This window comes from Kineococcus auxinigenes (assembly GCF_050871525.1).
Classification (GTDB): Bacteria; Actinomycetota; Actinomycetes; order Actinomycetales; family Kineococcaceae; genus Kineococcus.
Genome location: NZ_JBKBCT010000017.1, coordinates 1 through 55,160 on the forward strand (window position 1 = coordinate 1; position 55,160 = coordinate 55,160).

General features: G+C 76.6%; 45 protein-coding genes. 16 read left to right on the plus strand and 29 right to left on the minus strand.

The window, feature by feature from the left end:
- Window positions 1–72: 72 nt before the first annotated feature.
- The 3 genes from ACRYR9_RS07285 to ACRYR9_RS07295 are packed head-to-tail and all read right to left on the minus strand — an operon-like array spanning window position 73 to window position 4,057.
- The gene (locus ACRYR9_RS07285; protein ID WP_432494180.1) at window positions 73–1,044 is read right to left on the minus strand and encodes a lysylphosphatidylglycerol synthase domain-containing protein; all 972 of its coding nucleotides are present in this window, start codon (window positions 1,042–1,044) and stop codon (window positions 73–75) included.
- Between the two features lie 5 nt (window positions 1,045–1,049).
- Window positions 1,050–3,071, minus strand: coding sequence for a glycosyltransferase (locus tag ACRYR9_RS07290; RefSeq protein WP_432494178.1), 2,022 nt, complete (start codon window positions 3,069–3,071; stop codon window positions 1,050–1,052).
- A complete protein-coding gene (locus ACRYR9_RS07295) occupies window positions 3,068–4,057 on the minus strand; it encodes a glycosyltransferase family 2 protein (protein WP_432494176.1) in 990 nt (329 codons plus the stop codon). The genes ACRYR9_RS07290 and ACRYR9_RS07295 overlap by 4 nt, the downstream gene beginning before the upstream one ends.
- 77 nt (window positions 4,058–4,134) lie before the next feature.
- Between ACRYR9_RS07295 and ACRYR9_RS07300 the strand changes: the two genes are divergently transcribed.
- On the plus strand, window positions 4,135–4,881 hold the full coding sequence (locus ACRYR9_RS07300) for a class I SAM-dependent methyltransferase (protein ID WP_432494174.1): 747 nt from the start codon (window positions 4,135–4,137) through the stop codon (window positions 4,879–4,881).
- Between the two features lie 33 nt (window positions 4,882–4,914).
- Here ACRYR9_RS07300 and ACRYR9_RS07305 read toward each other — a convergent pair whose 3' ends face one another.
- Complete coding sequence (locus ACRYR9_RS07305) at window positions 4,915–7,056, minus strand: hypothetical protein (RefSeq protein ID WP_432494172.1); 2,142 nt, start codon at window positions 7,054–7,056, stop codon at window positions 4,915–4,917.
- Between the two features lie 132 nt (window positions 7,057–7,188).
- On the opposite strand from ACRYR9_RS07305, the gene ACRYR9_RS07310 reads away from it, so the two are divergent.
- Both ACRYR9_RS07310 and ACRYR9_RS07315 read left to right on the plus strand, forming a co-directional pair.
- A complete protein-coding gene (locus ACRYR9_RS07310; protein ID WP_432494170.1) occupies window positions 7,189–7,914 on the plus strand; it encodes a TIGR03089 family protein in 726 nt (241 codons plus the stop codon).
- A 44-nt stretch (window positions 7,915–7,958) separates the two neighbouring features.
- Window positions 7,959–9,029 (plus strand): AbrB family transcriptional regulator, encoded by a 1,071-nt coding sequence (locus tag ACRYR9_RS07315; RefSeq protein ID WP_432494168.1) that lies wholly within the window; start codon window positions 7,959–7,961, stop codon window positions 9,027–9,029.
- Here ACRYR9_RS07315 and manA read toward each other — a convergent pair.
- Window positions 8,983–10,188 carry a mannose-6-phosphate isomerase, class I gene (gene manA, locus ACRYR9_RS07320; RefSeq protein ID WP_432494166.1) on the minus strand — a complete coding sequence of 402 codons (1,206 nt, stop codon included), beginning with the start codon at window positions 10,186–10,188 and terminating at the stop codon, window positions 8,983–8,985. The two genes, ACRYR9_RS07315 and manA, sit on opposite strands and share 47 nt — an antisense overlap.
- A 92-nt stretch (window positions 10,189–10,280) precedes the next feature.
- Between manA and galE the strand changes: the two genes are divergently transcribed.
- On the plus strand, window positions 10,281–11,255 hold the full coding sequence (gene galE, locus ACRYR9_RS07325) for a UDP-glucose 4-epimerase GalE (protein WP_432494164.1): 975 nt from the start codon (window positions 10,281–10,283) through the stop codon (window positions 11,253–11,255).
- Between the two features lie 33 nt (window positions 11,256–11,288).
- Here galE and ACRYR9_RS07330 read toward each other — a convergent pair whose 3' ends face one another.
- The 4 genes from ACRYR9_RS07330 to ACRYR9_RS07345 all read right to left on the minus strand — a co-directional run bounded on the left by ACRYR9_RS07330 (window position 11,289) and on the right by ACRYR9_RS07345 (window position 13,455).
- Window positions 11,289–12,224, minus strand: a complete 936-nt coding sequence (locus ACRYR9_RS07330) for an AEC family transporter (RefSeq protein WP_432494162.1) — start codon at window positions 12,222–12,224, stop codon at window positions 11,289–11,291.
- Between the two features lie 102 nt (window positions 12,225–12,326).
- On the minus strand, window positions 12,327–12,491 hold the full coding sequence (locus tag ACRYR9_RS07335) for a hypothetical protein (protein ID WP_432494160.1): 165 nt from the start codon (window positions 12,489–12,491) through the stop codon (window positions 12,327–12,329).
- Entirely contained in the window at window positions 12,464–12,976 is a 513-nt protein-coding gene (locus ACRYR9_RS07340) for a hypothetical protein (RefSeq protein ID WP_432494158.1), read from the minus strand. Before ACRYR9_RS07340 ends, ACRYR9_RS07335 begins: the two co-directional genes overlap by 28 nt.
- A gap of 50 nt (window positions 12,977–13,026) precedes the next feature.
- Window positions 13,027–13,455 carry a DUF6157 family protein gene (locus ACRYR9_RS07345; RefSeq protein WP_432494156.1) on the minus strand — a complete coding sequence of 143 codons (429 nt, stop codon included), beginning with the start codon at window positions 13,453–13,455 and terminating at the stop codon, window positions 13,027–13,029.
- Window positions 13,456–13,943: 488 nt separating this feature from the next.
- On the opposite strand from ACRYR9_RS07345, the gene ACRYR9_RS07350 reads away from it, so the two are divergent.
- Together ACRYR9_RS07350 and ACRYR9_RS07355 are read left to right on the plus strand one after the other, a co-directional pair.
- Window positions 13,944–14,441, plus strand: coding sequence for a hypothetical protein (locus tag ACRYR9_RS07350; protein ID WP_432494154.1), 498 nt, complete (start codon window positions 13,944–13,946; stop codon window positions 14,439–14,441).
- Entirely contained in the window at window positions 14,438–14,746 is a 309-nt protein-coding gene (locus ACRYR9_RS07355) for a transcriptional regulator (protein ID WP_432494152.1), read from the plus strand. Before ACRYR9_RS07350 ends, ACRYR9_RS07355 begins: the two co-directional genes overlap by 4 nt.
- A gap of 107 nt (window positions 14,747–14,853) precedes the next feature.
- On the opposite strand, the gene ACRYR9_RS07360 is transcribed toward ACRYR9_RS07355, so the two are convergent.
- The 4 genes from ACRYR9_RS07360 to ACRYR9_RS07375 all read right to left on the minus strand — a co-directional run bounded on the left by ACRYR9_RS07360 (window position 14,854) and on the right by ACRYR9_RS07375 (window position 17,182).
- On the minus strand, window positions 14,854–15,609 hold the full coding sequence (locus tag ACRYR9_RS07360) for a hypothetical protein (protein WP_432494150.1): 756 nt from the start codon (window positions 15,607–15,609) through the stop codon (window positions 14,854–14,856).
- A 157-nt stretch (window positions 15,610–15,766) separates the two neighbouring features.
- The gene (locus ACRYR9_RS07365; protein ID WP_432494148.1) at window positions 15,767–16,186 is read right to left on the minus strand and encodes a hypothetical protein; all 420 of its coding nucleotides are present in this window, start codon (window positions 16,184–16,186) and stop codon (window positions 15,767–15,769) included.
- A gap of 386 nt (window positions 16,187–16,572) precedes the next feature.
- Window positions 16,573–16,965, minus strand: coding sequence for a type II toxin-antitoxin system VapC family toxin (locus ACRYR9_RS07370; protein ID WP_432494146.1), 393 nt, complete (start codon window positions 16,963–16,965; stop codon window positions 16,573–16,575).
- Complete coding sequence (locus ACRYR9_RS07375) at window positions 16,952–17,182, minus strand: FitA-like ribbon-helix-helix domain-containing protein (protein WP_432494144.1); 231 nt, start codon at window positions 17,180–17,182, stop codon at window positions 16,952–16,954. The genes ACRYR9_RS07370 and ACRYR9_RS07375 overlap by 14 nt, the downstream gene beginning before the upstream one ends.
- 302 nt (window positions 17,183–17,484) lie before the next feature.
- Here ACRYR9_RS07375 and ACRYR9_RS07380 point away from each other — a divergent pair, with 302 nt between their 5' ends.
- The 6 genes from ACRYR9_RS07380 to ACRYR9_RS07405 all read left to right on the plus strand — a co-directional run bounded on the left by ACRYR9_RS07380 (window position 17,485) and on the right by ACRYR9_RS07405 (window position 27,730).
- On the plus strand, window positions 17,485–18,240 hold the full coding sequence (locus ACRYR9_RS07380) for a decaprenylphospho-beta-D-erythro-pentofuranosid-2-ulose 2-reductase (RefSeq protein WP_432494142.1): 756 nt from the start codon (window positions 17,485–17,487) through the stop codon (window positions 18,238–18,240).
- 31 nt (window positions 18,241–18,271) lie between these two features.
- On the plus strand, window positions 18,272–19,912 hold the full coding sequence (locus tag ACRYR9_RS07385; protein WP_432494140.1) for a hypothetical protein: 1,641 nt from the start codon (window positions 18,272–18,274) through the stop codon (window positions 19,910–19,912).
- 203 nt (window positions 19,913–20,115) lie between these two features.
- Complete coding sequence (locus tag ACRYR9_RS07390; RefSeq protein ID WP_432494138.1) at window positions 20,116–21,888, plus strand: N-acetylmuramoyl-L-alanine amidase; 1,773 nt, start codon at window positions 20,116–20,118, stop codon at window positions 21,886–21,888.
- A 235-nt stretch (window positions 21,889–22,123) separates the two neighbouring features.
- A complete protein-coding gene (locus ACRYR9_RS07395; protein WP_432494136.1) occupies window positions 22,124–24,076 on the plus strand; it encodes an N-acetylmuramoyl-L-alanine amidase in 1,953 nt (650 codons plus the stop codon).
- Between the two features lie 110 nt (window positions 24,077–24,186).
- Window positions 24,187–26,028, plus strand: a complete 1,842-nt coding sequence (locus ACRYR9_RS07400) for a family 43 glycosylhydrolase (RefSeq protein WP_432494133.1) — start codon at window positions 24,187–24,189, stop codon at window positions 26,026–26,028.
- 88 nt (window positions 26,029–26,116) lie between these two features.
- Window positions 26,117–27,730: a family 43 glycosylhydrolase gene (locus ACRYR9_RS07405; RefSeq protein WP_432494131.1), complete on the plus strand. Its 1,614-nt coding sequence runs from the start codon at window positions 26,117–26,119 to the stop codon at window positions 27,728–27,730.
- A 6-nt stretch (window positions 27,731–27,736) separates the two neighbouring features.
- On the opposite strand, the gene ACRYR9_RS07410 is transcribed toward ACRYR9_RS07405, so the two are convergent.
- The 14 genes from ACRYR9_RS07410 to ACRYR9_RS07475 all read right to left on the minus strand — a co-directional run bounded on the left by ACRYR9_RS07410 (window position 27,737) and on the right by ACRYR9_RS07475 (window position 48,254).
- Window positions 27,737–30,838 (minus strand): arabinosyltransferase domain-containing protein, encoded by a 3,102-nt coding sequence (locus ACRYR9_RS07410; RefSeq protein ID WP_432494129.1) that lies wholly within the window; start codon window positions 30,836–30,838, stop codon window positions 27,737–27,739.
- Between the two features lie 6 nt (window positions 30,839–30,844).
- A complete protein-coding gene (locus tag ACRYR9_RS07415) occupies window positions 30,845–32,938 on the minus strand; it encodes an arabinofuranosyltransferase (RefSeq protein ID WP_432494127.1) in 2,094 nt (697 codons plus the stop codon).
- A gap of 104 nt (window positions 32,939–33,042) precedes the next feature.
- A complete protein-coding gene (locus ACRYR9_RS07420; protein WP_432494125.1) occupies window positions 33,043–34,893 on the minus strand; it encodes a SpoIID/LytB domain-containing protein in 1,851 nt (616 codons plus the stop codon).
- A 10-nt stretch (window positions 34,894–34,903) separates the two neighbouring features.
- Window positions 34,904–36,109 carry a glycosyltransferase 87 family protein gene (locus ACRYR9_RS07425; protein ID WP_432494123.1) on the minus strand — a complete coding sequence of 402 codons (1,206 nt, stop codon included), beginning with the start codon at window positions 36,107–36,109 and terminating at the stop codon, window positions 34,904–34,906.
- Window positions 36,106–36,570, minus strand: a complete 465-nt coding sequence (locus ACRYR9_RS07430) for a GtrA family protein (RefSeq protein WP_432494121.1) — start codon at window positions 36,568–36,570, stop codon at window positions 36,106–36,108. Before ACRYR9_RS07430 ends, ACRYR9_RS07425 begins: the two co-directional genes overlap by 4 nt.
- A complete protein-coding gene (locus ACRYR9_RS07435) occupies window positions 36,567–37,436 on the minus strand; it encodes a decaprenyl-phosphate phosphoribosyltransferase (protein WP_432494119.1) in 870 nt (289 codons plus the stop codon). Before ACRYR9_RS07435 ends, ACRYR9_RS07430 begins: the two co-directional genes overlap by 4 nt.
- On the minus strand, window positions 37,433–38,026 hold the full coding sequence (locus tag ACRYR9_RS07440) for a phosphatase PAP2 family protein (RefSeq protein ID WP_432494117.1): 594 nt from the start codon (window positions 38,024–38,026) through the stop codon (window positions 37,433–37,435). Before ACRYR9_RS07440 ends, ACRYR9_RS07435 begins: the two co-directional genes overlap by 4 nt.
- Window positions 38,023–38,772, minus strand: a complete 750-nt coding sequence (locus ACRYR9_RS07445) for an ABC transporter ATP-binding protein (RefSeq protein WP_432494115.1) — start codon at window positions 38,770–38,772, stop codon at window positions 38,023–38,025. The genes ACRYR9_RS07440 and ACRYR9_RS07445 overlap by 4 nt, the downstream gene beginning before the upstream one ends.
- Entirely contained in the window at window positions 38,772–39,677 is a 906-nt protein-coding gene (locus ACRYR9_RS07450) for an ABC transporter permease (RefSeq protein WP_432509663.1), read from the minus strand. Before ACRYR9_RS07450 ends, ACRYR9_RS07445 begins: the two co-directional genes overlap by 1 nt.
- Before the next feature lie 5 nt (window positions 39,678–39,682).
- Window positions 39,683–41,767, minus strand: a complete 2,085-nt coding sequence (locus ACRYR9_RS07455; RefSeq protein WP_432494111.1) for a glycosyltransferase — start codon at window positions 41,765–41,767, stop codon at window positions 39,683–39,685.
- A complete protein-coding gene (gene glf / locus ACRYR9_RS07460) occupies window positions 41,764–42,948 on the minus strand; it encodes a UDP-galactopyranose mutase (protein ID WP_432494109.1) in 1,185 nt (394 codons plus the stop codon). Before glf ends, ACRYR9_RS07455 begins: the two co-directional genes overlap by 4 nt.
- A 202-nt stretch (window positions 42,949–43,150) precedes the next feature.
- Window positions 43,151–45,160, minus strand: coding sequence for a DUF6541 family protein (locus tag ACRYR9_RS07465; protein WP_432494107.1), 2,010 nt, complete (start codon window positions 45,158–45,160; stop codon window positions 43,151–43,153).
- On the minus strand, window positions 45,157–47,043 hold the full coding sequence (locus ACRYR9_RS07470; protein ID WP_432494105.1) for a glycosyltransferase: 1,887 nt from the start codon (window positions 47,041–47,043) through the stop codon (window positions 45,157–45,159). The genes ACRYR9_RS07465 and ACRYR9_RS07470 overlap by 4 nt, the downstream gene beginning before the upstream one ends.
- A gap of 35 nt (window positions 47,044–47,078) precedes the next feature.
- Window positions 47,079–48,254 (minus strand): glycosyltransferase, encoded by a 1,176-nt coding sequence (locus ACRYR9_RS07475; protein ID WP_432494103.1) that lies wholly within the window; start codon window positions 48,252–48,254, stop codon window positions 47,079–47,081.
- 61 nt (window positions 48,255–48,315) lie between these two features.
- Between ACRYR9_RS07475 and ACRYR9_RS07480 the strand changes: the two genes are divergently transcribed.
- Entirely contained in the window at window positions 48,316–49,386 is a 1,071-nt protein-coding gene (locus tag ACRYR9_RS07480; protein ID WP_432494101.1) for a glycosyltransferase family 4 protein, read from the plus strand.
- Between the two features lie 38 nt (window positions 49,387–49,424).
- Here ACRYR9_RS07480 and ACRYR9_RS07485 read toward each other — a convergent pair whose 3' ends face one another.
- The gene (locus ACRYR9_RS07485) at window positions 49,425–51,236 is read right to left on the minus strand and encodes an ABC transporter ATP-binding protein (RefSeq protein ID WP_432509664.1); all 1,812 of its coding nucleotides are present in this window, start codon (window positions 51,234–51,236) and stop codon (window positions 49,425–49,427) included.
- 148 nt (window positions 51,237–51,384) lie between these two features.
- Between ACRYR9_RS07485 and ACRYR9_RS07490 the strand changes: the two genes are divergently transcribed.
- Together ACRYR9_RS07490 and ACRYR9_RS07495 are read left to right on the plus strand one after the other, a co-directional pair.
- Window positions 51,385–52,032, plus strand: a complete 648-nt coding sequence (locus tag ACRYR9_RS07490; RefSeq protein ID WP_432494182.1) for a glycosyltransferase family 2 protein — start codon at window positions 51,385–51,387, stop codon at window positions 52,030–52,032.
- Between the two features lie 26 nt (window positions 52,033–52,058).
- On the plus strand, window positions 52,059–52,457 hold the full coding sequence (locus tag ACRYR9_RS07495) for a DUF2304 domain-containing protein (RefSeq protein WP_432494097.1): 399 nt from the start codon (window positions 52,059–52,061) through the stop codon (window positions 52,455–52,457).
- A 39-nt stretch (window positions 52,458–52,496) separates the two neighbouring features.
- Here ACRYR9_RS07495 and ACRYR9_RS07500 read toward each other — a convergent pair whose 3' ends face one another.
- The gene (locus ACRYR9_RS07500; protein WP_432494095.1) at window positions 52,497–53,576 is read right to left on the minus strand and encodes a cell wall-binding repeat-containing protein; all 1,080 of its coding nucleotides are present in this window, start codon (window positions 53,574–53,576) and stop codon (window positions 52,497–52,499) included.
- Window positions 53,577–53,786: 210 nt separating this feature from the next.
- Here ACRYR9_RS07500 and ACRYR9_RS07505 point away from each other — a divergent pair, with 210 nt between their 5' ends.
- Window positions 53,787–55,115, plus strand: coding sequence for a UDP-glucose dehydrogenase family protein (locus ACRYR9_RS07505; RefSeq protein ID WP_432494093.1), 1,329 nt, complete (start codon window positions 53,787–53,789; stop codon window positions 55,113–55,115).
- Window positions 55,116–55,160 lie beyond the last annotated feature (45 nt).

Here is a 55,160-nt window from a genome sequence, read left to right on the forward strand (position 1 = left end):
CCCCCCCCCCCCCCCCCGCGGGCCCCCCCCCCCCCCCCCCCCCCCCGCGGGGTGGGACGGGGGTGGTGGGGGTCAGGGGGCGGGGCGGGAGGGGGCGCGGCGCAGGCGGGCGAGGGCGCCGGGGGTGGCGGCCAGCGCCGCCAGCGCCAGCAGCAGGTCCGCGACGGTCAGCAGCACCCGCGAGCCCAGCACCACCACGGCCGGCACCCCGCCGCCCGCGACCAGCGCCACCACCGCCGCCAGCACCACCTCCCGCGCCCCCGCGCCCGCCGGCGCCAGCACGACGAGGAACCCGACGATCCACGCCAGCGCGTACCCGCCGACCGCCAGCGCCAGCAGCCGCCCCGGCGGCCACCCCACCCCCAGCGAGCGCACCAGCACGAACACCTGCAGCCCCACCGCCAGCCACGACGCCAGCGCCCAGCCCGCGGCGGCCAGCAGGCCCCGCGCCGTCACCGGGTGCTCCAGGGGGTCCTGGCGCGCCAGCCGCAGCAGCACCCCCAGCAGCCGGTTCAGGACCGCCGGCACCAGCAGGACGAGCAGCAGCGGCGCCAGCCAGCGCACCCACCCGACCCACGCGCCCCCCGGCAGGTCCGCGCCGCGCAGCGCGAACGGCAGCACGCCCGTCACCAGCAGCCCGGCCGTCGTCATCGACACCAGCAGCGCCACCGCCAGCGCCGAGCCGGTGCGCCGGCGCGGCACCCCCAGGTCGCGGGCCAGCTCCGCCTGCGCCACGAACTGGAACACCGTGCCCGGCACGTACCGCCCGAGCTGGCCGACGAAGAACACCCGCGCCGCACCCCGCCACGGCAGCGGCGAGCCCAGGTCGGCCAGCACCGCGCGCCACGACGCCCCCGACAGGGCCACGTTCGCCACCGACAGCACCAGGGCCAGCGCCACCGCCGGCGCGTCCACCCGCGCCCACGCGTCGGCGATCGCCGCCCGCTCGCGCACCACGTACGCCACCGCGAGCGCCAGCGCCAGCAGCAGGAACGCGCCGCGCACCCACGGCGAGCGCAGCAGCGCGAGGACCCGGCGCAGCACGCGCGTCAGCGCCGGCGGAACGTCAGCAGCACGAACGTGTAGTCCAGCCCCGTGCGGGCCCAGTGCACCGGCCGCTCGGGGTGCGCCAGGACCTCGTCGGTCAGCTCCCCCACCAGCTCCAGCCCCAGCCGCTCCGCCTGCGCGACCAGCTCGCGCACGCCGGCCGGGGAGAAGATGCGCACCGGGGCGCCGTAGGCGGTGATCCCCGTCGTGTCCGGCGGGTCGGCGTCGTAGTCGGTGGACACGCACAGCACCCCGCCGGGGCGCAGCACGCGCGCGGTCTCGGCCAGGAACGCCGGCACCGGAACGCCGTGCTCGATGACGGACATGCACGTCACCGCGTCCAGCGAGCCGTCCGGCAGGCCGGTGTCGGTGACGTCGCCGTGGCGGAACTCCACCCCGTCGCGGTGCACGGGGACGCCGAACTCCAGGTTGATGCCGGACAGGGCGCCGCGATCGGCGCCGAAGCCGTACAGCCGCAGCCACGGCAGCACCGGGGAGTAGCGGGCGCTGCCGGCGTCCAGGACCCGCGCGGTGCGCGAGCCGTCGTCGGCGAGGGTGAGCACCGCCGCGACCGCGCCCAGGGCGTCCCAGTTCTTCGGGGAGTCCGGGTGCGGGGGCAGGCGCAGGCGCCTGGCCTGCGCGACGGCGTCGGCGACCTCCGCGGCGTCCTGCAGCACGCCGGTGCGCGGAACCCCGCTGGGCACCGGCCGGCGCGCCGGCGGGGCGGCGAGCTCACGGGCGGCGAGCTGCTCGCCGACGCGGCGCTGCACCCCCACCCGCGCCCACAGGGCGTGCTCGGCGCCGCGCTTGGCGAGCGCCAGCACCCGCCCGCCGGGCGGGGCCGCGGCCGCCGGGCCCTGCGCGGCGCGGCGCAGCGCGGCCAGGTAGCCGTACCAGGGCTCCTCCAGGTCCGGCGGGCGCACGCCCTCGCGCAGGCGCTGCAGCCCGCCGCCGGTCAGGCGCAGCAGGCCCTCGGCCAGCGCCGGCACGCTGCCGGGCTCGACGAGGACGCCGTCGACGCCGTCACGCACCTGGGCGGGGAACGAGCCGGTGCGGGTGGCCACCACGGGCAGGCCGTGGGCGAAGGCCAGCAGGGCGTTCTGCGAGGCGGTGGCCGTGCGGTACGGCAGCACCAGCGCGTCGTGCTCGGCCAGCAGCGCCGGCAGGTCCGCGGCGGGCACGTACCCCTCGCGCAGCTCCACGCGCCCGCGCAGCCCGGGTGCGCCGGCCAGCTCGCGCACCGCGCGCCCGGCCTCGCCCCACAGCTCCCCGGCGACCGTCAGCCGGGCCGAGGGCACCAGGCGCAGCGCCTCCAGCAGCACGTCCACGCCCTTGTACCCGCGCACCACGCCCAGGCTCAGCAGCCGCACCCCGCCGTCGCGCGGCACCCGCGAGCCGGCCGGGCCGGGCAGCGGCGCACCGCCGGGCAGGTGCGGGGGCAGGTCCGCGACCTCCACGTGCGCCGCGCCGTGCGCGCGGGCCAGCTCGGCCTGCGCGTCGGTGTGCACCAGGACCCCGTCCACGGCGGAGAGCAGCCGGCGCACCAGCAGCGCGTCCCCGGGCCGCGACTCGTGCGGCAGGACGTTGTGGGCCACCACGACGGTGCGCGCGCTGGAGCGGGCCGCGCGCAGCCCCGCCAGCACGCCCAGCAGCGCCGGCACCTGCAGCGGGACCACGTGGGTCAGCACCACCAGGTCGGCCGGGGCGATCCGGCGGCCGGTGCGCGCCCAGGAGGCCGGTGAGCTCCACGCCAGCGAGCGCACCGTGGGCTCGAACTCCGGCACCTCCGGCACGCCGCCGGGCACCTCGGGGCGCCCGGGGTACAGCACCGCGGGGTACTGCCGCGCCCACGAGACCAGCTTCACGTCGGCGCCGGGCTCGGCGGCCAGGTGGCGGGCCAGTTCGGTGGTGTGCAGCGCCGTGCCGCCCTTGGCGGGGTGCGCCGGGCCGACCACGACCACCCGGCGCACCGCGTCGGGCGGGGCGGTCGTGGCGGGCGGGACGGCGGACGGGTCGGCGCTCACGCGGAGTCCCGCGAGCGCACCACGAGGTCGGCCAGCAGCGCCACCGAGCCGATGAGCAGGCCGGAGACCAGCAGCAGCACGGTGTTCGCGGGGAAGTAGAACGCGTGCCGGAACATGTCGGTGACGGCCTTGACGAACCCCAGGCCGAACAGGAACAGCGCCAGCGGCATCAGCACCCGCAGCGGCTCGAAGTACATGACCATCCGCAGCACCTGCAGGATGTAGCGGTAGGCGTCCTTGACGAAGTGGAACTTCGAGGTGCCCGCGCGCTTGGCGTACGCGGTGGGCACGTACTTCACGTCGTGCTGGTTGCACAGGAACGCCAGCGTGATCGTGGTGACGCAGGAGAACCCGGGCGGCAGCAGCCGCAGGTACGGCAGCGAGACCGACTTGCGGAAGGCGCGCAGGCCGGAGTTCAGGTCGGGGATGCGCTGGCGGGCCAGCACCTCGGCGACCTTGCGGATGACGAACTTCGCCGGCACCCGCAGCACCTTGTGGCTGCCCTCCTCGGTGGTGCGCGCGCCCACGACCTGGTCGTAGGAGTCGTCCTCCAGCAGCACCCGCACCAGCTCGGGGATGCGCTCGTTCTCGTACGTCATGTCCGCGTCGGTCCACACGACGATCTCGCCGCGGGCCATCTGCGTGCCGATGCGCCGCACCGTGCCCGAGCCGCCGTTGCGGCGGAACGCCACCACCCGCAGGTGCGGGTAGCGCTGCTCGGCCCCGCGCAGCACGGCGAGGGTGCCGTCGCTGGAGGCGTCGTCGACCGCGAGGAGCTCGTACGCCATGCCGTCGGCGTCCATCGCCGCGGTGATCCGCTCGATCTCCTGCAGGACGTGCGCCTCCTCGTTGTAGCAGGGCAGCACGATCGTGGCGACGGGCGCGACGTCCTCCCCCACGGGGGGCGGCAGCGGTCCGGGGCCGCCGGCGGGCGCCGGCGGGGCGGGCGGGGACGCGACGGCGTCTGCGGGGAGTTCGGGTGCCATGGCGCTGGGGAGCTTACCCAGGCCCCGGCGGGGGTCCCGGCTCCGAACGGCCCGCCGCCCCGTTGCAGCATGGGCCCGTGGACCCCGACCAGCGCAGGGCGCAGCGCGCCGCCCAGGCCCGATCCTTCGGCGAGGCCGCCGCCGTGTACGAGCGCGCCCGGCCCGGTTACCCCGACGAGGCGCTGGACTGGGTGCTGCCGCCGGGCGCCCGCCGCGTGCTCGACCTGGGCGCCGGCACCGGCAAGCTGACCCGCCTGCTGCTCGCGCGCGGCCTGGAGGTCGTGGCGGTCGAGCCCACCGCGGGCATGCGCGAGCAGTTCACCGCGGTGCTGCCGGACGTGGAGGTGCTCGACGGCACCGGCGAGGACCTGCCGCTGCCCGACGGCAGCGTCGACGCCGTCGTCGCGGGGCAGTCCTGGCACTGGGTGGACCCGGAGCGGGCGGCGCCGGAGGTGGCGCGGGTGCTGCGCCCGGGCGGGACGCTGGGGCTGCTGTGGAACGTGCGCGACCCGTCCGTGGACTGGGTGGCGCGCCTGGACCGCACCCTGCCGGGCGCCGGCGAGGAGCACCTGGGCAGCCTCGCGCCGCGCGTGGGCCCGCCCTTCGGGCCGGTCGAGCGCTACGACGTGCGCTGGTCGCGGCCCACGAGCGTGGAGGGGCTGCTGGAGCTGACGATGTCGCGCAGCTGGGTCATCACGCTGGACGAGGCGGGCCGCCGCGCCGTGCTGGACGACGTGCGCCGGCAGGCGCAGGAGCGCCTGGACGCGGTGGGTTCCCTCGAGCTGCCGTACGTGACGCGCTGCTCGCGGACGAAGCTGCCCTGAGGAGCGGGGACGGGTCGGCCCGGGGCGCGGCGCTCACGGCGCCACCCCCGTCACCAGCTCCACGGTGATGGCCTGACCGCCGTCGGGGCGCTCGACCAGGACGCGCTCGTCCTCGCTGGTGCGCACCCGCGCCACCGTGGTGGGCTCCTGCACGCCCAGGGCGCGCAGCGTGTCGGCGGCCGCCAGGTCGCCGCCGGCGGCGACGAGCACCGGGCGCCCGCCGGCGTCGCGCACCCGCTGCGCCTGGCGCTGCACCGCCGCCCGCAGCACGTCCAGGTACTCCTCGGTGCCGGGGCGGCCCTGCGCGGTGGGCACCACGATCGAGGCGGTGGGCACCGAGCAGGTGCCGCGCAGCACCTGCGGCCACTCGTTGCGCGAGCGGGGGTCCACGGCGAGCGCCACGTCGCCCTCCCGGAAGGACGCGCAGGCCTCGGCCACGGCGGCCAGCTGACCGCGCTCGGTGCGCTGCCCGGCCAGCGGGGCCGTGGCCAGCGCCGCCGGCACCAGCAGCAGCACCGCCCCCACGGCTGCCAGGACCGTGCCCGCCCCGCGTCCCGGCAGCACGCGCGACACGGCGGCGGGCAGGGTCCGCACCGCCCACGCCACCGCCGCGGTGGCCAGCAGCACCACCGCCGGCAGCACCAGCGGCACGAACCGCCGGTCCGCCCACGGGTGGTCGGGGGTGATGCCGGGGCGGTACAGCGTCAGCAGCGTCGAGCCGACGGCCACCACGAACGGCGCCGCCCACGCCGGCAGCGGGGCGCGGCCCTGCAGCGCCGGCACCAGGCGCGCCAGCAGCACCACGGCCGCCGCGCCCGCGGCGGCCACCGCGGGCCAGCCCAGGTACCAGGAGAGCCAGTCCACGGAGTGCTCCGCGTAGGTGCGCCCGCCGTCCACCGGCAGCCCCTGCGCCTGCTGCAGCCCGGCGACGAGCCGGCTGCCGGGGTCTGCGGGGTCCTGGCGCACCACCAGCCACAGCGGCCGGCTCGCCAGCCCCAGCAGCACCAGCCCCAGCACCGCGGCCAGCGCGGGGCCCAGCCGCGGGCTGGTCAACCACCGCGTGCGCGCGAGCCGCCCGGTGCGGGCCAGCCGCAGCCCCGCCCAGGACGCGAGCGCCAGCGCCAGCAGGGCGGCGACCAGCGGCAGCAGGGAACCGGCGATCGTGCCCAGGTAGGGCCGTGAGTACGCCACCGCCGCGGCCGCCGCCAGGAGCGTGCTGACCGCGGTGCCGGCCAGCAGGGCGCGGGCCGCGGGGTGGCGCAGCGCCGCCAGCCCCGCCACCACCGGCAGCAGCAGCGCGACCTCGCGCAGGAAGTCGATGCGCACGAAGCCGCAGGCGCCCAGCAGCAGCCCCGCCCCGCCGCCCAGGCGCGCGGCGAGCGTCGGGGTGCCCGCGGCGGCGGTGGCCGCCACCAGCACCGAGGCGGCGGCGGCCAGCACCAGCAGCGCCGGGACCTCCGAGTACGTGGAGCGGTTCACGTGCAGCACCGGCTGCGCCAGGGCGAACGCGGCCACCGCCAGGGGCGCCCAGCGCGGGCCCACGACGCGCGCGGCCAGACCCGCCACCGCCAGCAGGGCGGCCACGGCCACCAGCGCCGGCGCCAGCAGCAGCCCCTCCCAGCCGCCGGCCCACTCCCCCAGCGAGTACAGCGCCGGCGCGCCCAGCAGGAACTGCGGCACGACGTCGGTGCCGACCTCGTAGAAGGCGGGGCTGGCGATCGTCACGTTCGGGTCGGCCAGCGCCTGCGCGCCGCCGAGCGCCGCGAGCGAGGGGTCCACGGGCAGTCCGTGGTGGGTGGCCAGGTGGTGCGCGTACAGGGCCTGCGAGCCGGCGTCGCGGCGCAGCACGACGTGCTCGGCGCGGGTCAGGCCGGCCCAGAGCCCGCCGGCGACGGCCACGGCGAGGCTGCTCAGCGCCGCCCACGCCGGAGCTGGGACGGCGGGCACCGCCCAGGCCGGGCGCGCGGCCAGGACGGCGGCGACCAGGCACACCGGCAGCGCCGTCCAGGGGGCCCACAGGTCCAGCAGGACCAGCGGCACGGCGACCGCGGTGACCGCGGCGACGGCCGCGGCCAGCACCACGGGGACCCGGGTCAGCAGCACCCCGGCCCAGGCGGGCTCGGGACGCACTGCGCGGTCGGCGGTCGCGGCGTCGACGCGGGGGGCTGCGGGCACGCGGGGACGCTAGCGGCTCCCGCCGACGCCACCGCCCACCCCACCCACCCCGCCACACCCCGCGGTGATCGAGGAAGTCGCCACTTCCTTGATCACCGCGATCTCGGGCGGGGTGGGCCGTAGCGTGGGGGCGTGCCGCCCTCGACGCCCCGCTCGGTGCCCGCGCTGCTGCAGACCCTCGTCGCCGGCGACCCCACCGCGCCCCGCCTGACCTTCTACGGCGAGCGGTACGCCGACACGGGCGAGCGGGTGGAGCTGTCCGCGCGCGTGCTGGCCAACTGGGTCGCCAAGACGGCGAACCTGCTGGAGGAGGAGTTCGACACCGGTCCCGGCACCCGCGTCGCGCTGGACCTGCCGGCGCACTGGCGCACCCTGGTGTGGCAGCTGGCGGTGCTGTCCACCGGTGCGCACGCGCTGACGGGCGCGCACGAGGACGCCGACGTCCTCGTCTCGGCGAGCGCCGCGGCGCTGGGCGGCGGCCCCGCCGACCGGGTCGCCGTGTCCCTGGCACCGCTGGCCACGTCGTTCGGCGCGGAGCTGCCGGCCGGGGTCCTGGACTACGCGCGGGTCGTCACCGGCTACGGCGACGTGCACGCCCCCCTGGCCGAGCCGGCGCCCGGTGACGGGGCCCTGGACGGCCTGACCCACGGCTCGCTGCTGGCCGAGGCCGCCTCCGCCGGCGCCGCCTGGCCGGTGGGGGTGCGCCTGCTCACCGACGTCGGCCCCGCCGACGCGGTCCGCGGCCCGCTGGCCGCCTGGTGCCGCGGCGGTTCCGCGGTGCTCACCCCGGACCTGGCCGCGCTGCCGGAGGCGGTCGCCGCGCAGGAACGGGTGGACGCGCGGCTGCCGCGCACCTGACCGTGCCGCCCGCCGCACCCCGCTCCGGCGGGGCGGGGACCGCCGTGCACGCCGTGGTCCTGGCCGCGGCGACCGTCGCCGCCTCCGCGGGCCTGGCCGCCCTCGGCCTGCCCTCGCCCACGCTGTTCGCGGGGCTGGTCACCGGGCTGCTCGACGCGCTGCTGCTGCCGCGCCCGCTGCCGCTGCCGCGCGGCACGGGGACGGCGGCGCAGGCCGTCGTCGGCGTGACCATCGGCACCCTCGTGCAGCTGTCGACGCTGGCCGCGCTCGGGGAGCACTGGCTGCCCGTGGTGCTGGTGACCCTGGGCACGCTGGCGCTGAGCCTGGGCACCGGTGCGCTGCTGGGCCGGCACCGCGACGTGGACCCCGTCACGGGCGCGTTCGCCCTGGTGGCCGGCGGCGCGAGCGGCCTGGTCGTCATCGCCCGCCAGCTCGGTGCGGACGAGCGCGTCGTGGCGGTCGTGCAGTACGTGCGGGTGCTGGTGGTGGTGCTGTCCCTGCCGGTGGTGCTGCACGTGGCGTTCGGGGTGCGCGCGCAGGGGGCGGTGGCGCCCGCGGCGGGCGGCCCGCTGTGGGCGGGCCTGCTGCTGGTCGTGGTGTGCGGCGTCGCGGGGCGGTGGCTGGGCCGGGTGGCGCACCTGCCGGCGGCGTCGCTGCTGGGGCCGATGCTGCTGGCGGCGGCGGTGTCGCTGGGGGGCCTGGCCGGCGCGGCGCGGGTGCCGGGCACGCTGGAGGCGCTGGCGTACGCGCTCATCGGCCTGCAGGTGGGCCTGCGGTTCACCCCGGCGAGCCTGGCGAGCGTGGCGCGGGTGCTGCCGGCGGCGCTGGCGCTGATCGTCGTGGGCGTGGCGGGCAGCGCCGGCCTGGCGGCGCTGCTGTCGGCGGCGACGGGGCTGCCGCTGCTGGACACGTACCTGGCGACCACGCCGGGCGGGCTGTACGCGGTGCTGGCCGCGGCGGTCGGTTCCGGCGCGGACGCCACGTTCGTGCTCAGCGTGCAGGTGCTGCGGCTGCTGGTGATGCTGCTGGCGGCGCCGGTGCTGGCGCGCGCCCTGGCCGGCGGAGCGCTCAGGCGCCGCCGGGACCCGCCGCCACCAGCCGACCCGACCCCGTGATCATCAGCGGGTGCTCGGCGGCCGTGGCGAACGCCGAGCGCCCGCGCGCCAGCACCACCCCGGAGGTCGCCGACTCCACCCGCACCTCGCCGTCCAGGCACAGCAGCGCGCGCGGCACCGCGCGCTCCCAGCGGGTGCGGGCGCCGGGGCGCACCTGCAGGACGCTCAGCGCGAAGTCGTCGACGTCGCCGGGGGCGAAGAGCACCTCGTCGTCGGACACGCGCCGCGGCGGCAGCAGCGGCGGCGGCAGCACGCGGAAGTCCAGGACCCGCAGCAGCTCGGGCACGTCGACGTGCTTGGGCGTCAGGCCCCCGCGCAGCACGTTGTCGGAGCTGGCCATGAGCTCGACGCCGGTGCCCGACAGGTAGGCGTGCACGTTGCCCGCCGGCAGGTACAGCGCCTCGCCCGCCGCCAGGCGCACCTGGTTCAGCAGCGTGGACACCAGCACGCCCGGGTCGCCGGGGTGGTGCTCGGCCAGCAGGACGACGCAGCGCGCGGAGTCGTCGTCGACGTCGCGGCAGGCGGTGGCGACGGCGCCCGCCAGGGGCGCGGCGGCGTCCTCGGCGGCGTCCAGCAGCCGGGTGGTGGCGGCGCGCAGGGCGACGCTCTCGTCGGCGCCGGCGAGGTCCTGCAGCAACCCCGTGAGCAGGTGGTCCGCGGCGGGCGGCAGCGGCGGCAGGTCCAGCCCGGTCAGCAGCTCGCGGGCCGCGGCCGGGGAGCGGAACCCCGCCACGGCCGCGAACGGCTCCAGCGCGTACAGCAGTTCCGGTTTGTGCTCGTCGTCGCGGTACAGCCGGTGCGGGGCGTCGTGCGCGACGCCCGCGGCCTCCTCCTCGGCGTACCGGCGCTGCGCGGTGGCGCGGTCGGGGTGGGCCTGCAGGGACAGCGGCGCGGCCGCGGAGAGGACCTTCAGCAGGAACCCGAGCCGGTCGCGGCGGCGCTGCGGGCCCAGCACGCCGGCCGGATCGGCGGCGACGACCTCGTCCAGCGGCCGGGGCGCGCCCCCGCCGGCGGGCGCGGCCAGCGAGGGGGCCGAGGGGTGCGCGCCGATCCACAGCTCCGCCTGCGGGCCGCCGTCGGGCTCGGTGCCCAGCAGGCCGGGGATCGCGTGCGTGCTGCCCCAGGCGTAGGGCTGGACGCGGTTGTCGAGGACGAACACCCTGCGCACCCTAGGGAACGAGGTGCGCCTGCGGGGGTGAACGGCCGCCCGGAACGCGTGGGCGGCCGCCTCCCGTGGCTACGATCACGGGCATGAGCGTTCTGGTGACGGGCGGTGCGGGGTTCATCGGCTCCCACGTGGTGCGGCTGCTGCAGCAGCGCGGCGAGGACGTCGTGGTGGTCGACGACCTGTCCAACGGCCGCGCCCAGCGGGTGGGCGACTCCCCCGTGGTGCAGGTGGACCTGGCCGCCGAGGGCGCGCAGGAGGTGCTGCGCGGCGCCTTCGCCGAGCACTCCGTGGACGCGGTGATCCACTTCGCCGCCCGCAAGCAGGTCGGCGAGTCCGTCCAGCGGCCCGCCTGGTACTGGCAGCAGAACGTCGGCGGGCAGGCGAACCTGCTGCAGGCGATGCAGGACGCGGGGGTGGGCCGGCTGGTGTTCTCCTCCTCCGCCGCCACCTACGGCGCCCCGCAGGTCGACGTGGTGCGCGAGGACGGCCCCGCCGAGCCCATCAACCCCTACGGGCAGACCAAGCTCGTGGGCGAGTGGATGAACCGCGCCGCGGGGGTGGCGTGGGGGTTGCGCTCGGCGAACCTGCGCTACTTCAACGTCGCCGGTGCCGGCTGGCCGGACCTGGGCGACGCGGTCGTCATGAACCTGATCCCCATCGTGTTCACCGCGCTGGACGCCGGCCGCGCCCCGGTCGTGCTCGGCGACGACTACCCCACCCCCGACGGCAGCTGCGTGCGCGACTACGTGCACGTCCTGGACCTGGCCGAGGCGCACCTGGCCGCGCTGGACCACCTGGCGGGCGAGGCCGCCGAGGAGGGGCACGACGTCTTCAACGTCGGCACCGGTGCGGGCGCCTCCGTCTTCGAGGTGCTGCGCGTGGTGCGGGAGGTCACCGGGATCGACGTGGAGCCGGAGGTGCGCGAGCGGCGCGCGGGCGACCCCCCGCGGCTGGTCGCCGACGTCACGCGCATCCGCGAGGAGCTGGGCTGGACGGGCTCGAAGGGCCTGCACGACATCGTCTCCTCCGCCTGGGAGGCGTGGCGCGCCGCGCGCTGAGCACCGCGCTGGACCTCGTGCCGCAGGGCCGGTTCAGCCGTGCGGCAGGAGCACGCTGATGAGCAGCACCACGGGCACGCACAGCACCGTGGTCAGCAGCACCGTGTCGCGGGCCAGCTCCACCCCGGCGCCGTAGCGCACCGCGAAGGTGAAGACGTTCTGCGCCGTGGGCAGGGCGGCGACCACGGTCGCGGCGTACGTGCCCGCGGGGCCGACCCCCAGCCCCCACCGGGCCGCCGCGTACGTCACCGCGGGCTGCACGAACGCCTTCAGCGCGGTGGCCAGCAGGACGTCGGTGCGCCGCCAGCTCGCCGAGACCCGCCCGTGCAGGGACATGCCGAACGCCAGCAGCGCCCCGGGCACCGCGAGCCCGCCCAGCAGCTCCAGGGGGCGGTCCAGCGCGGTGGGCAGCAACGCCCCGGAGGCGCTGAGCGCGAGCCCGGCGGCCCCGGCCAGCAGGATCGGGTTGAGCAGGGGCGCCACGAGGCGGCGCGCGCGGGCGGCGCGCCCCGGCGGCCGCGCGCGCTGCCCGGTGAGGTCCAGCACCGCCAGCGCCACCGGGGAGAGCACCACCATCTGCAGCAGCAGCGCCGGCAGCACGGCCGTCAGGTCGCCCAGCACGTACGCGGCCACCGGCAGCCCGATGTTGACGGCGTTGACGTAGCAGGACGACAGGGCGCCGATCACGGCCTCGCGCACGCCCAGGTGCAGTCGCCGGCGGGCCAGGACCCACCAGAGCACCGCGCAGGCGACGACCCCCGCGCCGGTGAGCGCCACCTGCCCGGACAGCAGCTCGCGCGGGTCGGTGCCCGCGAGGGTGCGCACCAGCAGTGCGGGGGTGCCCACGAAGAACACCAGCCGCGAGACGACCGCCTGCGCCCCCGGCCCGAGGGCGCCGGTGCGCCCCAGCAGGTAGCCGACGGCCACGACGCTCGCCACGACGACGAAGCCGGTCAGGACACCGCTCACGTTCGCCGGCCGGCGGGGACGGGCGGGGGCGGCGGCACGCCCCGAGGTTGAGGCGCGCCGGGCACGCTCCCGTGCCGGGCCGCCACGGGGACGAGGGAGCGGCTAACCGGCCTCCTCCCCCTCCCCCTCGCGGGAGCGCCTGACGTACCAGGCGGCGAGGAAGTACAGCGCCACGACGGTGAAGGTGATCTTCGCGAGCCACACGAGGGGGCTGCCGTCGTCGAACCACAGGGTCCACGTCAGCACGGCGAGGGCCGCGTAGAGCATCCCCGACCGCTTGGACTGCTCCAGCGTCCTCGTCGCCCGCCACCAGGGTTGCCTCGCCATGGCGGACAGTGTGACGTGCCGGGGAGCCACGGCGCCCTCCGGCAGCGGGACTCCCCCGCGGCGAGGTCACGGTGACGGCAGCAGCGGACCGCCTGGCGCAGGAGCAGGACGTTGCGCTGCGCGGCGAGCTCCTCGTCGCCGGGGTCGTGGCCGGGGGCGATGCGCAGGGCGAGCTGGGCCGCGGTGGTGCCCGCGGCGAAGGTGGCGCGGAACAGCGCGCCCACCTCGGCCGGGTCCTCCACGAGGTCCACGTGCACCGTGCCGATCCGCCCGCCGCTGAGCAGCTCGGCGGGCGCGCCGCCGCGGAAGTTCACCCGCCACGGTGCACCGGTGAAGACCAGTCGCCGCCCGGCGACGTCGTGCACCCCCACGGGCACCTCGAAGCGGCGCCCGCTGCGCCGGCCGGTGAACCCGAGCACCGCCACCGGCAAGCGGGCGCCGAACCGGGTCGGGGTCGGGCGGCGCCGGTGCCGCTTCAGCCGGCGCGGCGTGAGCGCATCGCCTCCAGCTGGGTCAGCGAGGTGTCGGTGCTCAGCCGGGCGTACTCGGCGGAGTCCACCGCGTGCAGGGTGATGCGGCCGTGCTCGTCGTGGTGCAGGCCCCAGCCGTACGTCTTGGGCAGCGGCGAGGCGCGCAGGCAGGCGCGGGGCTGGGCGAAGTGCTCCACCAGCAGCCGCTGCAGCTCCTCGGCGGGCAGCTGCTCCAGGTCGCCGACGTCCTCGCGGGCGCGCAGCCCGGGTGAGCTGGCCAGCAGCACCTCCTCCTGCGTGTAGTGCCCGGGGCGCGCGGTGAGCATCGCGTGCTGCACCCCTGCCACGGTGGGCCGGGCCCGCGCGGGCGGCGCTTGCCCGGTGGCGGCCCGGCAGTCCCCGGCCACGGAGATGAAGGTGTCGCGGTAGCCCACGCCTCTTCCTACCGCGCGGCGCCGGGGTGGGGGGGCCGCATCGGGTGGTTCGGGGTGGCTCGGTGCGTCGCGCCCACCGCGAGGGCGCGACCGCTCGTGCGCGCGCGGTCCAGCACGGAGGCGGCAGCAGGACCGCGGCCCGGACGGTGCGCACCGGCGGGCGGAGCAGCGTCTTCGCCGGCGGTGGCCGGCGCCGTCGGGGCAGGTGCGTGGGGCACGGGTGCAGCGCGTGCGCTGGCACGTGGGACGGCGTGGCCTGTACCGGGAGCTGGATGCGGTGCCGCCGCGCCCACGCGGTGGTGGACCGGCTGGAGTCGGGGTGCGCCGGCCCGTGAGGTAGCGCTGGGCCTGCCCGGTTCGACGCGCGATCGTGTCGCGACGTGCCCCTGGAGGTGCGCGGACGGCGGGATGACCGCGCACTCCCGCAACCCCCGCGGGGGCTCGCCCGCTCACTTGCCGTGATGGAAAGCGAGAGCTAGCTTTCCATCATGGAAAGCGACTCCAGGGCCACTCCGGACGACGCCCGCGCCGCCCTGCAGGAGATCACCGACACGCGCCGGCGCTTGGCCGAGCGCATCACCTCCCCGTGGTGGTACCGCCTAGGGGCCGCTGCGTGCACCGCCTCCCTCTTCCTCGGCGTCGGCCTGCTCGTGGGCAGGCCCGATGCCGGCAGCAGCGCGGAGTCGGCATCCACACTGCTGATCGTGCTCGGGGCGATCTTGGCGCCGATGGCCCTGCTGGCGGCGCTGAGGCGCTCGACGGGGATCTCCATCGAGCGCTACGGCGAAGGCCTGGGCACCTGGTACGCCGTCGTGTTCGGATTGTTCGCGCTCGGGTTCTCGCTGCAGGCCTTCGCCGGCGTCCCCCTGGCCCTGCCCGTCGCCGGGATCGGTGCCTTCGTGGCCACGGTGCTCACCGAACGGCGCATCGACGACCTGCTGCGCCGGCGCGTGCGCGACGGCCGTAGTGCGCAGGCGGACGCGTGAGCGCGCAGGCGCGCCCGGTCTTCGACGAGATCGTCCACGCCCCCAACCGCCTGCAGATCTGCGCGATGCTCGCCGCAGTGGAGGCGCTGGACTTCGCCACAGTGCGCCAGGCGCTGGCCATCAGCGACTCGGTGCTCAGCAAGCACGTCAAGGTCCTGGCGGACGCCGGGTACGTGCACACCTCCAAGACCCCGCACGGTTCGCGAACGCGCACCTGGCTCTCCTTGACCGACGCCGGCCGCGTCGCTCTGGAGGGTCACCTGGCGGAGTTGCGCCGCATCGCAGCCCTGGCCACGACCCCCTGACCACGACCCCCTGAGCACATGGCGCCAAGCGCGCAGACAAGAACGTCTGATGACAGCGCGGACAGCGCGCGGATTGCGGGATGACCGTGAAGTCGTCCGGCGGGTAGCTACGCCGGCGGCTGCGGTCGGGTCTCGAGCCGGGCATCGGCCGAGAGAGCGTCGATGAGGGTGCGGGGACCGGCCACGACGGTGCTGTCGGCGTCGAGGTCGGTCAGCACCAGCCAGGAGCGGTCAGCCGGCCACAGGGCGGTGGGGCCGTGACGCTCGAACCAGTGACGGTCTCGGTAGCGCCAGGTGCGTCCCAGCGTGCGCACCGCGGCCAGTGAGCCGGCCAGCAGCAGGCAGGTGCGCAGCAGCTGGACGCGGGGCGCGGCGGTGAGCACCTGCGCGTCGAAGGCCGGCTCCTGCGGCGGTTCGGCGTGGTACGGGTCGCCGTAGAAGCCGACGTGCGCGCCGCCGCGCACCCACGGCAGGTCCTCATCGACGGCGAGGACACAGGCGGCGGCGGGTCCGGACCAGCGCACCAGGTGGCTCAGCAGCGCATCCCAGCCGCTCTCGCCGAGCTCGCCGAGGTCGGGTGCGCCGCCGGGCCAGTCGTTGCGGGTGCTGCGGCGGGTGTGCACGGTGCCGCAGACGTCGTCCCAGGTGCTGGTCGGGTGTAGGAGGTGGCCGGTGTGCGCGGCCACCTGCGCCCAGGTGACGGGGACGCCGTCGGCGTCGCTGGCCGGGTGCAGCAGCGAGGTGGTGGCCGCGAAGGCGTCGATCGTGGCGCCGCGGGGGGTGAAGAGGTCCAGCGGCAGGGCATCGGTCAGCCAGGTGGCGGTGGTGTCGGGTGGGGCCGGCTGCAGGTGCTGGAGGCTCACCGGGCCAGTGTGGAGCGGTCGCTGTTCCGCATCCCCGCAGCTGGACATCGGCGCGACCGTGAAGTCGCCAGCGGCTCATGATCGCGCGTGGCCAGCGGGATGACCGGGAGATCGGTGCGCGGCCCGGTGCCAGGTGCCTGCAGCGGTTCGGCCTTGCTCAGGCTGCTTCCATCGCCCAGTCGGGGACGGCGGAGGTGAACGCCACCGTGGTCCAGTACTGCTCCTGAGCAGGGGTGAGTTCGCCTGTGGTCCCAGGTTGGGCGGGAGGCTTGAGCAGGACGTGGAAGGGGTGGGAGTCCACGTCGCCGCTGCGGACCACGACGACCGGTGCATCACCGAGTGCCTTCTGGCAGGCGGGGAGCTCGTCGCGGCAGACGATGACGCCAGAAGCATCGGTCATGACGTCCAGGACGGGGTGGTCCCACCACGTGCTCGTGAAGGCCATGGAGATGTCGGCGGGCAGCTCAACAGGGACAGCGAACGTGTCCGGATAGCGCTGCATCGATTCCCGGACCTGACGCCGCCAGTCGATGAGGTCGTCCCCGGGGCGGTCGGGTCCGTCGATGGGCAGTTGCACAAACTCCGGCTGGACGTAGGGGCCTGGTTGCGGTGTGGCCGTCGCGTTGGACGCGGTCGCGGCCTGCTCGCTCGTGGATGGTGGCGAGGCGGCGGGGCTCGTGTCAGCGCACGCAGCGAGGGTGACTGCTGCGGTCAAGGTCAGCGCGGCTGCTGCTGGGTGTCGCCCACCGTGGTGGCTGCTTCGGTTCTTCTCATCGAGGACCGCGGTCAGCCGTTGACGCAGTGCGCAGGGTGTCCGCATGGTCCGATCATGACCTAGGACCGGCGCGAGGTGGGTCGTTCCCGTTCGAGTCGGGGCCGGCCGCAACCGCCCGGATCTCGACAAGATCGTGAAGTCGCCGGCCGCCAGCGACAGCGCGCACAACGCGGGATGACCGCGAACACTCACCGCAGGACTTCCACCTCGCAGGTGATGCCCGGCGCACGGGACAGGCGGGCGTCGGCGGTGACCAGGACGATGCCCAGCACCTCGGCCAGTGCGACGTAGGCGGCGTCGTAGCTGGTGACGGTGTGGCGCAGTTCCCAGCAGCGGTGCAGCAGGGGCCGGTGAGCGGCCCGGCGCAGGGGCAGGTCGACGAGGTCGTTCAGCGCCAGGTCGGCGCGACGCTCGGGCAGGCGACCTCCGTTCGCGGCACGGCGCAGGACGGAGGCCACCTCGAGGTCGATCACTTCGGGGGCGGTGAGCACCTCGCCTCGTAGACGATCCCGGGCGCGGTCCCCGTCGGGCCCGTCGTCGGTCAGGGCGGGGGCGAGGACGCTGGCGTCAACGACGATCACGGTCGTCGCGCACCGCCTTCAGCGCGTCGCGGAAGGACAGGCTGCCACCTGCTCGTCCGCCGGCGCGTTCGAGCACCTCGTCGAGGGAGGGGGTGCTGGCTTCCTCGACGAGCTTGGCCAGGAGGTACTCCTGCAGGGACTGGTGGGCCAGGGCCGCGCGGCGGCGCAGGACGGCGTGCGTCTCGTCGGGGACGTCCTTGATCTGAACGCTGGGCATGGCGCCATTTTGGCGCTGCTGGCGCCGGTGTGCAATCGCGTGGTCACCGGCAGGAGCGCGGAGTCGCCCTCCCGCGGTCCGCGGACGTCGCCGAGCACCCCACCGCCGTCGTCGCGGTGCCGCCGCGCGAGCGCGGTCACGACGACGAGGCGGCGAGCGCCGGGCGCACGTCCACGGCGTCGGGAGCCAGCGGCGGCGTTGCTAGGGTCGGACGACTCGTCCGGGTGTCCCGGACCCGGGCGGGCCGGCGAGGTCGGCCGGTCCGCCGCGCCAGCCCTCCCCGACCGTCCTGGAGACGCTCCGTGATCGACGCCCTCGGCAACCCCCGCTCCGTGCTGCTGCTCGGAGGGACCTCGGACATCGGCCTGGCCGTCGTGGAGCGGCTCAGCCCGCAGCGTCCGCTGGAGGTCACCCTGGCCGCCCGCCCGGGCGAGCGCCGCGACGCGGCCGTGGACCGCCTGCACGGGCGCGGCCACGTGGTGCGCACCGTGGACTTCGAGGCCACCGACACCGCCTCGCACGAGCGGGTCGTCGCCGAGGCGTTCGCCGCGGGGGACGTGGACGTGACGGTGCTGGCCTTCGGGGTCCTGGGCGACAACGAGGAGTCCTGGCAGGACGCGGACGCCGCCGAGCTGGTGGCGACGGTGAACTACACCGCCCCGGTGCGCCTGGGCGTGCTGCTGTCGCAGCGGCTGCGGGCGCAGGGCCACGGGGTGCTGGTGGCGCTGTCGTCGGTGGCGGGTGAGCGCGCGCGCCGCTCCAACTTCGTCTACGGGTCCTCCAAGGCGGGCTTCGACGCGTTCTTCACGGGGCTGCGCGAGGCGCTGCGCCCGGCGGGGGTGCGGGTCGTCGTGGTGCGCCCGGGCTTCGTCACCACGAAGATGACGGAGGGGCTGAAGGCGGCCCCGCTGTCCGTGTCCGCGGAGCAGGTGGCGGAGGTCGCCGTCGACGCCGTGCGCACCGGCAAGGAGACCGTGTGGGCTCCGGAGCCGATGCGCTGGGTGATGTCGGCCCTGCGCCACGTGCCCGCACCGGTGTTCCGCAGGCTGCCGCTGTGACGGCTGCGCGCGGGGGGCAGCAGCGCGGACGGTGACGAGCGAGGTCGATCTGAGCACTGAGGCGCGCACGCAGCAGGCGGCACGCGTCCCCCGGGCGCGCACGCGGGCCGGCGCCACCGCGCACCGCCCGCCCGTGGTGGTGCGGTCCCGGCGCGTCCGGCCCGGGCCGGACGCGGTGCTCGGGCTGGTGTGGGCGCTGGTGGGCCTGGGGGTGTTCTCCTGGCGGGTGGGCGTGCCGAGCCCGTGGCGCGACGAGGCCGTGACGGTGGCGGTGGCGAACCGCAGCGCCGAGCAGATCTGGCGGCTGGTGCAGCACGTGGACCTGGTGCACGCGCCGTTCTACTTCCTCGTGCACGCCCTGTTCGGGCCGTCGGCGACGGTGGTGCAGGCGCGCTGGCCGTCGGTGCTGGCGGCGGCGGCCACGGCTCCGCTGCTGCACGGGTTGGCGCGGCGCCTGGCGCTGCCGGCGGTGGGCCCGCGCACGGCGCGGCTGGCCGGGGCGACGGCGGCGGCGCTGTGGGTGGCCACCCCCCTGGTGAGCCGCTACGCGCAGGAGGCGCGGCCGTACGCGCTGGCGACGCTGGTGGCGACGGCCTCGGCGTACCTGCTGGTGCGGGCGTGCGGTTCGGCGCGGCGCGGCTGGTGGGTGGGGTACGCCCTGACGCTGCCGCTGCTGACGGCGCTGAACACGCTGGCGCTGATGGTGCTGCCCGCGCACGCCGGGTTGCTCCTGCTGCGCGGGGCCGGTGCCGTCGCGGGTGCGCGGCGCCGCGGGGCCGTGGCCGGCGGGGCGGGCCTGCTGCTGGCGCTGCCGCTGCTGGTGGCGCAGAGCACCCAGCAGGGGCAGGTGGCGTTCCTGCGCCCGCCGCTGCTGCGGCAGCTGGGCGAGCACGTCGTCTTCGCGCTGGGCTCGCCGCTCACCGTGGCGCTGGCCGCGGGGGCGGTGGCGCTGGCGGTGTGGCGGGCGCGTGGCCGGGCGCTGCTGGCGGTGGGCCTGCTGTGGGGCGCGGCGCCGGTGCCGGCGCTGTGGCTGCTCTCGCAGGTGCACCCGCTGTGGACGACCCGCTACCTGGTGGTGGTGGTCCCGGGGACGTGCCTGCTGCTGGCGGCGGCGGTGACCGCGGCGCTGCCCGGCGCGCGCGGGGGCCGGTGGGTGCGGTGGGTGCGGGTGCTGCCGGCGGCGGTGGCGCTGGTGCTGGTGGCCGGCACGGCGCTGGCGGGGCTGCGGGTGCAGCTGGTGTTCCGCGACGCGCAGCTCGGTCACGCCGAGGACCTGCGCGGCACGGCGGCGTACCTGGCCGAGCACGCCCGCGCGGGCGACGGGCTGCTGTTCGTGCCGGACGGCGAGTACCGCTACCGGGTGCTGACCCAGCTGTACCCGGAGGCGTTCGCGGGGCTGCGGGACCTGGCCCTGGACCGGCCGGCGGCGGAGTCGGCGACCCTGGTGGGCACGGTGCTGCCGCCGCAGGAGCTGGCGGGGGCGCTGGAGGGCACCGGGCGGGTGTGGGTCGTCGGCGGCTCCGGGCCGGTGGTCACGGCCAGCGAGCAGGACCGCGAGACGCTGCGGCTGCTGCAGGAGGGGTACCGGGTGGCGCGCGAGCAGCACCTGCGGGCCTTCGGGGTGCGGCTGTACGTGGCGCGGGACCGGCCGGGAGCGGTGCTGGCGGCCTGACGGGGACGCCCGCGGGACCTCCCCCGCGCCCCACCGGTTCCCTCCGCCTCGTTCACATCACCTCCACCGTCGTCTAGGTTTCGGCACTGGTGGGGCGTCACCGACCGGTGACCCCTCGGAACGACGGACGGAGCGCCCCGGCGATGACCCCTGCACCGCAGCGACGACGACCCCTGCCGGAGCCCCGCCGCGGCGGGACCCCGGTGAGCCGCCGCGCGGCCCTGGGCGGCACCGGGGCCGGGCTGCTGGCCCTGCTCGCCGCACCCCCGGCGCAGGCCGCGCCGGCCGCGGTGGGCGGTGCGGGCCTCAGCAGCGCCTCGGCGCTGCCGCTGCCGGTGTCGGGCTCCACGCGCTCGCTGCCGCTGGCGGCGGCCGGGAGCGGCTCGGGGCCGCTGCTGCGCACCGCCCCCGGCGGGGGTGCTGCCACGGCGCTGCCCGGGGACGGCGCCTCCCCGGCGGGCGGCGAGCTGACCGAGGTCACCGTGGACGTCGACGGGGGCAGCCTGCTGGGCGTGGTGCTCGGCGGCGCGGGCGCGGACGGGGCCGGGCCGGTGGCGGTGCGGGTGCGCCCCGCGGGCGGCGAGTGGGGTGCGTGGAACGAGCTGTCGCTCGTGGACAGCGGCCCCGACGCGACCGCCGACGGGGCGGGCGGCGCGGGCGTCGTCGCCACGGAACCGCTGTGGACGGGCCCGCTGGGCGCCGCGCAGGTGCAGGTGCGGCTGCGCGCCGCCGACGCGGCCGCGGCCCGGCTGGAGGTCGTCGACCCCGGCGAGCGCGACGGCGACGCACCCGCCGCGGCGGGGGTGGCGCGGCTCGCGGCGGCGGGCGGCGCGCTGGCGGAGAGCGCACTGGCGCAGAGCGCGCAGTCGGTGGACGAGCGGGTGGCGCTGGCCGCGCCCGCGATCCGCACCCGCGCGGCCTGGGGCGCCGACGAGACCCTGCGCAAGTCCTCCGCCTCCTACAGCAGCACCCTCAAAGCCGCCGTGGTCCACCACACCGCCGACCCCGGCACCTACACCCAGGCCCAGGTCCCCGCCGTCATCCGCGGCATGTACCGCTACCACACCGTCACCCTCGGCTGGGCCGACCTGGGCTACAACTTCGTCGTCGACCGCTTCGGCGGCATCTGGGAAGGCCGCGCCGGCGGCACCACCCGCCCCGTCGTCGGCGCCCACGCCGGCGGCTTCAACGTCGACACCTTCGGGGTGTCCATGATGGGCGACTACACCTCGGCGGCCCCCTCCGCGGCCTGCCTCGAATCCGTCGCTCAGGTCATCGCCTGGAAGTTCTCCCTGCACGGCATCAACCCCACCGGCACCACCCAGCTGACCAGCGCCGGCGGCGGCACCGCCCGCTACGCGCGCGGCACCACCGTGACGCTGCGCACCGTCAGCGCCCACCGCGACGTCGGCTACACCGCCTGCCCCGGCAACGTCGGCTTCACCAGGATGGACACCATCCGCACCCGCGTGGCCCAGCTGGCCGCCGGCGGCGCCGCCACCGCCAGCGCCGTCGACACCAAGTACGCCCAGCTCGGCGGCGCCCGCTCCCTGGGCTCCCCCACGCGTGCGGAGGGGTCGGCGCGCGACGGCGGGCGGTACCGCCACTACGAGGCGGGGTCGATCTACTCGCACCCGTCCGCGGGGACGCACGCGGTGCGCGGGCTGATCCGGGAGAAGTACGCCTCGCTGGGCTGGGAGAACTCCTTCCTGGGGTACCCGCTGACCGACGAGGTGGCGCTGCCCGGCGGGGCGTTCAACCACTTCCAGGGCGGCTCGATCTACTTCTCCCCGCGCACCGGCGCGCGCGTGGTCTTCGGCGCGATCCGCGACCGGTGGGCCTCGCTGGGCTGGGAGAACTCGCACCTGGGCTACCCCAGCAGCGACGAGTACGACGTCGCGGGTGGGCGGCGCAGCGACTTCACCGGCGGCAGCATCACGTGGCGGGCCCGTGACGGGCGCCTGACCGTGCGCTGACGGGGCGCCGCGGGGCGCAGAGCCCAGCACGCTGTCACCCTCAGTGAATGGACTATCAGCGCTTCGTTACCGACTCGTGCCCTGGAGCACCTTGAGCCTCAGCCGTCGCTCGGGGAGGGTGGCAGGCGATGCCGGCCCCCGCTCAAGCCCCAGCCGTCAGGTGCCGATGCCCGTGACGTGCGTTGACCCGTGTGGGTGCGACCGCCTCTGTCGTCGAACGAAGGACCGAGCTGCCATGCGGTGGACCGCGACTGCCCAGCAGGAGACCCGGAACCGTCCCGGGACGGACGGGGCGCTCTCGCGACGCGCCCTGCTGCGCGCCGGGGGTGGCGCCGGGGTGCTGTCCGCCCTGGTCTGCCTGGGCGGCACCGCCCGCCCGGCCTCGGCCGCCCCGGGCACCGCGCTGAGCAGCGGCGCCCCGGCCGTCGGCGGCTCCACCACCAGCTACCCGCTGGCCCAGCACCCCGGCACCGCCGCCACCGCGGCACCCGCCCCGCGCGGGGCGACGACCCGCTCCCTGCACGCGGGCACCGCGCTGAGCGTCGTGCGCGTCGAGGTCGCCGGCGGCCGGATGGTCGGCGTCACCTTCCCCCGCGGCACCGCCGCCGAGTCCGTCGCGGTGCGCACCCGCAACGGCGAGGGCGCCTGGTCGGCGTGGAGCGAACTGCCGCTGAACGACAACGAGGCCGACCCCGGCACCCTCGAGGCCGACGGCCGGGTCGCAGGCTCCGACCCCCTGTGGGTCGGGTCGCAGGGCGCCCTGACCACCGTCGAGGTGCGCCTGCCCGCCGCGGACGTCGCCCACGCCGAGCTGCACGTCGTCGACCCCGGGCACAGCCCCGCCGACGCGCTCGCCGCCACCTCCGGGAGCACCACCGGCGCCGACACCTCCGAGGTGCTGCTGCGCAGCACCGGTGCGCAGTCGGTGGACGAGCGGGTGGCGCTGGCCGCGCCCGCGATCCGCACCCGCGCGGCCTGGGGCGCCGACGAGACCCTGCGCAAGTCCTCCGCCTCCTACAGCAGCACCCTCAAAGCCGCCGTGGTCCACCACACCGCCGACCCCGGCACCTACACCCAGGCCCAGGTCCCCGCCGTCATCCGCGGCATGTACCGCTACCACACCGTCACCCTCGGCTGGGCCGACCTGGGCTACAACTTCGTCGTCGACCGCTTCGGCGGCATCTGGGAAGGCCGCGCCGGCGGCACCACCCGCCCCGTCGTCGGCGCCCACGCCGGCGGCTTCAACGTCGACACCTTCGGGGTGTCCATGATGGGCGACTACACCTCGGCGGCCCCCTCCGCGGCCTGCCTCGAATCCGTCGCTCAGGTCATCGCCTGGAAGTTCTCCCTGCACGGCATCAACCCCACCGGCACCACCCAGCTGACCAGCGCCGGCGGCGGCACCGCCCGCTACGCGCGCGGCACCACCGTGACGCTGCGCACCGTCAGCGCCCACCGCGACGTCGGCTACACCGCCTGCCCCGGCAACGTCGGCTTCACCAGGATGGACACCATCCGCACCCGCGTGGCCCAGCTGGCCGCCGGCGGCGCCGCCACCGCCAGCGAGGTGGCGGCCAAGTACGCGGCGGTCGGCGCCGGCGTGCTCGGCTCCCCCACCAGCGACGAGGGGCCCGCCAAGATCGGCGGTCGCTACCGCCACTACGGCGTCGGGTCGATCTACTTCCTGCCCGCCACCGGAGCCCACTTCGTCAAGGGCCTGATCCGCGACAAGTGGAAGGCGATGGGCTGGGAGGGGTCCTACCTCGGCTTCCCCACCACCGACGAGGTGGCGCTGCCCGGCGGGGCCTTCAACCACTTCCAGGGCGGCTCGATCTACTTCTCCCCCCGCACCGGCGCGCACGCCGTGCGCGGCCTCATCCGCGACAAGTGGGCCTCGCTCGGCTGGGAGACCGGGTTCCTCGGCTACCCGACGACCGACGAGAACCCCCTGCCCGGCGGGGCGTTCACCCACTTCCAGGGCGGCTCGATCTACTTCTCCTCCCGCGCCGGGACCCACGTGGTGCGCGGCGCGATCCGCGACGCGTGGGCGCGCCAGGGCTGGGAGACCGGCCGGCTGGGCTACCCCACCTCCGACGAGTACGACGTGCCCGGCGGCAAGCGCAGCGACTTCCAGGGCGGCTCCATCACCTGGACCCCGGCGCGCGGCGCGGTGGTCAGCACCCGCTGAACCGTCCCGGACCGCTCCGGCCCACCACGGACCGCCCCGGACCGCTCAAGGTCGGGTGCGCACGTGCCGATGCACGGTACTGACACCACGCGCCCGACCCGGAGGTACCCGTGCGTCCCACGTCCCGACTGCGCCGACTCGTCACGGGCATCGCCGCCGGCGTGACCGCCGCCGTGGCGGCCTGCACGCTGGCCGGGGGCGCCGGCACGGCCGCGGCCGCCGAACCCACCTGGTTCGAGCCGGGCGCCACCTGGACCGGTGACTTCGGCGACCCCACCGTGGTGCGCGTCGGGAACACGTACTACGCCTACGCCTCGCCGGTGGGCGGCCGCGTGCTGCCCGTGCTGACCAGCACCGACCTGGTGACGTGGAAGGTGCGTGCGCGCTACTCCGACGACGGCCCGCCCGGCCGACCCGGCTACTCCGTGGCCGCCGACCCGAAGATCCCCGCGGAGATCAAGGCCGCCGCCCTGGACGACTGGGGCAAGTACGACACCAACGACGCGCTGGTGCGCCCGGCGTCGTGGGGCCTGGTCCACCAGCAGGGTCCGTGGATCAACCGCGACTACTGGGCGCCGGGCGTGTTCAGCATCGGCTCGACCTGGTTCGCCTACTCGCCGGTGCGCGTCTCCCCCTCCCGGTTCTGCCTCACGGTCGCCTCGTCGTCCTCCCCGCTGGGGCCGTTCCGCGACGTCAGCGGCGGCGGGCCCATCCAGTGCGAGGACGCCGCCGTGAACCCGGGCGGGTCGATCGACCCGATGCCCTACCACGACGCGGCCACCGGCAAGAACTACCTGCTGTGGAAGTCCTCCGGGAAGATCGACTCCCACCCGTCCTCCATCAAGGCGGTGGAGCTGGCTGCCAACGGGTTCCCCAAGGCGGGCGCCCCCGTCGTGAAGCTGCTGGAGACCGCCCCGAACTCCTGGGAGGGCGACACCATCGAGAACCCGTCGATGGTCTCCTTCGGCGGCACGACGTACCTGTTCTACTCGGGCAACCTGTCCGACCCGCTGGACGCGCAGGGGCACAGCAGCTACGCCTCCGGCTACGCCGTCTGCCCGTCCGGACCGCTGGCGGCGTGCCACCGCGTCTCGTCCGTGCCGCTGCTGGCCAGCGCCGGCTCGGCGCAGGGCCCCGGCGGGTCGTCGGGCTTCGTCGACGCCAGCGGGAAGCTGCGGATGGCGTACGCCACGTTCCGCCTGGGCGAGAACGTCGGCGGCCCCGTGCCGCACCCGCGCCGGATGAGCATCGCCACCCTGGTGCGCAACGGGGACGGCACCCTGCGCGTGGAGGGCGCCCCGGTCTCGGGGACCCCCGACATCGCGACGAAGTGGAGCTCGGTGGGCGGTGCCGCCGGGTTCCTCGGCTCCCCCACCAGCGCGGTCCTGCCCACCCCGCGCGCGGGCGGCTACTACCAGCACTTCCAGGGCGGCTCGGTGTACTACTCCCCGGCGACCGGCTCGCACGTCGTGCGCGGGCTGATCCGGGACCGCTGGGCCTCGATCGGCTGGGAGAACTCCCCGCTGGGCTTCCCCGTCAACGACGAGACGGTCCTGCGCGGCGGTGCGTTCAACCACTTCCAGGGCGGGTCGATCTACTGGTCCCCGGCCACCGGCGCCCACGTGGTGCGCGGCTTGATCCGGGACGAGTGGGCCTCCACGGGCTGGGAGAACGGGTACCTCGGCTACCCCACCACCGACGAGCTGCCGCTGCGCGCCGGCGGGGCCTTCAACCACTTCGCCGGTGGCTCGGTCTACTACTCCCCCGCCTCCGGCACGCACGTGGTGCGCGGGGCGATCCGCGACGCGTGGGCGCGCCAGGGCTGGGAGACCGGTCGCCTGGGCTACCCGACCTCCAGCGAGTACGACGTCGCCGGCGGCAAGCGCAGCGACTTCCAGGGCGGCTCGATCACCTGGACCCCGGCGCGCGGCGCGGTGGTCACCCTCCGCTGAGGCACGGCCCGCCGGCACCGCCGCACCGGCGGGCGCCGGCGGCCTCGCCCGTCCGGCGCCCGAGGCGCGCACCTGCGAACCTGGCTGCGTGTCGAAACGCCGCCACCGCCCCGTCCTGCTCGCAGCGGCGCTGAGCGCCGCGCTCACCTCCTGCACCGGCGGCACCCCGGCCGGGCCGGACGGCGGTGCCGCCGGCGCGGGGGGCGGCGCGTCGTCGCCGTCCGCCACGGCGGCCCCGGCCACGCCCCGCCCGGGCGGCGACGGGCCGCCGGTGGAGGGGTGGTTCGAGCCGGGCACCACGTGGGTCGGTGACTTCGGCGACCCCAGCGTCGTCGTCCACGAGGGCACCTACTACGCGTACGCCTCACCGGTGGGCGGCCGGTACCTGCCGGTGCTGACGAGCACCGACCTGGCGACCTGGACGGTGCGGCCGCGCTACAGCGACGACGGCCCCCCGGGAGCACCCGGCTACGACGTCCGCGAGGACGAGCGGATCCCGGTGGAGATCCGCCGGGCGGGCCTGGGCCCGTGGGCCGCGTACGACACCAACGACGCCCTGGTGCGCGACGCGAGCTGGGGCCTGCCCCACCAGCAGGGCCCGTGGATCGACCGCGACTACTGGGCGCCGGGCGTGGGCACGACCGAGGGCACCTGGTTCGCGTACTCGGCGGTGCGGGTGGCCCCGGACCGCTTCTGCCTGACGCTGGCCACCGCCACCTCGCCGCTGGGGCCGTTCCGCGACGTCAGCGGCGACGCCCCGATCCAGTGCCAGCCGCCCGAGCGGGACCCGCAGGGGTCCATCGACCCCAGCCCCTACACCGACCCGGCCACGGGCCGGCGGTACCTGCTGTGGAAGGCCGCGGGGAAGCTCGACGTGCGCGAGTCCTCGATCCAGGCCGTCGAGGTCGGCGACGACGGGCTCCCCCTGCCCGGCGCCGCCCCGGTCACGCTGCTGGAGACGAACCGGGCCGCGGCCTGGGAGGGCAGCACGATCGAGAACCCCTCGATGGTGACCTTCGAGGGCACGACGTACCTGTTCTACTCGGCGAACTACTCCGGGGTGCTGGACGCCAGCGGCCGCAGCAACTACGCCAGCGGGTACGCGGTGTGCCCGGCCGGGCCGACCGCGCCGTGCAGCCGTCCCGAACCCGGCTCCCCGCTGCTCGCCAGCCAGGGCACGATCCAGGGTCCCGGCGGCTCCAACGGCTTCGTCGACACCTCCGGCACCCTGCGCCTGGCCTACGCCTCCTTCTGGCTCGGCGAGGACCTCGGCGGGCAGCAGCCGCACCCGCGCAGGCTGGGCATCGCCACGCTGCAGCGCCACCCGGACGGCACCCTGGACGTCGTGGACGGCCCGGTGCCCACCGAGCACGAGGTGCGCGGGGCGATCCGGGAGAAGTGGCTGGCCACCGGCGGGGCCGACGGCCCGCTGGGCCCGCCCACCTCCGACGAGGTCCCCACCCCCGACGGCCGCGGCGTCTTCAGCCACTTCCTCGGCGGCTCGATCTACTCCTCCCCCGCCACCGGGGCGCACGTGGTGCGCGGGGCGATCCAGTCCGCGTGGGGCGACACCGGCTGGGAGGCGGGACCGCTGGGGTTCCCCGTCAGCGACGAGCGCGACGTGCCCGGCGGCAAGCGCAGCGACTTCGAGCACGGCTCCCTGGTGTGGGACGCCGCGACGGGCCGGGTCACGCGCGGCTGAGGCCCCTCAGCCGTCCGCGGCACCGTCCAGGACGCTCTGCGGGCTGGGCCCCGGCCCGGCGCCGTCCCACCAGCGCCAGCCGGGGACGGTGCGCTCACCGGCGCCGACGTCGTAGCCGCCGGTGGGCAGCTCGTACTCCACCCGCACCAGGTCACCCCACTCGCGGTACGGCGCACCGGGCAGGAAGCCCCGGTAGGGCGTCAGGGTCGCCACCTCCGGCAGCGTGGCGTAGGAACCGCCGCCGTCGATGAGGGCCAGCGGCGGGGTGACCTCGAAGGTGGCGCTGCGCACCACCCACTCCACCGGCTCGACCATCCCGCCCGCCACCACCGGGGGCTCGTAGCAGGGGAAGTGCAGGCCGATCGGCCAGTCCAGCAGGACGTGGGTGCCGGCGGGCACGACCTCCGAGACCGTCTGCCCGGTGCGCCGGTACACGTCGGTGACCGCGGGGACGGGCGCCTGCCCGGCCCCCGCCGCCTCGCCGGCCCGCAGCCGCACCCGCACCGCCACCGCCCCCGGCGGGGCGTCGGCGACCGGGCCGAAGCCGACCCGGCGCCAGCCGTCCCCGGCGGGCAGCACCGCCGGCACCGGCAGCAGCTCGCCGTCGGCGTCGGCGAACTCGACGACCACCTCGTCGGGGGTGCCCAGCACGTCGAACGCCAGGGTGTCGGAGGCGGTGCGCTCGCCGAGGGAGAGCCACGGCGTGCTCACCTGCGCCCCCGGCACGGCGGACCAGGCACCCGCCCCGTCGGGGGCGGTGTCCAGCAGCCCGGCCGTCTGCTCCGCGCTCGCCGCCGGGGCGACCCCGCCGGGCGCGGGGTCCGCGCCCGGGACCGCGACCGGCTCCAGGGCCCGCTGCCCGGTCAGGGCGACGGCCGCGTCGGCGAACCCGCACGAGGACCCGGTCAGGGCGGGCAGGGCGTCGGAGGCCACCGACCAGGAGCCGCGCAGCCGGTGCGCGGCGACGGCGACGCTGGCCGCCTGCACCAGCACCGACCCGGCCAGCACCACCGCGACCGCGGCCGCCACCAGCTCCGGCCACGCGTCGCGCACCGGACCGCCCGCCCCGCCGCCCGCCTCGCCGGGCACGGCCGCCCGGGAGCGCCGGCGGCGGCGCAGCAGGACGGGCAGCACCACCAGCGCCGACAGCGCCGCCCACAGCAGCGGCTGGCCCAGCAGCGCGGGCAGCGCGGGGTCGACGCCGTACGCGGAGTACTCCACCTGCGCGTCGGGACCGTGGAACGCGGCACCCGCCACGGCGACGAGGACGGCCCACAGCGCCAGCAGCGCCCAGCGGGTGGGCCTGCGCCGCACCAGGACCACCGCCGCGACCACCGCCAGCAGCGTCCCCACCCCCGCCAGCGCCCCGAAGTGGTGCGACCACTTCGTCGGCGAGACGGCCAGGACGCCGAAACCGGTCAGGGCCGCGGCCACGGGCACCACCCACGAGGTGCGGGGCCCGTGCGCGCGGGTGGCCCGCAGCAGCGCGGCGGTGACGCCGGTGATCAGCACGAGCGTCAGCAGCACGACCACCTGGCGGGCGTAGCCGCGCTGGTTGGGGTCCACCCCGACCGTCAGGGCGGCGTAGCGCTCGGCCTCCTGCCACCACGCCAGGTTCGGCCCCACCTCGTCGTGCACGCGCAGCGCGGTCAGCGCGGCGGCCAGGCTCGCGTCCGCGAAGACCAGCGGCGAGGCGACGCTGGCGCACGCCAGCAGCAGACCCGCGGTGGGCAGCGCGCCCAGCCGGCTCTCGCGCAGCAGCGGCCACCACCGCGGCGCCAGCACCAGCAGCAGCCCGGCGGACAGCAGGCCGGAGGCGGTCACCGCCACCCCGGCGCCCGCGGTGGCGGCGGCCAGCCCGAGCAGCCACACCCGCCGGCGGGCCACCGCCTCCAGCACCAGGGCGAGGGTGGCGGTGGAGACGAGCACGACGAGGCTCTCGGGGCGGGCGGAGGTGTTGAACGGCCACCACCAGGCCAGCAGGACCACCGCGGTCAGCGGGCGGGTCCACAGCGGCGGGTCCTGCACCAGGCGCGGCAGCACCACCCGCGTCAGCAGCAGCCAGGTGCCGATCCCGCACAGCGCGGCGGGCAGCCGCACCGCCCACGGCGCCGCGGACACCTGCACCACCGCGGACAGCAGCAGCTGCTGCAGCGTGAAGGGGATCTCCGGGACGGAGAAGTAGCGCACCACGTTGCCGACGGTCCCCGTCAGCTCGGCGCTGCGCGCCTCCAGCACGTAGTAGAAGTCGTCGGTGTGCAGCGGGCCGACACCGGCCCACAGCACCAGCGCCGCGGCCACCACCGCGTCGCAGGCCACCGCCGCCCCGCGGCGCCACCGGCGCGGCACCGCCGGGTCCAGCCGCGCGGGACGCTCCCCCGCCCGCCCGCGCCCGGACCGCCGCCGTGGTGCCGGGCCCGCGGCGAGCAGCAGCACGAGCACGGCCAGCAACGCGGTGACGGCGTGGGCGACCAGGACGGCGACCTTCAGCGCCCCGGGCCGGCTCTCGAAGCGCGCGTCCGGGTGCGCCACCACGGACGGCGCCGCGCCGCCGGTGGTGGTGGTGCCGTCGGCGGCGGTGACGTCGGTGACGAAGGCGGTGACCTCCGGCACGGGCAGCCCGTCCGCGGACGCCAGCGCCTGCCCGGCGGAGCCGTCGGTGACGGTGGTGCCGTCCTGACCGGCGGCCACCCGCAGCACGCAGCCGGGGGCGGCCAGCCGCGGGTCGTCCACCGCGAGGTCGAGCAGGTCGCGCCCGGAGGAGCGCACGAGCAGCCGCCCGTCGGCGACCGTGACGCTCAGGGACCGCTGCCGGCCGCGCTCGGAGCCGGTGGGGGCGGTGGCGACCAGGACGGCGTCCTGGCCCGGCGCGGTCCGCCCGGCGAGCGCGCCGACCGCCGCGCACGGCACCTCGGCGGTGACGTCCAGGGGCCGGTACGGCATGAACAGCGCCGTGGTGGAGGTGGGCGCCTGCCCGGCCCGCGGCCAGGTGACCTCGGGGGTGCTGACGACCACCGGGGCCAGCGGGACGGCGACGGACAGCAGGCAGGCCAGGGCCGCCAGGGCGAGCGCGAGCGCGCGGCCCCGGGCGGGGGCGGTGGGGCTCAAGGGGCGTCAGCCCGCCGCGGTGGCGGACGAGGCGGTGGCGGGGTCCGCTGCGGGCTCCGCGCCGGGGTCCACGCCGACGACCACGAACGGGCCGACGTCGGTGAGCGTGAACGCCGGGTCCTCGAACAGCGCGGGGTCGAAGGTCGTGGTCGTCCAGTCGACGTTCGGCTCGGCGGGGAAGATGTCGCGGGTCAGGCCCACCTGGTACCCGTCGTCCGCCCGGCGCAGGACGAGCACGTCGGGTGCCGCGAAGGGGCTGTCCGCCATGCGGCGCAGCAGGTCGGTGGGCCCGGTGGCGGCGGCCCAGGACTCCACCTCGGCGCGGCGGGCGTCGTAGTCGGACAGCGGGTTGGCGTAGTGCGCGGTGATCTGCTGGAAGCCGCGGTAGGGCCGGAAGGAGAAGATCTCGTAGTAGGTGCTCAGCACGACCGCCTCGTCCGGGCTCAGGCCCTGCGCGGCCGCGGCACCGTCGACGGCGGCGACGAGCTCGTCGGTCCAGGCGCCGTCCAGGCTCTCGTCGCTCTGCCCCAGGGCGTTGGTGCCGTCCGCGGTGTAGTCGGTGTAGGCCTTCTCGATCTGGGGTGCGAGGTTCTGGCCGGTGGCCTGCAGCGGCACGACGAACACGGCAGCGCCGGCGAGCGCGGTGAGGACCTGCGCCTCGCGCAGCCGCCCGGTCAGCGGTGAGCGGTCCAGCACCCCGGGCAGCGCGCGCCACAGCGCGGCGGCGCCCATCACGCCGGCGACGGCGAGCGTCTCCACCAGCACGGCCTCCATGCGGAAGGCGAGCAGGGTGGTGCGGGCGAGCAGCGCCGCCGTGGACAGCAGGTACCACAGGTAGGCGACGGCGACGACGAGCAGCAGCGGGGGCGCGACGGGGTCGCGGCGCGCCGCGAGCACCAGCCACAGGGTGCCCAGCAGGAGGAAGGCGCCCCAGGGCGTGGGGTTGAGCATCGGCGTGGGCAGCTGGGCGGAGATCAGCGGCAGGAAGTGCTGCGCGGCGGCGCGGCCGCCGCCGCCGGTGACGACCTCCACGACGTAGGGGGCCCAGACGAGCAGCGCCAGCACCGCGGAGACCAGGGCGGCGAGCACGAGGGCGGGCAGGCGGGTGCGCAGCGCGGCGGGGCCGGCCCCGGCGCGCCAGGCGGCGCCGGTGCGCCACGCGCAGGCGAGGGCGACCAGCAGCGCGGCGAACCCCGCGTAGAGGGTGTACGTCATCGCACCGAGCCCCAGGGCGACCCCGACGGCGACCGCTGCGGCGGTGCGGGCCCGGGCGGGCACGTCCCCGAAGGCGCGCCAGGCGACGACGGCGACGACGGGCACGAACGCGGCCAGGCACCAGGAGTACGGCTCGTCGACGAACGGCCCGGCCAGGGCCGGGTAGACGCCGACGGCCGTGGTGGCCAGCCCGGCGAGCAGGCCCCGCCGCGGGCCGACCAGTCGCGACCACGCGAGCACCGCGAGCACCGGCACGATCGCGGAGGTCGCGATCCCGGCGGGTTTGAACGCCTCCCACGCCGGGGTGCCGGTCAGGTCCGCGAAGCGGCCGGCGAGCCAGAACCAGCCCGCGGGGTAGAAGGAGGGCAGGCCGGCGTAGTTCATGTCGGCCAGGTGCCAGTCGTCGGTCAGGCGCCCCAGGAACTGGGTGCGGAACACCTGGTCGTTCGTGTTGCCGCCGAGGTAGAAGCGGGTGCCCGCCAGCGGCAGGGCCAGCAGCAGCGTCGCCAGGGCGGCGACGACCACGACGGCGACGGCCTCGGTGCCGCGCCACCAGCGGCGCCGCACGCACAGGCCGAGGGTGGCGGCGACCACGGCGACGAGCACGGCGGTCGTGGCGGCGGTGCCCGCGTGCGAGGGGGTGGGCGAGAAGAAGACCGGCGTGTCGCTGCCGGCGACCCCGCCCGCGACGCGCAGGACGAGCGCGGTCGTCACCCGCTGCACGACGAGGCTGACGAGGCCGGCGACGACGGTGCCGGCCAGCAGGGCCAGCCCGAGCCGGAGGAAGCCGCCGCGGACCACCGCGTCCCGGGTGCGCACCCGGACGGCGGCGGCGTGCGCCGTCCGGTCCGAGAGGTCGTCGTTCTCGCGCGTCGCCTGCGTCACCCGTCACCCACCACGTCGGTCGCCGGCCACGGTGACCGACCGGTACCCGAGGGTAGGCCACGGCGCACCCGCTCCCCGCCCGCGCCGCGCGGGGGCGGCGCGCGTCAGCGGGTGGTGACCACCGCGCCGCCGGCGGGGGTCCAGGTGATCGAGCCGCCCTGGAAGTCGCTGCGCTTGCCGCCGGGCACGTCGTACTCGTCGGAGGTGGGGTAGCCCAGGCGGCCGGTCTCCCAGCCCTGGCGCGCCCACGCGTCGCGGATCGCCCCGCGCACCACGTGCGCGCCGGTGGCCGGGGACCAGTAGACCGAGCCGCCCTGGAAGTGGGTGAACGCCCCGCCGGGCAGGGCGACCTCGTCGGTGGTGGGGTAGCCGAGGAACCCGGTCTCCCAGCCGAGCGAGGCCCAGCGGTCCCGGATCAGCCCGCGCACGGCGTGCGCGCCGGTGGCCGGGGACCAGTAGACCGAGCCGCCCTGGAAGTGGTTGAACGCGCCGCCGCGGACGGCGGTCTCGTCGGTGGTGGGGAAGCCGAGGTAGGACCCCTCCCAGCCCAGGGCGCCCCACCTGTCGCGGATCGCGCCGCGCACGGCGTGAGCGCCGGAGCGCGGGGACCAGTAGATCGATCCGCGCTGGAACAGCTGGTAGGAGCCCTCCACCTGGGGCAGCGCCCACACCGGGCCGGTGGGGGCGCCGAGCGGCCCGGCGGCGGCGCCGAGGGCGCGCCAGGTGGCGTCGATCTGGGCGGTGCCGCCGGGCACGACGTCCCACCAGCTGGAGCGCAGGGCACCGGCGAAGCGGGCGACGGAGGCGCCGCTCAGGGTGGCGTCGCCGGTGGTGCAGCGCACGACGAGCTCGGTGATGCGCCCGCCCCACTCGCCGTTGCCGTCGCGGCGGGTGATCGACAGGGCGCGCGGCTGCCCCCCGGCGGGGCACCGGGAGGCGACGGTGGACACGGGCAGCTGGGCCGTCCAGCCGGCCACCGTGTCCTGCGGGACCTTCCCGGCGGGCGAGGAGAACGGGTCCTCCGCGGCGCGCAGGTACGGCTTGCTGCCGGTGGCGGACCAGCCGCCGTTGCTGGAGGAGAACTGGGTGAAGGCGGGAGCACCGGCGTGCTCGCGGATCTCCCCGGCGGTGGCCCGCACGGCCGCGGTGGTCGCCGCCGGCTGCAGGTCGGTGACCTCCCCGGCGGCGGTGCGGGCGGCGGCGCCCCGGTACACCTGGCACGCCTCGGTGTCGCAGATGTCGTAGGCGGAGGAGGGGGCGCGCAGGGTGGACAGCGCGTAGCTGCGCGCGGCGACGGCCTGGGCCTTCAGCGCCTCGGGCGCGAACCACGCGGGCGACTCGCGGGGCACCACGCCGAGCAGGTAGCCCTCCAGGCTCAGGGTGTTGATCGGCGTGACGGGGGTGCTCAGCGGGAAGGAGATCCTCCCCGCGTAGCGGTTCCCGGAGCCGTCCAGGTGCTCGACCCACACGCCGTCGTCGCCGGTGACCGTCGGCACGGTGGTCCAGCGCTCGGTCCAGACCTCCTGCCACCCGGGCAGGAACGCCGTCAGGACGAGGGCCGCGCCGTCCCAGGTCACGCGCAGCCGCTGGCCCTGCGGGACGGTGCGGTCCCCCACCCGCAGGGGGGCCGCGCTGCGGGTCTCCAGGAACACCTCGGGGCCGCTGAAGCGCGAGAGCTGCACGCGCACGGTGCGGTCGGCGCGGGTGGCCGCGGTGGTGCCCGGGTAGTACGCCTCGAGGATCTGCCGGTAGCCCTGGCCGGCGACGGCCCGCGACTGCGCGCCCCACTGGGACATGCCGTAGCCGTGGCCGTAGCCGCGACCGGTGACGGTCCAGGCCCCGGAGGCGGGGGCGGGGAAGGTCTCGGCGGCCTGGGCGGCGGGGACCGGTAGAGCGCAGAGCAGGACGCCGGCGGTGAGGGCGGCGGGGACGAGGCGGCGACGACGCACGATCACCGAGTGTTAGCTAGCTGCCACGTATCGTCAAGCGCCGCCCGTCACTCGTGACCCACCCGTGACGCTCGGGCCCGTCCATCACCAGCAGCCCCAGCAGCACCACCGCCGACAGCGGCCGCACCTGCGCCAGCAGCGCCCCGCCCGCCCCGCCCAGCGCCGCGGCCCACTGCAGCACCGGCAGCAGCCAGGGCACCAGCGCCGCGGCGGCCGCCACGCGCACCACCCGGCCCCGCGCCGGCACGAGGAGCACCACGGCAGCCAGCGGAGCGGCCAGCACGTGGTGGCTCCAGGTGACCGGGCTGACCAGGCAGCTGAGCAGGCTCACCGCCAGCCCCCACCGCACCCCCTCGCCCGGCGACGGGCCCCGCCCCGCCGACGAGCGGGGGCCCGCGCCGCGGCGCAGCACGAGCACGGCGGCCACCACCAGCACCGCCCCCAGCGCCACCCCCGCGACCGGGGCGGCCGCCGCGGGCACCCCCGCGTGGGCGAACGCCCCCGCCAGCGAGTTGTTGCTCGTCGTGCCCGGCGGCGCCACCCGCCCCGAGCGCCACAGCAGGTCCAGGAAGTAGCTGCGCCACGACGCCGGAGCCGCCAGCGCACCCACCGCCGTCAGCACCGCCCCCGCCACCAGCACCCGCACCGCGAACCGGCGCCACGGCCGCGCCGCGCCCAGCACCAGCACCAGCGCCGGCGTCACCTTCACCGCCGCCGCCGCCCCGGCCAGCGCACCGCCCGCCCCCGGCGCGCACACCCCCAGCGCCGCACCACCCACCAGGGCCAGCACCACCAGCGGGCTGACCTGACCCAGCACCAGCGCCTCGCGGAACGGGTCGCTCACCACGACCACCGCCAGCGCCGCCGGCACCAGCGCCGCCGGCACCCCGGCCGCGCGCAGCAGCCGGTGCCCGGCCGCGACCAGGACGAGCACCAGCACCGCGTCCCACACCAGCAGGCCGGCACCCGCCGGCACCAGCAGCAGCGGCGCGAACAGGACCGCCGCCACCGGCGGGTACACGAAGTAGTGCCCGCGCTCGGTGACGCGGGCGTAGAGGTCGCGCCCGGCCAGCAGGTCCGCGGCGCCGTGCCGGTACACCGCCAGGTCGTACCCGCGCTGCCAGCCCTCGGCGCCGTGCCCCGTCGCCAGCAGCAGGGCGGACCAGGCCAGGGCGAGCGCCAGGGGCGCCCAGCGCAGGACGGGCCCGGCCGCCCGCCTCACGCCCGGTCGGGGTCGGGGAAGACGAGCGAGCGGAACGTCAGGAAGCGGAAGACCGTCGCGATCGCCATGCCGACCACGTTGGAGGAGACGTTGTCCGCGAGCGGCGACGTCAGGCCCAGCACGTGCCGGGAGAACCACAGGCACGCCACCTGCAGCAGCGCCGCGACCACGCTGAGCAGCAGGAACATCGCGTACTCGCGCCCCGGGCGCTCGCTGCGGCGGTCGCGCCAGGTGTAGTAGCGGCTGCCCAGGAACGCCACGGCGATCGCCACCACGCTGGAGACGACCTTCGACCACAGCGAGGGCACGTCCAGGACCAGCAGCAGCAGGTTGAACACCGCCACGTCCACGAGGTACGCCGCACCGCCGGTGACGAGGAAGCGCAGCACCTCCTGGACCCGGTGGTGGCGCAGCAGGGCGCTCGCGCCGCCGGTGCCGCCGACGCCCTCGTGCCCGCTCACGCGTACACCGCCAGCAGCAGGACGGCCACCCACGTCAGCGCCAGCGCCAGCAGCACCCGGTCGTGCAGCGCCAGGTCCTCCGGCTCCTCCGCCTGGCCGCGGTCCACGTCCACCGCGTAGCGCAGCACCGCCAGCACGAACGGCACGACCGAGACGACGCCCCACCGGGGGCTGGACTCGTTGAGGAACGTGAACGCCCACAGCGAGTACGCCGTGACCAGCACCGTCGCGGACAGCGTCCACACGAACCGCAGGTAGGTCTGGGTGTACTTCTGGACGACCCTGCGCACCTGCCGCCCGGTCGCCTCGCCCTGACGGGCCTCGGCGTAGCGCTTGCCCGCCGCCATGAACAGCGAGCCGAACCCGGTGGTCAGCAGGAACCACGACGACAGCGGGATCCCGGCGGCCACGCCCCCGGCCAGCGCCCGCAGCAGGAACCCCGAGGCCACGCTGGCCAGCTCCACCACCGGCTCGTGCTTCAGGCCGAAGCAGTACGCCAGCTGGATCGCCGCGTACACCGCCATGACGACGAGCAGGTCCAGGTCCCACAGGGCCGAGCCGGCCAGCCCCACGACGAACAGCACCACGGCCGCCGCGTACGCCGTGCGCGGGGAGACCGCGCCCGCGGCGATGGGGCGGAACCGCTTCTTGGGGTGGGCGCGGTCGGCCTCGACGTCCTTGGCGTCGTTGACGAGGTAGACGGCGCTGGCCACCACGCAGAAGGCGGCGAAGGCGATGGCCGCGCCGAGGAAGGCGTGCGCGTCGAGCTGCGCGGCACCGGCCGGCAGCAGGGGCGCGACGACGAGGACGTTCTTGATCCACTGGTGCGGGCGTGCGGTCTTGACGAGCCCGGCGACCGCGTTCACCGGCGCACCCGCCGCAGCGCCCGCGGTGCGAGCGCGGCCACGGTCGCGCCGAGGGCGCTGCCGGCGACGACGTCGGTCGGGTAGTGCACGCCCACGACGACGCGCGAGAGCGCCATCGCCGGCACCAGCGGCGCGAGGGCGCCGCGGCCGACCAGGCGGCCGAAGGCGACGGCCGCGGCCGTCGTGGAGGTGGCGTGCGAGCTGGGCAGGCTGAAGCGGCTGGGGGTGCCGGCGTGCACGAGCACGTCCGGGTGCGAGGGCCGCACCCGGCGGGTGATGCGCTTGAGCACGACGCTGGCGCCGTGGGCGGCGACGACCGCGGCGGTCGCCTCCACCCACTCGCGGCGGCGGGGCGCGTCGACCGCCGCGCCCACCGCACCGGCCGCGATCCACACGGCGGCGTGCTCGCCGGCCAGGCTCATGGCGCGGGCGACCTGCACGACCGGTGCGTGGCGCAGGCGGCGCTGGACGGCGATCATCAGTCGGACTTCGGCGGTGGTGGGCACCGGGCCTTCGGGCTGCACGTCGCTCTCCGGGTCGTGGGGGGGACCGGCCGGGGTGGGCGCGGTCGGGGTGGGGACGCCGCTCATCCGCGCAACCGCTGGACGGCGGCGGTGATGCCCTCGTCCGCGACGACCCGGCCGTGCTCGAGGACGACCCCGCGGTCGCAGAGCTTCTCGACCATGTCGAGGTCGTGGCTGACGATGACGAGCGTGCGCCCCTCGTCGCGCAGCTGGCGCACCCGCGCCAGGCACTTCTGCTGGAACGGGGCGTCGCCGACGGCGAGGATCTCGTCGATGAGGAAGATCTCCGGGTCGGTGTGCACGGCGACGGCGAACGCCAGCCGCAGGAACATCCCGGAGGAGTAGAACTTCACCTCGGTGTCGATGAAGCGCTCGATCTCGCTGAACGCCACGATCTCGTCGAAGCGCCGGGCCGTGGTGGCCTCGTCCATGCCGAGGATCGCCGCGTTGAGGTAGACGTTCTCGCGCCCGGTCAGGTCGGGGTGGAAGCCGGCCCCGACCTCGATGAGCCCGGCGATGCGCCCGCGGACCAGCACCCGCCCGGTGTCCGGGCTCATGACGCCGGAGATCAGCTTGAGCAGGGTGGACTTGCCGGAGCCGTTCAGGCCCAGCAGGGCGACGGTCTCCCCCTGGTGCACGGTCAGGTCGACGCCGTCCAGGGCGTTGAACGAGTCGCCGAGGTCCTTGCCGCGGAAGGCGGAGACCACGAGGTTCTTCAGGCTGCGGTCGTGGCGCAGGTGGAACCGCTTGGAGACGCCCTCGACCCGGACGGTGGTCCGGGTGCGCGGCGCGGTGGCGGAGGGTCCGGTCATCACAGCTCCTGGGCGAAGCGGCCCTCGAGCCGCCGGAAGGTGAACTGCCCCACCACCAGCACGACCAGCGCGATCAGCAGCGACAGGGCGCCGTGCCACAGCAGGTGCGGGGGCAGCGTCGCGGCGGGTCCCGCACCCGGGCGGGTGGCGCCGTACCAGAACGCGTAGTGGAACAGCTCCACACCGCTGGTCACCGGGTTCAGCTGGTACACCTGCCACAGCCAGCCCGGCAGCGCCTGGCGCACGAGGCTCCACTGGTACAGCACCGGCGAGGTCCAGGTCACCACCAGCAGCATGAGGTCGACGATGTTCTCGAAGTCGCGGAACAGGACGTTGATCGACCCGAAGAACAACCCCAGCCCCGTCGCGAGGACCGCCACGACCACGAAGCCCAGGACGCCCGACAGCAGTTGCCACACGGTCGGCCGCCAGCCGGACACGAGGGTTCCCAGCAGCAGGATCACCAGCTGCGGCAGGAAGTGCACGGCCGCCACCCACGCGGAGCTCACCGGGAACAGCTCGCGCGGCAGGTAGATCTTCTTGACCAGGGCCGCGTTGCCGGTGACCGCCCGGGTCGCGTTGCCGAAGGTCTCCGAGAAGAAGTTGATGACGACGATCCCGGAGAACAGGTAGACCGCGTAGTCCTGGACCGCCTCGTTCTGCTGCAGGAACACCCCGAGCGCGAAGTAGAAGACGGCGAACTGCACGGCCGGCTTCACGTAGCTCCACAGCAGCCCCAGGAACGAGCCCTGGTAGCGCACGCGCAGCTCCTTGCGCACCAGCAGCTTCAGCAGGTAGCGCCGCTCCAGGACGTCGAGCAGCCCCCGCCCCCTGCCGGGGACGGTGAAGCCGTCGAGGTCGTCGTCGGATCGGTGCCCGGCCGCTCCCGGCGACCCCGCCACCACCCCGCTCAGCGCTCCTCTCCCGCACCCGCGCGGGCGACGTCCCCGTCCGCGGGCGCCACCGGCCGGGACCCGGCCCGGGCGGCGGGCACGGTGCTGGCGTCGAAGACCTCGTCCCACGCCTGCGGGGAGGTGAAGGCCGGCAGCGCCCGGCGGTAGGCGGCGGCCAGCTCGTCCCAGCGCGCCCACAGCTGCCGGTGCGCGTCGGCGCTGCGGCGCAGCAGGTCGCGGAAGGCGCGCGGATCGCGCTTGTACCAGGCTGCGGCCGTGCCGTCGGCGGTGGAGACCACGGCGGAGTCGTAGTGCGCCAGGCGCCACCACGTGGAGTCCATCGCCGCGACCTGCTTCTCGGGCCGCTGCAGCGCCTCGGGGTCGGGGGCGGTCAGGTGCCGGGCCACGACCGCCGCCGCCCACGGCAGCAGGGTGACGCGGTTCGGCGAGGTCGGTTCCTTGCCCTTGCGCGGGGGCTTGCGCTGGTGCGGCGCGGGGAAGGCGTCGACGTCGGTGGAGGTGCGGGCGTCGACGTAGTCCTTGCGGGCCGCGCGCACCTCGGCGGTGCGCGTGGGCAGCGTGGCGAGCAGGTGGTCCGGGCCGGAGAGGACGTCCTGCAGCGCCATCAGCCGCAGCACCTCGGTGGAGTACTGCATCGAGATCAGGTGCTTGACGTCGGTGAAGACGCTCTCGCGGAAGATCCGCCCGCCGTGCGGGTACGGCGAGTGCAGCAGGGCGGCCACCAGGCGGTTGCGCTCGTGGAAGTACGCCTGCCAGTCCGTGCCGTCGTCCTTGTCGATCCAGGAGACGTGCCAGACGGCCGCGCCGGGCAGGCTCACGGTCGGGAAACCCGCCGCGGCGGCACGCAGGCCGTACTCGGCGTCGTCCCACTTGATGAACACGGGCAGCGAGAGACCGACCTCGCGGATCACCGAGACCGGGATGAGGCACATCCACCAGCCGTTGTAGTCCACGTCGACGCGCTTGTGCATCCACGGCGTCGAGCGCAGGTTCTGCGCCGAGAGGTCGTGGCGCTCCTGCACACCGGGCGCCGATCCCCAGAAGAAGCGGTACTTGTCGATGCGCTCGCCGAAGGAGTGCATGACGCTGCGGTCGAACATGTCGAACATGTGGCCGCCGACCACGGTGGGCGTGCGGCAAGCCTGCGCGAACTGCAGCGCCCGCAGCACCCCCTCCGGCTCCACGACGATGTCGTCGTCCAGCAGCAGGACGTGGTCGCTGCGGCCCTCGCGCAGCGTCTCGCGCATGCCGCGGGAGAAACCCCCCGACCCGCCCAGGTTGCCCTGGCGGACGATGCGCAACTGCTCGCCCAGGTCCGCGGCCACCTCGGCGAAGCCGGGTTCGTCGGCCACCAGCTGCGTGCCCTGGTCCATGACGTAGACGTGGTCCAGCACCGCGCGCACGTCCTCGGCGGCGGCGAGCGTCCGCAGCAGCGCCAGGCAGTAGTCGGGGCGGTTGAAGGTCGTGACGGCGATCGACAGGGTCGACGCCGGCGGCGGGACCTCCTCGGCGACCTGCCACTGCGCGCTGACCAGCGCGGTCTCCTCCGCGCCGGCGGCCACGTCGAACCAGTACCAGCCGCCGTCGCCGAAGGCCGCCAGCGACAGGTCCACCACCAGCGGCTCGCCCGGCTGGACGGGGCTGGAGGTCACCCGCTGGCGCAGCCCGCGCGCGTTCGACCTGTAGACGGTGACGGTGCCCGGCGCGGCGAGCTCGACGTGCAGGCGCACCGCGCTCGCGGTGGTCCAGCGCCGCCAGTAGCTGGCCGGGAAGGCGTTGAAGTACGTGCCGAACGAGACGCGCGAGCGGGCGTCCACGACCAGGCCGCGGCGGCCGCGGACGTTCTCGCTGCGGCCCTCGTGCCGCACCGCGAACGCCGCCGGGCCGGCCTCGGCGGCCGCGGCGCCCGCCAGGGGGCTCGCGTCCTCGCCGGGACGGCCGCCCGAGGCCCCCGGCGTGGAGACGGCGGAGTCGTGGTCGACGTACAGCGCCAGGTCGTCGGCGTCGGGGTCCTGCGGCAGCACGACCCGGTGCACGGTGCGCCAGGTCGCGCCGGGCAGCTCCACCAGCGTCGTGCTCACGCGTCCACCCCACCGCTCGTCAGCTTCGCGCTCCCGCCGAAGTGCGGGGCGAGCTTGTTGTCCACCGTGGACAGCGCGGCGCCGATGGCCATGTGCATGTCCAGGTACTTGTAGGTGCCCAGGCGTCCGCCGAACAGCACGCCGTCCTCGCCACGGGCCAGGTCGCGGTAGGCCAGCAGGCGCTGGCGGTCCGCGGGGGTGTTCACCGGGTAGTACGGCTCGTCACCGCGCGCGGCGAAGCGGGAGTACTCCTTGACCACGACGGTCGCCTCGCGCGTGTAGTCGCGCTCGGGGTGGAAGTGCCGGAACTCGTGGATGCGCGTGTACGGCACGTCCTCGTCGGCGTAGTTCATCACCGGGGTGCCCTGGAAGTCGCCCACCGGCAGCACCTCCTGCTCGAAGTCGAGCGTGCGCCACGTCAGCTCGCCCTCGGCGCCGCCGAAGTACTCGTCCACCGGGCCGGTGTAGACGACCGGCACCCGCCCCACGACCGCGTCCCGGGAGAACTCCCCCTCGCGCAGGAAGTCGGTGTCCAGGCGGACCTCGATGCCCGGGTGGTCGGCCAGCCGCTCCAGCCACGCGGTGTAGCCGTCCACCGGCAGGCCCTCGTACGTGTCGTTGAAGTAGCGGTTGTCGTACGTGTACCGCACGGGCAGGCGGGTGACCGTCTCGCCGGGCAGCTCGCGCGGGTCGGTCTGCCACTGCTTGGCGGTGTAGCCGCGGAAGAAGGCCTCGTAGAGCGGGCGGCCGATCAGCGAGATCGCCTTGTCCTCGAAGTTGTCCGCGCTCGCGGTGTCGACCTCGCCGGCCTGCTCGGCCACCAGGGCGCGCGCCTCGGCCGGGGACATCGCCTTGCGGAAGTACTGGTTGATCGTCGCCAGGCTCACCGGCATGGGGTAGACCTCACCGCGGTACGTCGAGTAGACGCGGTGGACGTAGTTCGTGAACCTCGTGAAGCGGTTGCAGTACTCCCACACCCGCTCGTTGGAGGTGTGGAACAGGTGCGCGCCGTAGCGGTGCACCTCGATGCCGGTGGTGGGCTCGGCCTCCGAGTAGGCGTTGCCGCCGATGTGGGAGCGGCGCTCCAGGACGAGGACCTTCAACCCCAGCTCCTCGGCGCACCGCCGCGCGACGGTCAGTCCGTAGAAGCCGGACCCGACGACGACCAGGTCGGCGTTCACAGCGCCCCCCCGCGTCGGGACGGGGCGGGCGCGTGCAGCAGCGGCAGGCTGTACCTAGGCATGATGCCGCTCAGGGTAACGGCCCCCCGCCGGGCCGAGGGCCAGGCGCGCCCGCCGCCCGCGGTGCGCACCCGGTGCGCACACGTCGTGCACACCCGGTGCGCACACCGGCCGCGCGCGGCCCCGCTCGCAGGCCCCGCTCTCAGTCGCAGGCGGTGATCCGGTACAGCGTGACCCCGCCCCCCGAGGCCACCGGCTCGAAGCCCGCCCGCCCCTGGAAGGAGCGGAAGGCGGTGTAGCCGGCCGGCTCCAGCCGCGGCGGGCGCCACAGCGGCCCGTCGTCGAGCACCCAGCGCACCCGGTGCCGCTCCAGGACCGGGCAGACCGCCGGGTCCACGCCGGCGTCCTGCAGGTGGTCGGCGAGGAACACCCAGTCGTCCGGGTAGTTCCCGCGCAGGTGCGGGTAGAGCACCTCCACCCCCGAGAGGGCGTAGGCGAAGGCGCTGCCGTCCCACGGCGTGCCCGCCACCACGTCCCCCTCGGGCACGTGGCGGTCCAGCCGCTCCAGGAACCGCTGCTCGGCCAGCGTGACCAGCGAGTTGCGCGGGTGCTCGGCGGCGTCGACGTTGCTCTTGGCCAGCTGGGCGGCGTTGCCCCGCACCTGCGGCACCGCCGCACCCAGCGCCACCAGCACCGCGACCGCCCGGGCGGCGCGGCGCGCCCGCGCCGGGGTCCGCACGGCGCGTGCGGCGGCGGCGCCGACCCAGCAGCTGCCCAGCACGGCCAGCGCCGTGCCGGTCACCGGGAGGCTGGCGGCCAGCCGGCCGCGGTCGTTGTACCAGGGGGCCGTCAGCGCCGAGGAGAGCGGCGAGTCCACGGAGGCGGCCAGCACGTCCAGGGCCGCCACCACCACGTGGCCGACGACCAGCCAGCGCCACCGCACGCGGGTGCAGGCGCGCACCGCACCGAGCAGCACGAGCGCCCCCACCAGCCAGCCGGCCCCCGAGCTCGCCGGCGCCCCGCGCAGCGCCTCCCCGACCGCGCGGGCCACCGAGCGGGTGGCCGGCCAGTCCGCCGCGGCCATGCTCCGCAGCGACGGCCACGCCACCACCACGGCGCCCGCGGCCCCCAGCACGGCCAGCGCCGCGACCAGCAGCACCCCGCCGTGCGCACGGGCACCGCGCCAGGGCAGCAGCAGCGCCGGCAGCACGGAGACCACCGCGAGGACGGCCGTCAGCAGCAGCACCACGAAGAAGGCCCCCGGGTGCGCCAGGGCGCACCCGGCGGCCGCCGCCGCGGCCACCACCAGGGCGCGCGGGCGCTCCCCCGGCACGGGCGGGCCGGGCTCGCCGCGCCCTGCCGCGGCCAGCGCCAGGCCCCCCAGCACGGCCGGCACCAGGGCGGTGCCGAGCACGAAGGGCCACAGCCCCCCGCGGTCCACGTACCAGGGGAAGGCCACGAAGCCCTGCGCCAGCACCGGCGCCAGGAGCAGCGGCACCGGGCGCGGGCCCAGCACCGCGCGCACCAGCAACCCCGCCGACAGCGCCCACACCACCCCCGGCACGACCGCCACCAGCGCGTTGGAGGCCAGCACCGGGGACGTCGGCCCGGCCACCAGGGCCGCCAGGCCGTGCCACCCGGAGGGGTAGAAGCCGCCCGAGAGCGGGGACGTCAACCGGGCCACGTCGAAGGGCGAGGCGCTGCCGGTGTCCAGCACCCGGCGCACCGCGTTGAGGTGGAAGATCGTGTCGAAGGCCTGCGAGACGACGTCGGGCCGGCCCAGCCCGCGCACCGCGGTCGCCACGGCCAGGGCCGTGCCGGTGGCGGTGCCGGCCAGCAGCGCCACCACCGCCCGCCCCTGCGGGGGCGCCGGGACCGGTGCGGGCAGCCGCCGGCGCAGCAGCCGCGGCACCAGCCGGCCCGCGAGCGCGGCGGCACCGGCCACCAGCAGCGTCCCCGCGGCCACCGCGCCCAGGCCCCAGCGCACCCCGGCGAGCGGGGTCACCAGCGAGCACGCGCCCACCACCGCCACCGTCACGGCCGGGGCGGCGCTCACCAGGAGGACCCCGCGCAGGCGCAGGGCCCACCCCACGGCCAGACCCGGCACGAGGACCACCGCCACGGCCAGCGCCAGCACGGGCAGCGCGGCCAGCCACTGCCCCGCGCTCGCCGTGGTGCCCACCGCCTCCCCCAGGGTCGTGCCCGCGCTCACCGGGGCAGCCGCTCCGGCCGGGAGCGGGCGATCAGGCGGCGGTAGGCGACGGTGCGCACCCGCGCGGGCACGAAGCGGTACCCGCCGCGCACCACGACGTTGCGCACGGCCTGCGCGGGGGTGGTGAAGCCCTCGGCGCGCAGGTGCCGCTGCAGGCGCAGCTCCGAGCGCCACAGCCGCAGCCCCCCGCGGCGGGCGTAGGAACCCGCCGCGGCGTCGGCGCCCACGCGGTACTTGACGAGCGGGTCGGGCAGGTTCTCGCAGCGCGCCCCGGCCGCGATCATCCGGGCGAACAGCCAGTAGTCCTCCATGAGCGGCAGGTCGCGGTACCCGCCCGCCGCGGCCACCGCCGAGCGGCGGTACACCACCGTGGGGTGGTTGAAGGGGTCGTGGAAGCGGGCGTAGGAGGCGATGCGCTCACCGGTCGGCGGGGTGCGCCTGCCCACCAGGTCGTCCTCGTCGGCGCCGATCTCCCACAGGCCCGTGCCGACCAGGTCCGCCCCGGCCGCCAGCAGGGGCAGCTGCCGCGCGAAGCGCTCCGGCAGGCTGACGTCGTCGGCGTCCATGCGGGCCACCACGTCGTGGCGGCAGGCCGCCAGGCCCGCCTCCAGCGCCGAGGCCAGACCGACGTTGCGCTCCAGCGGGACGAGGCGCACCGGCACGCCGGCCGCCCCGTCGCGGGCCAGCGCGGCCAGCAGCTCGTCCAGCTCGGCCGGGACGGGACCGTCGCGCACCACGACGACCTCGTCGGGGCGCAGCTCCTGGTCCGCGGTGACGCTGCGCACGGCGCGGTCCACCAGGGCGGCGTCGTCGGCCGCCCACACCGGCAGCAGCACCGAGAACGGCGGCAGCCGCCCCGGCGGCAGCGGTTCGACCGCCCCGACGCGGCCGGCGCGGCCCGCGGCGGCGTCCTCCACGGCCGCGACGTCGGCGCTGATCTGCCCGAGCCCCACCAGCACGTCCGCGGTGGCGGCCGGCGGGCGCGCCGCCTCGGCCAGGCCGCGCACCAGGCCGCGCACCAGCACCCCGCGCGCGGACGAGCGGCGCAGGGTGCGCCCCCAGCGCAGCAGCGTCGCGCCGCCGTACAGGACGGTGTCGCGCGCGCCCAGGGTGCGGTACCGGGTGAACAACCACACCTTGTTGCGCACCTCGAACCGGAAGCGCTCGCCCGGGTCGGCGTCGGTGCCGCCGAAGACGCGGGTGCGGTGCTCCACCACGCTCGCCGGTGCCGCCACGCCCCGCGCGTGCCGCAGCAGCCGGGTGGTGAACTCGAAGTCGTCGTTCCACAGGAAGAACGCCGCGCGCGGCAGGCCCGAGGAGCGCACCGCGGCCGCCTCCACCAGCAGCGCCACGAAGGAGGCCGAGCGGATCGGCACGCAGCCCGCCGCCGCGGCGGCCCGGCGCTCGGCGCGCGAGGCGCCGGCGCGCGGTCGGGGGGTGTTCATCGGGTGCTCGCGCCCGTCGTGCCACACCACGCGGCTGGCGACCACGACGGCACCGGTGGCCGTGCGCGCGGCCAGCGCGGCGGCCAGGGCACCGGGGCGCGGGACGGTGTCGTCGTCCATCAGCCACACCAGGTCCGCGGCGTGCCGGCGCAGCGCGCGCGCCAGACCGGCGGCGAAGCCGCCCGCACCGCCGGTGTTGCGCTCCAGGCGCACCAGGTCCACGAGCAGCGGCGCGCCGGCGGCCCACGCCCGCACCGCCTCGTCGGTGCCGTCGGTGGAGGCGTTGTCCACCACGACGACGGCGTCCGGGCGCCGGGTCTGCGCCGCCAGCGCCGCCAGCGCCTCCACCAGCAGGTCGCGGCGCTGGTGGGCGACCACGACGGCCACCACGCGGGGACCGGAGGGCGCGGCGGGGGGCGCGGCGGGGACGTCGGGCACGGTGCCAGCCTCCCAGGCGGGCGGTGCGGAACCGCTCACGACCCGCTCCCGCTGCGCGGCGCGGGCGCCCCGGCCACCGCCAGCACGGCGCTCGCGGCGCGCTCGGCGGCGGCGGCCAGCGACCCGTGCCGCAGCGCCCAGGCCCGCAGCCGCTCCCGCTGCGCCGCGTCCGGGCGGCGCCAGCCGCTCAGCGCCCGCGCCACCGCCGCGACGTCGTGCTCGACGGCCGCGCCCAGGCCGCCGGCCAGCACCGCGTCGCGGCCGCTGCCCACCCCGGCGAACAGCACGGGGGTGCCGCAGGCCGCCGCGGCGGCGATCTTCGTGGGGGCCATGAGGTCGTAGCCGCTGCCGGGCACCAGGGACGCCAGCGCGACGTCCGCCTCCCGGAGCAGGCGGGCGGCCTCGGCGGGGGCCACCGTGCCGGGCAGCTCGACCGCGCCGGGGGCCAGCTCGGCGGCCAGCGCCCGCAGCCGGGAGGCGTCCACGCCGCCGCCCACCATGACCAGCCGGGCGGCGGGGTCGGTGCGGGCCACCCGCGCGAACGCGCGCACGAACACCTCCGCGCCCTGCCACTGCGACATGGTGCCGCTGTAGACGGCGCGCAGCCCGGGCGCGTCCGGCACCCGGGCTGCGGGCCGGAAGACGTCGACGTCCACGCCGTTGCCGACGACGTGCACGCGCGCGCGGTCCACGCCGGCGCGCACGACCTCCTCGGCCATGCCGTCCGTGACGGCCAGGACGGCCGCCGCGCCGCGCAGCGCGGTGGCCTCGGCGGTGCGCAGCGCCGCCAGCACCGGGCGCGGCGCCCCGGCGGCCACCGCGCCCAGCGACCACACGTCCGGCACGTAGGAGACGTACGGCACGGCGCGCACCCGGCTCGCCAGCCGCGTCGCCAGGCCCGTGGTCGGCGGCGGCTCGTGCACGACGACGTCGGGGCGCCGGCCCAGCAGCAGCCGGCCGGTCAGCGGCACGTCGAAGCTGAGGTACGGCAGGTAGCCGCGCACCGCGCCGTCGGCGTCGCGCAGCACGGGGGCGCGGCGGGTGCGCACGCCGTCCTCGTCGGGCGGGACGCCGCCCCGGGGGGTGGTGGTGAGGACCTCGACCTCGCACCCGGCGGCGACCAGGGCGCGGGCCAGGGCGCGCAGCCGGAACGGGGCGGCGCCCACGTCGGGCGCCCAGGTCCGGGTGGCGATGCGGACCAGGGGCGACACGGAGCGGGACCCTACCCGGACGCCCTGTGGTCCCGGGGCGGGCGCGCGGCAGGATCGCCGGGTGCGCATCGCCGTCGTGACCACCTGGTACCCCAGCAGCACCGACGGCGTGGAGGGCGTGTTCGTGCGCCGGCACGTCGAGGCGCTGCGGCGCGGGCACGAGGTGAGCGTGCTGCACCTGGCGTCCCGGCCGGCGGCGCCCGAGCCGGGTGTGCAGCGGCTGGTGCTGGACCGGCGCTCGCCGCGGTCGGCGGGGGCCGCGCTGGCAGCGGCGCGGGAGGCGGCCCGCGGTGCGGACGTCCTGCACACGCACGTGTTCTCCACGCTGCTGCTGCTGAGCCCGCTGGCCGGGCCGTGGCGGCCGGCGGTGCCGTGGCTGCACACCGAGCACTGGTCGGGCGTGTCCGACCCGGCCTCGGCCGGGCCGCTGTGGCGGCGGGCGGCCGGTGCGCGCCGGGTGCTGGGGCGCCCGGACGCGGTGACGGCGGTGAGCCGCTACCTGGCGGACGCGGTCGCGCCCTTCCGCCGGGACCGCACCTGCCACGTCGTGGCGAACGTCGTGCCGGCCCCGGCCGCGGTGGTGCCGCCGCCGGGCGGGCCGGTCCTGCGGCTGCTGGGGGTGGGGAACCTGCGTCCGGTGAAGGACCCGCTGCTGGCGGTGGAGGTGCTGGCCGAGCTGCGCCGGAGGGGGGTCGACGCGCACCTGCGCTGGGTGGGGTCCGGTCCGCTGGAGGCGGCGGTGCGCGAGCGGGCCGGGCGGCTGGGGGTCGCCGGCTCGCTGGAGCTGCTGGGGCGACGCGCACCGGTGGAGTTCGCCGGCGAGTGGGCCGCGTGCGACGTCTTCCTGCTGCCCAGCCGGCACGAGACGTTCTGCGTGGCGGGCGCGGAGGCGCTGGCGGCCGGGCGCCCAGCGGTCCTGGGCGCGCGCGGCGGCGCGCGGGACTTCGCCGGGCCGGGCGTGCACCTGGTGGGCGAGCGCAGCCCGGCCGCGTTCGCGGACGCGGTGCAGCGCGCCGCCGCCGAGCGCCTGCCGCCGGAGCGGATCGCGGCGCCGGTGCGCGAGGGCTTCTCCCCCTCCGCCGTGGCCGGCGCCTTCGACGCCGTCCTGCGCACCCTCCCCGCCCCCCGCTGATCACCACCCCGCGGTGATCTACACCCCGCGGGGCGGGGTCAGGCGAGGCCGGACAGCTCGGCCTGGACGGCGAAGTCGGGCACTGCGGCGACGACCTCGTCGAAGGTGCCCACGGCGCGCACCCGCCCGGCCTCCAGCACGACGACCGCGTCGCAGTCGCGCACGGTCGCCAGCCGGTGCGCCACCACGAGCACGGTGACGCCCCGCAGCCCGGTGACGGTCTCGGTGACGGCGGCCTCCGTGGCGGCGTCCAGGGCGCTGGTGGCCTCGTCGAGCACGAGCACGTGGGGGTCGGCGTACAGGGCCCGGGCGATGCCGAGGCGCTGGCGCTGCCCGCCGGACAGGCGCAGCCCGCGCTCCCCCACCGGCGTGCGCGCCCCCTGCGGCAGCGCGGCGACCACCTCGGTCAGCTGCGCGGCGGCCAGCGCCCGCTGCACCCGGTCCGGGTCGACGTCCGCCTCGTCCCAGCTGAGCGCCACGTTGCGGGCGACGTCGGCGTCCAGCAGCGCGACGTCCTGCGGCACGTAGCCCACGCGCCGGCGCCAGGCGCCGGTGACCTCCTCCAGCGGTCGCCCGCCCACGAGCAGGCGGCCGCCGGTGGGCAGCAGCAGGCCCAGGACGAGGTCGACCAGGGTCGACTTGCCCGACCCGGAACGCCCCACCACCGCGACGCGCGCACCGGCCGGCACGACGAGGTCGACGCCGGCCAGGGCCGGCACCGCACTGCCGGGGTAGGTGAACGAGACGCCCTCCAGGCGCACCTCGACCGCCCCGGCGGGCAGCCCGTCGGCGTCACCGGTGGGGGCCAGCGACGGCGCCGGGCCCTCGGAGGCGCCGGTGTCGCGCAGGGCGTCGAGCACCTCGCGGGCGTTGGGCTGGTGGGCGTGCATGGTCGCGAAGACGGACTGCAGGCGCGTCAGGCAGGGCACGACGCGGAAGCCGGCCACGGCGAACAGGCCGATCGCCGTGACGGCCTGCGTGAGGCCCTGGGTCAGCACGGCGACGGCGCCGACGACGAGGAACCCGCCCAGCAGCGCCGCCTCCAGCACGAACCTGGGCCCCACCGAGTAGAAGAAGGCCATGCCGCGGGCGCGGGCGCTGCGGGTGCGCACGTCGCGGGCGACGCCGGCGAGCTGCTCGCCGCGACCGCGCAGGGTGATCTCCTTCGTCGCCGCGAAGGACTCCTGCACCAGCCGCACGGTGTCGACGCTGGTGCTGACGGCGGTGCGCCCGGCCGCGGCGGCCCGCCGGGCGATGACCGCGTAGAGCACGAACGCGACGACGGCGAAGTAGGCGGCGGCCACCAGGGCGGTCTGCCAGGCGGCGACGAGCACGACCAGGCCCACGGCGGCGAGGCTGGCGACCTCGGCCACCAGGCTGGAGAACGGCATGAGGAAGCCGTTGAACGTCTGGTTGAGGGACTCGTCCACGGTGCGCACGGCGCGCGCGGAGCTGGCCCGCAGCCGGTAGCTCCACGACGCGGACAGGTAGGCGCGCACGAGCCGGTCGGCGACGTCGACCTCGTGCGCGGCGAAGCGCACGACGCCCCAGCGCACGAGCACGAGGCTGGCCACGCTCTTGACGACGAGGAGCGCGCTGACGACGACGATCAGCAGCACGAGCGTGCCGGTGCCGATCTGACGGCCGATCCCGGGCAGGGCGACGGCCAGCTGCCCGCCGCCACCCACGGCGACGGGCAGCAGCACCGCGAGCAGGCCGAGGGCGACGACGTCCAGCACCGCCAGCGCCGCCTGGGCGCCGCTGTAGAGCGTGACGAAGCGCCCGCTGCCGGCGGGCAGCAGCTTCAGCAGGGCCTTCACGGTCCGGAGCAGCTCGCGCACGCCGGTCATCCTCCCCGACTCCGCGGGCGCGACCGGCCATGATGGTGCGGTGACGAGCACCCCGCACGACACGCCGCGCGGTGCGGCCCCCCGCCCGGGCCACCACCCCGACCGGCACCCGGGACCGGGCGCCGACCGGCACCCCGGCACGTGGGTGGTGGTGCCGCTGTACCGGGAGGCGGGCGTCGTGGGCGACGTGGTGCGCGAGGTGCGCACCCGCTTCGCGCACGTGGTGTGCGTCGACGACGGCAGCCCCGACGACTCGGCGACCGTGGCGGAGGCGGCGGGTGCGACGGTGGTGCGCCACGGCGTGAACCTGGGCCAGGGCGCGGCGCTGCAGACCGGCATCGCCTACGCGCTGCGCGACGAGCTGATGACGTCGGTGGTGACCTTCGACGCGGACGGCCAGCACCGGGTGGAGGACGCCGAGGAGATGGTGCGCCGCCTGGAGCGCGAGGGGCTGGACGTGGTGTTCGGCTCGCGGTTCCTGGACCGGCGCACGCAGCTGGACCCGCTGCGCCGGGTGGTGCTGCGCCTGGCGACGGTCTACACGAACCGCTCCACGGGGGTGCGGCTGACCGACGCCCACAACGGCCTGCGGGTGCTGTCGCGGCGGGGAGCGGCGCACCTGCGCCTGCGGCACGACCGGATGGCGCACGCCAGCGAGATCGTGGAGCAGGTGGGCCGGGGGGGGCTGCGCTGGGCCGAGCACCCGGTGGAGATCCGCTACACCGACTACTCGCGCTCGAAGGGGCAGTCGCTGCTGAACAGCGTCAACATCCTCGTCGAGACGCTGCTGGGCTGAGGGGACGCCGACGTGGGAGGAACGCCGTGCTGCTGATCCAGCTGCTGCTCATCGCCGCCGTGCTGGCCGTCGGGGTGCTCCTGGTGCGCAGCACCGCGGGCGCCCGGCACCAGGCGGTGCGCCGGCTGCTGCTGGTGGGCCTGGTGCTGCTGGCGGTGGCCAGCATCCTGGCGCCGGGGGCCGTGACGGCGGTGGCGCAGGCGCTGGGCGTGGGCCGCGGCACCGACCTGCTGCTGTACGGGCTGGTGGTCGCCTTCCTGGGGGTGCTGGTCTCCTCGTACCGGCACCGGCGCTCCATGGAGGAGCGGCTGACGCAGCTGACGCGGCGCCTGGCGCTGGACGAGGCGGAGCCGCCGTCGCTGGCGCGGGTGCACCACGAGCGGGCACCGGCTCCCGGGCCCGGACAGGCACCGCCCCCCGCCTGAGCCGGGCTCGGGCGGGGGGCGGGCTCGCCGCCGGCCGGTTCAGGCCAGGGCGTCGCGCACCTGGCCGAGGACGGCGTCCTGGACGGCGCCGGTGCCGCCGAAGACCAGCGCGGTGCCGACCTCGAGGGGGTTGCCGTCCTCGTCCCGCGTGGCGCGGGCGTCGGCCTGCAGGGTCCGCAGCACGTCGGCGGTGGCGGTGGGCAGCTGGTCGGGCCGGGTCAGCAGCAGCGGCCCGCCGCCGTAGGCGAGGAGCGCGGAGCCGGCCAGGGCGTCGGCCCACCCCTCGCCGGTGGCGATGCCCACGATGGTGGTGGCGTCCTCGAAGAAGCTGCTGGAGGTGAACTGCCGGGCGATGCGGGCGGAGGTGTCGTAGCGGTCCGCTCCCGCGATGGGCGCCCAGCCGCTCTGCCCGGACACGGCGACGGCCGCGGGCCCGCCGATGGCGATCCTGGTGGCGAAGTCCCGCTCCGCGAGGTACCCCGCGGTGGCGCCGCCCAGGGAGTTGCCGTCGCTGAGCAGGACGACGCCGACGCTGTGGTCGGTCTCGTCGTCGACGACGCCCATGAGGGCCCCGGCGGCGAGGCCGTCGGGGTAGTTCCAGCCCGTCACGACGGAGACGGTGCTGGCCTCGGGCAGCAGCTCGGCGATCTCGACGGCGGTGGCGAAGCGGTCCGCGCCGGCGACGCGGGTGACGGTGCCCGCGACGCCCAGGGAGCGGACGGACTCCTCCACCGAGGCCGACAGCGCGGCGGTGCCGCCCAGCAGGTAGACGGTGCCGCCGGGGGCGAGGACGTCGCGGATCGCGGCTGCGACGGAGGCGTCCAGGCCGCCGGTGGGGGTCAGCAGGAGCGGACCGCCGGCGTCGGAGGCGAGGGGGGCCCCTGCGAGGGAGTCGGCGAAGGAGTCGGAGCGGGCCAGGACCACGGCGTCCACGCGCCCGGAGAAGGCGCGGGCTGCGGCCACGGCCGTGGCGATGCGGTCGGCGCCGGAGATGCGGGCGACCGAGGCGGCCTTCAGCTCCACGTCGACCGGGTCCGCGACGGCGGGCGCGGCACCGCCGCCGACGACGGCGACGGCGAGGGCGGCCGCGAGGGCCAGGGAGCGGGGGCGCAGGCGCATGGGGACCTTCCGGGGCGGTGTTCGTGGGTGCGCGCGGAGCGCGCATGCCCGACCGGTGTCGGACCGGGCGGGCTCGACCTTGAGGGACAGGGTCGCACGAGCCCCGACCGTGTGAGGTGTGCCACAGCAGTGGGGCCGCTGCGCGGGTGGAAACCCCTCCCGCCGGGCACCGTGTTCTCCCTGCGCACTTGGAGCACTACTGTGCGCGGCATGCGCATGACTGTCATCGGGTGCGGGTACCTCGGCGCCGTGCACGCCGCGTGCATGGCTGAGCTGGGCCACGAGGTGGTCGGCGTGGACGTGGACGTGGAGAAGATCGAGGCGCTGCGCGAGGCGCGCGCACCGTTCTTCGAGCCGGGCCTGCCGGAACTGCTGGAGCGGGCCATGGCCACCGGCCGGCTGCGCTTCACCACCGACATGACCGAGGCCGCCGGCTCGGCGGTGCACTTCGTGTGCGTGGGCACTCCGCAGAAGCGCGGGGAGTTCGCCGCGGACATGCGGTACGTGGACGCCGCGGTGGACGCGCTGCTGCCGCACGTGGGCGCCGGCGAGCTGGTGGTGGGCAAGTCCACCGTGCCGGTGGGCACCGCGGCGCGCCTGGCCGCGAAGGTCGCCGACCTGGCCCCGGGCGCGGCGCTGGCCTGGAACCCGGAGTTCCTGCGCGAGGGCCACGCCGTCGACGACACCCTGCACCCCGACCGCCTCGTGTACGGGGTGCCCGAGGGCCCGGACTCCGAGCCCGGCAAGGCCGCCAAGGCGCTGCTGGACGAGGTGTACGCCACGCCGCTGAAGCGCGGCACCCCCACGATCGTGACGGACTACCAGACCGCCGAGCTGGTCAAGGTCGCCGCCAACTCCTTCCTGGCCACGAAGATCTCCTTCATCAACGCCATGGCCGAGCTGTGCGAGAAGGTCAACGCCGACATCACGCAGCTGGCCGACGCCATCGGCCACGACGACCGCATCGGGCGCAAGTTCCTCAACGCCGGCCTGGGCTTCGGCGGCGGCTGCCTGCCCAAGGACATCCGCGCCTTCATGGCGCGCGCCGGGGAGCTGGGCGCCGACCAGACCCTGACGTTCCTGCGCGAGGTCGACTCGATCAACATGCGCCGACGCATCCGCATGGTGGACCTCGCCCGCGAGGTCTGCGAGGGCTCGCTGATCGGCAAGCGCGTGGCGGTCCTCGGCGCGGCGTTCAAGCCCGACTCCGACGACATCCGCGACTCCCCGGCGCTGAACGTGGCCGCCCAGATCCAGCTGCAGGGCGGTGACGTGGTCCTGACCGACCCCGCGGCGCTGGACAACGCCCGCAAGTCGCTGCCGAGCATCTCCTACGCCGAGACGGTGCAGGAGGCCGTCACCGGCGCGCACGTGGTGCTGCTGCTGACGGAGTGGAAGGAGTACCGCCAGCTGGAGCCGGCGGCGATCTCCCACCTGGTCCGCGAGAAGCGGATCCTGGACGGGCGCAACGCCCTGGACCCGGCCCGCTGGCGCTCCGCCGGCTGGACCTACCGCGCCCTGGGCCGCCCCCGCGCCTGACCCCCCCCCCCCGCGGGGGGCGAGGGGGGCCCGACCCCCACGACC

Excerpts from the sequence above, each read along its gene's own strand:
- ACRYR9_RS07445 (WP_432494115.1), bottom strand. The coding sequence starts at position 38,772 with ATGACCGGACCCTCCGCCACCGCGCCGCGCACCCGGACCACCGTCCGG.
- ACRYR9_RS07505 (WP_432494093.1), top strand. The coding sequence starts at position 53,787 with ATGCGCATGACTGTCATCGGGTGCGGGTACCTCGGCGCCGTGCACGCC.
- ACRYR9_RS07295 (WP_432494176.1), bottom strand. The coding sequence starts at position 4,057 with ATGGCACCCGAACTCCCCGCAGACGCCGTCGCGTCCCCGCCCGCCCCG.
- ACRYR9_RS07335 (WP_432494160.1), bottom strand. The coding sequence starts at position 12,491 with ATGCTCTACGCGGCCCTCGCCGTGCTGACGTGGACCCTGTGGTTCGAC.
- ACRYR9_RS07395 (WP_432494136.1), top strand. The coding sequence starts at position 22,124 with ATGCGGTGGACCGCGACTGCCCAGCAGGAGACCCGGAACCGTCCCGGG.
- galE (WP_432494164.1), top strand. The coding sequence starts at position 10,281 with ATGAGCGTTCTGGTGACGGGCGGTGCGGGGTTCATCGGCTCCCACGTG.
- ACRYR9_RS07375 (WP_432494144.1), bottom strand. The coding sequence starts at position 17,182 with ATGCCCAGCGTTCAGATCAAGGACGTCCCCGACGAGACGCACGCCGTC.
- ACRYR9_RS07440 (WP_432494117.1), bottom strand. The coding sequence starts at position 38,026 with ATGAGCGGCGTCCCCACCCCGACCGCGCCCACCCCGGCCGGTCCCCCC.
- ACRYR9_RS07485 (WP_432509664.1), bottom strand. The coding sequence starts at position 51,236 with ATGACCGGCGTGCGCGAGCTGCTCCGGACCGTGAAGGCCCTGCTGAAG.
- ACRYR9_RS07350 (WP_432494154.1), top strand. The coding sequence starts at position 13,944 with ATGGAAAGCGACTCCAGGGCCACTCCGGACGACGCCCGCGCCGCCCTG.
- ACRYR9_RS07500 (WP_432494095.1), bottom strand. The coding sequence starts at position 53,576 with ATGCGCCTGCGCCCCCGCTCCCTGGCCCTCGCGGCCGCCCTCGCCGTC.